The following is a 56,992-nucleotide window of genomic DNA, read 5'->3' on the forward strand; positions in this document are numbered from 1 at the left end:
CTTCCCTACTCAGTACGAGCGTCTACGTCAATTGCACTTAAACGGTTGAACCGCCGTATACCGAACGGTACGTACGGTGGTGTGAGAGGTCGGCTACTCAACTAATGGGTAGCCTCCTACTCGATTAGTACACTCCAGTACGTCCCTGTCCGCGAGAAGCTTAATTCAGGCTCAGACTCTCGATGCCTCGGCGGATAATATCGCATGAGGAGGTGAATTTGGCGGACTCCTCCTCATTCAGATTCAGTTCCAGCAGTTCCTGAATGCCGTCGCCGGCGATGATGGCGGGTACGCCCATACAGATGCCATTCTGCCCGTATTCTCCGTCCAGAATGGCGGAAACGGCAATAATTTTATGCTCGTCGTTCAGAATCGACCGGGCGATATACGCCAGCGCGCTGCCGATTCCGAAATGGGTCGAGCCCTTTCGGGTGAAAATCTCCCAGCCGGCATCCTTCGTCTTGCGGGCGATATCGCTCAGGTCCAGATGCTTGAACCGCTCCCTGTGCTGCTCCAGAATGTGCAGAATCGGCTTGCCGCCGATCGTCACATGCGACCAGGCCACAAACTGTGATTCGCCGTGCTCGCCGAGCGCATAGCCGTTTACGCTGCGGGGATCGATCGAGAATACCTCGGACAGCAGCGTCTTCAGCCTGGACGAATCGATGGACGTTCCCGTACCGATCACCCTGTGGCGCGGAAATCCGGATATTTGCCAGACGAGATAAGTCACGATATCGACCGGATTGGCGGCGATGACAAAGATGCCGTCGAACCCGCTTTCCACAATCGGAGTTACAATGTTTCGGGTAATGGTCACCGCGTCGTCGAGCACGTCAAGCCGCGTCTGCCCGGGCTTCGGGTTGGCCCCCGCCGTCAATATTACGATATCCATGCCGGCGCAGTCGTTTGCAGTCCCGGCGTATACTTTGGTCCGCGTACCCATAAAATCCATACAATGCGAAAGATCGAGCGCCTGCGCCATCGCGCGGTCATAGGTGCGGTCGACCATCATAATTTCATCGCAAATCGCCTGATTGACCATGGAATAGGCGCAGCTCGAGCCAACCATCCCGGAACCGACGATCGCCACTTTTCTTGATTTGCTTTTCATTAGCCCATCCTCGCTCTCTCCTTAAAGTGCTCAAAGCCTTCATTATCGAAAGACCCGGTCCGTGTCTCTATTTTACCTCATCCGAGGAGAAGTTACCTGACATGGGTGAAAAAAGGTACATGCGTTCCTTTTGCAGCTTGCCACCGCAAATCCGCGTTTGGATTCCCCTGTAAATTTCAATATATCGGTTTTATTCCGGAATTAGCGGGACTTTTTCCATGTATTTGCAATGAGTTGCAGCCAGCGAGTACGGGACAAGGGCGCAAAAAAACCGCATGGCAAGCATGCGGATGACAGGTTTGGGGCCGCTACTGCGGAACCCGCGCTTCCTGCGGAGCGAGTGAACGGTATCTCTTGAGCATGAACACCCTCCAGTGCACGATCATTCCGAAAGCCAGAATGAAGAACAACCCGCCCGACTGCGGAATCGAGATGTAGCGGTCGATGAATTCATGCAGCAGCGTGCGCACCAGAAGCAGTCCGAGCAGAACAAGAATGAAGCTTTTGGAGCGTTTGGCGTAAATAAGCCCTTCCTTTTCGTGAAAGGTGGTCGTCTTCATAAGCGGATAAGCGAATATGAACCATCCCGCAAGAAAAGCGGCAAGCGCCCACCATAGAGGAACTCTGACCTCGGGAACGACGAACATCATGAAGCCGGTCGACATGCCCAACGGCGGAATGAGGATTTTGCGGATGGTAACGGGGCGGTCGCTTGCCTTTAATCGGATAAAAATAACCATCAGCGCCATAAGCAGCGCACCCAGGGTGGAACCGATATGCAGAAACGACGGATTGATGCTGCCCATGATTCACGTTCCTCTCTGAAATAAAAGTGGATTGTGCGTACGTTATGTACATATTATAACAGAAATGCCCTCAGCCGCCCAAACGCACGCGCCCCGATGGAGAGCGCCGCGTATGAGCGTGAACGGAAAAAAACCGCCCGGCGGCAAGCCGAGCGGTTATATTGCGCAACAGTATGTTTTTTTAAACACGCTGTTTCAAAGGCAAAGTATTCAGGAACGGGTTCGTCCGCCCATTGAACGCATCACAAGACTTACGATCGCAATCAGAACGATCGCTCCGATTAGGGACGGCAGAACGTAGAAGTCACTGACACGAGGGCCCCAGCTACCCAGGAAACCTCCCAGCCAAGAACCCAGGATACCGGCAATTATGTTTCCGATAATGCCTCCTGGAATATCTCTGCCCATAATCAGACCTGCCAACCAACCGATAATACCGCCGACAATCAGCATCCATATGAAACTCATTTTGCTTCAGCTCCTTTAAGGTTATTGTCTTGGATGCTAACTATTAACCTCGTGCGGAAGGTTTAAATCAGGTGTCACATTTTGCCGAAAAGAAGGGAGGGCGGCTGGATCGTCAGTGACGGGAAGCGATGAAAAATAGTCGGGCAACCGGGTAAGTTCCCTTTGTAAAAGGGTAATAGAGAGTGGAGATCCGCTCTTTTAAAGCGCTTCAAATCATGTTGAATCTTATACTGGTATAAAAGGAGATGCTGCCGTGAAAAGTCCAGATGAAGTATTGTTTTATGTCGGAACTTACAATTCCCCAGACCGTCCATCCATTTATTTATGCGGACTCCATCCCGGCGACGGCGAAATGAGGATCATCCGGGGGACTGCGGGAATCGAGAATCCGTCATACATAACGTTGAACCGTGCAGAGAATGTGCTGTATGCCGCCAGCGAAAAAGATGACGGGGAGGTCAGCGCCTTTTCCGTCGATCCCGAAACGAAAGAGCTGTCCCTGCTGGGCAGCCGGCGGACAGAGGGCGGGGCTCCCTGTTACGTCTCCGTCAGCGCGGAGGGAGATTATGTGTTTGTCTCCAACTATTCCGGAGGCAACGTCAATGCTTTCCCGGTGAATGAAGACGGTTCGCTCGGGGAAATGTCCTCCCAGGTCTTGCATGCCGGGAAGGGCTTCCGCGAAGACCGTCAGGAAGCGCCGCATCCGCATTCCGTGAACCCGGCGAGCAGCGGAAGGCGGGTGCTGGTCTGCGATCTCGGCATAGACCGGATCGTGAGCTACCTTTATGAGGACGGCGAACTGGCAAAGCACCACGAGGCGGCGCTTCCGGACGGCTCCGGCCCCCGGCATCTGGCGTTCCACCCGAGCGGGAAGTGGCTGTACTGCGCCAATGAACTGAACTGTACGGTAACGGTATTTGCCGTCAACGAACAGTCCGGCGAGCTTGAAATGCTGCGACATTTCTCCACATTGCCGGAGCAGTACGCCGCGGGGAGCGACGATACCGCGGCCGATATCCATATCTCTCCATGCGGCAGGTTCTTGTACGTTTCCAACAGAGGGCATGACAGCATCGTGCTGTTCCATATTGATGAAAACTCCGGCTTGCCGGAAGCGATGGATTGGCAGAGCACCGGCGGGCGCATGCCGCGCAATTTCGCCATTGCCGGAGGCATGCTGCTTGCCGCCAATCAGAACAGCGGCAATATTACGTCGTTTGCGATCGACAGCGAGAACGGCAGGCTGATTCCGACGGGCAATGAGCTGGAAGTTCCTGCTCCGGTCTGCATCGCGCCGCTGAAATAACCGTCTGGGGTAACCGTTTGCAGCATGTCGAAATTTTTTTTGTACGCTGCAAAAATTTAGAAGGATATGGAAAAGAAAGCGCGAATATGTATTCTTGACAAGGTGCTTGTCGTTTTCCATAACTGGGAATAAGGGGGATAGGATGGAAGATTTGGTGGAATCGGTAGGTAAGGAAATCGGGGAAGGCATGCGAGCCTATTTTGTCGTACCGCACCTGTACGAGCACGCCATGGCCTGCATCGAAGAGAAGCTGAGAGGGAGGATGCCGTTCAGCAAGCTGACCGTGCTTCACTTCCGCGCATTCGGAGGGACGGGTCATGCCGTTTTTCGGGCGGCCGCAGCGGTTGAACTGATGGTCCTCAGTGCGGATATAATCGACGATCTTCAGGATAAGGACAATGGCTTGACGGCATGGAGCCGGATGAGTCCGGAAATTGTGCTCAACATTGCCTTTGGACTGACGCTCGTTTCCCAGCAGATGATGCTTACCGGCGATTTCCCGTTGGAAGTGATTCACAAGGCTGTACAATTCATGAACACCCAGACTCTAGCGGCGATTAACGGACAAACGACGGATCTGCTCAACGATATCGGGAGCGAAGAGGATTATCTCCGCATGGTCAAGCAAAAGTCGGCTGGATTCGTGGTTGCCGCCTGCATGATCGGCACGCTGTTGGCCACCGGCGAATGGAACGGCCAGGTCAGAGATTATGCCGAAGAGCTCGGAATCGCCGATCAGATCAAGAATGATATCCGTGATCTCCTGGACTGGGAAAGAAGCGATTTCAAGAATCGCAAAAAGACGCTGTCCACGCTGTATCTGCTTCAGTTCATCGCTGAGGAGGACCAATGGATAGCGGATTACTTTGAAGGACGCCTTCGGGTGGAGGAGATCAGCCACCGCCGGGAGGAATTCGAAAGAGCTATAGAGCGGACGGGAACCTTTCTCTATACCTCTGTTCGGATGAGAACGCATTGTTACAATTATTTGCAGTTGGTAGACAAGCTGGATATTGACGCTCACTGGAAGAACCGTATCATCGCCCTGTCCGAATAGACCGGAGCGTAATAATCGATTGGGGGAATTGTCCATGTTAAAGGAAATCGTTCAAGTTTTGGTGAAAGATCCCGCAGCAGCCCATCGTTTGAAGAACGGCCAGTTTGAACTTGCTGGAGTCAGCGAAGTGGAGCAAAAAGCATTGCTTGCTGCATTGGGGGACAGAAATGGATTTGGCAAGGATGTACAACTCGGAGCCTGGGATACGGTCAAAGCGCAAGCGGCGTTCTAATCTGCAGGATTCAACAAACAGCCTTAATCCGATTCATTTCGGATTAAGGCTGTTTGCATGAGAGAAGGATGACTCCCGCCCGAATAAAAGCCGATATCGTCAAGCATAATGGCATCTCCGCCGCCAAGAAGATAAAAAGTGATCTGCGCCAGCCGCGCCGGATCAAAGGAAGGATTCTTCCCCCGGAACAGGCCGAACGGAAGCTCATACGTCTGAAAGACCGCTTCGGAGGGCTTGCCGTACTTGCCGTCGCCGATCCGCTTCTCCAGCCAGGATGTCCAGGCGAACTGCGTCTGTGGCAGCTGCAGGGGCTGCATGACCGCCGACAGCGGCAGCCGCGCCGTATTCCCCAAGCGGTCGGTCAGTTCAACCGCTACCTGAGGCGGCAAGCCGGAGCCTGAATCGGCGTTGCGGTTGGCCATGGAGAAGGACAGACCGTCCGCGCCGTAGAGCGCGGCGTCATTGGCGGGTCCGGCGCTCAGCGAAATCCGGTAAATGGCTTCTCTGTCCTCATCCGCCCTGCGTTCCAGGAAGGCTCCGTAAGTCCCCTTGCCTCCTCCCTCGCGGTCTTTCGCCGTCTCCTCCGTCCAGTGCAGTCCTGCTGCCGAAATCGTGCCGCTGCGGCCGGCCGTCGTCTTGTCCCGGTCCTCTTCGTAGCCCGCGATACCCCTGAATCTGCCATCCTGGTAGCGGTTGAAGTACGATGTTGCCTTAGGGAGCCACTCCCGCCCGCGGCGGTAATCCCGGAACAATCCGGCGTATTCCCGTCTTCCGTGCAGCGTTGTCTCCAGATAAGCGGAGAGATACACCTTGGCGATCTGCCGCTGCTCCTCTTCTTCCATGATTTCGCTCCGGCTCAGGAACAGTCCGGTCGGAAACGCCAGATCGAACAAGCCCCAGTCGCTGTTGAACTGGCTGTGATTCGCATCCCCGATATACAGCGATGTCTTGAACGAATCCGTATTCGCGGAATAGAAAGAACGGATATACTGCCGGTCTCCATAGAAATCATGCACATCCCCGTCCCGCGCGCCCTGAAGAGCCATATAGCTGATGTCCTGAAGCTGGGCCTGCTTGCCGTCGACCGTCTGGTCGGTGGGAGCCAGCGCGGCCACCGCCGAGATATGAAAACGGCTGACCGATGCCAGAGCGGGATCACCCTTGAACCAACGCTGTGCGTCCGCCGCCATAGCGACAGCCTGGCCGCCGCGGCTGTGCCCGATAAGAGCCGTCTCGGCAAAGTCGATTTTATTGTAAAAAGGGTTATCCGGCGTATCCGAGAAAGCGGAGAGCTGTTCCAGATGCTTCAGAATGATCCAGGCACGCAGCTTGTAGTCATCCTTCGGGATTCCGGACCAGGCGGAATAATTCAGGAAATTCTCGTCCAGAGAGATGGCGATGAATCCGCGGCTGGCCAGCAGTTCTCCGAGATAGGCGTAACCTCCGTCCGAGAAATCCTCCATCATATGATTGCCGTGCACTATAAGCACAAGCGGAAAAGGGCCGTCTTCCTCGGGCATCCATACCCGCCCGTTCAGGGGCAGCGATTCCGGATCGAAGCCCCAGAACAGCGTGCGCAGTGGGGACCACTTCTTCATATAAGAAGAAGCGTTCACCGAAGAAGAGCGGACAGCCGCCTCTTTTCCGAATTCGGCGCGGTGCCGGTCACTTCCGCCGGCATAAGTGAAGCTCCGGTAAGCATACGGGCCCGGGGCTCCCGGATTGGCCGCGGCCAGCGGAACGACGGCTGCGGAGGCAGCGGTGTCCGCAGCCGGGCCGGATACTTCCGTTCTGTCCGGATCGGCTTCGCGCTGAAGCTGAAATCCGCCAACCGGAATGAACGGAAGGGCCGCCAGCGCCGCCAGAAGCAGCAGCCCCGGCAGGATTCTTCCCGTCCGCAGAAGGCCGACGCCAACGCCTGCAAGCGCTCCGAAAGCGGCGGCTGTGGCTGCGACGGCGGCTGCAGCGCCGGCGGTGACATGGGAATTGCAGAGAATCACCATGACGATTCCTGCGCTGCCGAGCAGACAGCCTGTGAACAGCCGCGGAAGACGCAGACCCGCCAGCGCGAGCAGCGCCGCGGCCAGGTGGCCTGCCGCCGCCAGCAGAGCTGTCCCGATTCCGGCGGCCAGAAGCAGATCGGCCTGCTTTCCCAGACCGGTCGGAGCCCCCAGCATGGCGGCTGCAAACGCCGCGAAGCTTACCATCCAGGGACCGGCAATCCCGCTGCGCCATATTCGCGTATCATAGTGGTAGGTCTCGCTGATTCTGCGTCCCAATATTTCAATAACAAGTCTGTGCCGTCCGGGCCTTTTCGGCGCGGGCGCTTGTCCCAATTCCAAATCCATCCTCATTCCTCCGGCTTCGCCCTCTTACGGATTCTCCAATAAGATGTAGCAATAATAGTCTTTTGCCTAACGTCTGACAAGGGAAGCTTGCAGGATTTCAGCATTGAAATAAATGGTTGACAAGTAGATGAGAGGCCATTATTATAAGTCCATAACCTACTATTTTGGTAGGAATAATAAATGATTATACTTGCCGTACAGACGGAGGAACCCGCGGCAAGAAACGCAGCGGCTGTTTTGCCGGTTTGCGAGGAAACGGGCTTCCTCTGTCTTTTATTGCAAACAAAAACAAGGGTATATTCAAACGGGGGAGTGGATTGAAATGAGAAAAGGCTTGAAAAAGGGATTGTTAACAGGGTTTACGCTGCTGCTGACGGCAGGTCTTACGGCTTGCGGAAGCAACAACAGTGCGGAGAACGGAGCTTCTTCTTCGGCGGCGCCTGCGGCGTCGGCCGGCGCAGCGCCTTCGGCGGCAGCATCACCTGCACAATCGAAGGAGCCGGTGGAGCTGCTGAACGTCTCCTACGATCCTACTCGTGAATTGTATGAGAGCTATAACAAAGCTTTTTCCGCTTATTGGGAGAAAGAGACCGGACAGAAGGTGACGATCAAGCAGTCGCATGGCGGTTCCGGCAAGCAAAGCCGCGCCGTGCAGGATGGTCTGGAAGCGGACGTCGTGACCCTGGCGCTCGGATATGATATCGATGCCTTGCAAACGGCTGGTCTGATCAATGAAGGCTGGCAGAGCAAATATGAGCTTAACAGTTCTCCTTACACCTCGACCATCGTGTTCCTAGTTCGCAAGGGGAATCCGAAAGGCATCAAGGACTGGCCGGATCTGCTGAAGGACGGCGTAGAGGTTATCACTCCGAATCCGAAGACCTCGGGCGGGGCCCGCTGGAATTACCTGGCCGCTTGGGGTTATGCGCTGGATCATAACAACAATGACGAAGCCAAGGCGCAGGAGTTCGTCAAGAACCTGTACACACATGTGCCCGTACTGGATACCGGCGCGCGCGGATCGACTACAACCTTCGTGGAACGCGGAATCGGCGATGTCCTGATTGCTTGGGAGAACGAAGCTTATCTGTCCGTAAACGAGCTGGGCAAAGATAAATTCGATATTGTATATCCTTCGGAGAGCGTTCTGGCGGAGCCTCCGGTAGCCGTGGTCGATAAAGTGGTCGACAAAAAGGGAACCCGCGAAGTAGCCGATGCCTATCTGAAATATCTGTACAGCGAAGAAGGACAAAAAATCGCTGCAGAGAACTACTACCGTCCGACGCTGGAAAGTGTCAAGGAACAATTCAAAGACAAATTCCCGGATATTAAGCTCTTCACGCTGGCCGACAAATTCGGTACGTGGAAAGAGACGCAGGAGAAGCACTTTAACGACGGCGGCATCTTCGACAAGATCTATGTGCCGGGTAAATAAAGAAATCTGCGGAGTAAAATAGCTAGGCGGTGCTGATCGGCCAAGCGGAGCCGAAGGCGAAGAAAGGATGAACAATCGATGAGTGTCACTGCTAAGGAGACGCGGCGGGGCGTGCTGCCCGGATTCGGCCTGACGATGGGGTACAGCATTTTATACTTGAGTCTTGTAGTGCTTATCCCGCTGGCGGCGCTGCTGTTCAATTCCACGGGACTGACCTTTGCTAAGTTTTGGTCGGTAGCGAGCGACCCCCGGGTCCTCGCTTCCTACCGGGTCAGTCTGACCACAGCGGCGGCGGCCGCATTTGCTGATGGTCTGTTCGGTCTGCTGCTGGCATGGGTGCTGGTGCGCTACCGGTTTCCGGGAAAAAGAATCTTCGACGCCCTGATCGATCTGCCGTTCGCGCTGCCGACGGCGGTGGCGGGCGTGTCGCTGACGGCGCTGTACTCCAGCAACGGCTGGATCGGCTCGCTGCTTGAGCCGCTCGGCATCAAAGTGGCGTTTACGCCGCTGGGCATTACCTTGGCGCTGATGTTCATCGGTATTCCTTTTGTTGTACGCACCGTTCAACCCGTACTTGAAGATATGGAGAAAGACACGGAGGAGGCGGCAGCCACTCTGGGAGCCGGACGCTGGCGCATCTTCCGCAAGGTGCTGCTGCCGGAGCTGATTCCGCCCCTGATTACCGGCTTTGCCCTGGCCTTTGCCCGGGGAATCGGCGAGTACGGCTCGGTGGTGTTCATCTCGGGAAATATGCCGATGCGGACGGAGATTGCTCCGCTGCTGATCATGTCGAAGCTGGAGCAGTACGACTATGCCGGAGCGACAGCCGTGGCGCTGCTGCTTCTGCTGATTTCCTTCCTGATGCTTCTTGTAATCAATATGCTCCAGCGCTGGACCCATAAGGCGTCGCGTTAAAGCTCACACACCGAAAATTCAAGGAGGAATAAGCATGGCTGGAACTGTCCCTCTTCGCGCCGGTCGGCGGCAAGCGGCTGTATCTTCGGCAGCCGTGAACGAATCGTCCGCGGTCAAATGGCTGCTGGTCGGAGCTGCAGGGCTGGTGCTGCTCTGGCTGATCGTGCTGCCGCTGACCATTGTGCTGACTGAAGCGCTAAAACAGGGCTGGAACGTATACTGGGCCGCCCTGACCGATCCGGACGCCGCATCGGCCCTGCGGTTGACCCTGCTTGTAGCAGCCATTACCGTGCCGCTGAACACGGTATTCGGCGTAGCGGCCGCCTGGGCCGTAGCCAAGTTTAAGTTTCGCGGCAAGGGAGTGCTCATTACACTCATTGACCTTCCCTTTGCCGTCTCGCCGGTTATTGCCGGCCTCGTATATGTTCTGGTCTTCGGCGCGCACGGCTGGTTCGGCCCGTGGCTCGACGCGCATGATATCAAAATTGTATTCGCCTTTCCGGGAATCGTGCTTGCGACACTGTTCGTAACGTTTCCATTCGTGGCGCGTGAACTGATCCCGCTGATGGAGGACCAGGGCACTCAGGAAGAGGAAGCGGCGCTTACGCTCGGCGCCCGGGGATGGCAGATCTTTTTTCGCGTAACGCTTCCCAATATTAAATGGGGCCTGCTCTACGGCATTATTTTGTGCAATGCGCGGGCGATGGGCGAGTTCGGCGCGGTCTCCGTTGTCTCGGGCCACATTCGCGGGGAGACCAACACGCTTCCACTGCATGTGGAGATTCTCTACAATGAATACCAGTTCTCCGCTTCCTTTGCGGTTGCATCGCTGCTACTGCTGCTGGCGCTCGTAACGATGGTAATTAAAAGCTGGCTGGAACGTAAAACCAGCTATTGACAAATTGTAGAAAACCATGCTAACTTAAACCATAGTATACGGGTTGGAAATAAAGGAATTCGGTATGGAGCGGCAATCCGCTGCGGAAAGAAGAGGGGGCACGGTGAATGGCTAAACCGCTGAAGGTGGATGAAGTTTGGCTGGAGAGGATTGCGGGACTTCTGGACAATATGGAATTCGGCTCTCTGCATATTGTGGTGCATGAGGGACAGATCGTGCAAATGGAGCGGACGGAACGCAAACGGTTCGAGAACGCTCCCGCACGGCACAGCGGGGAAGCCGGAAGCCGGCGTCCCGATACCCGTGCGGCGGGACGAGGATAACCTGCAAGTCCCTGCTGTGCATAGGGTAAGCAATCTTAATTAGATGTTTTGATCCGCAGACAGCGGCCCGCTCCCGGGATATGGGAGCGGGCCGCTGCTGTGTTTATTAGGCCTGTGACTTAGTAACGGGGCGTCCGCCGCGCCGATGAAATACCCTCGATCAGCAGAACCACAGCCGTTATGGCGTGCATGATCCAACCGACGATCGGAATAAAGGCGACAATGGAAGTGACGACTCCGATGACGTTACCGATGACGGGACCCCGCTCATTATACAGCACGGCAATAGCAATGGCATGCAGCAGAAAAGCGACCCCCAGCGGCAGCCAGGCGTTAGCCACCACGAATGCGCCACCGATGAACGGAAGCGCCAGAAAAGCCTCATAAGCGAAAGTGCCCCATTTAAACAGTTTTCCCCAAGAAGACATCTCCTTCACCAACCTTTCCTTATATTACTATTCCATAGAACATGCGGTGATACAAGGTTTGCCGTCCTGTACCGTCTCCTGAATAGGGTTATTTTCAACCGCTTGGCGAATTGGGTAATACTCGTTGTGGGTCATTAACGATTGCAGGAGGACGCGCAATATGGATTATGAATTAATTACGATCAAGCTGGTCACCGGTTTCATCGGCTTATGGATAATGACGCGGCTGCTCGGGAAGAAGGAGATTTCCCAGCTTACTCCCTTCGACTTTGTCTCCGCGCTAATGCTGAGCGAAATTGTTGGCAATACCATTTACCAGGAGGATGCGCATTACTTTCAGCTCGTCTACGGACTGGTTCTGTGGGGGGCATTGTCCTATTTATTCGAAAAAGTGACGCAGCACGCCAAACGGATGCGCGCGCCGCTGGAAGGGTCAACCTCCGTCCTGATCTGCAACGGCAAAATCGACATGAAGGAAATGAATCGCAACCGGCTCGATTTCGGACAGCTGCGGATGATGCTGCGGCAGAAGGATATTTTTGCGCTGGAGGAAGTGGCGTATGCTATATTTGAGAAAAACGGCTCGCTCAGCGTGATCAAAAAGCCGGATTACGAAATGCCGGCTAGAAAAGACCTGGGAATGCCGCATGAGGAGGCTTCATTTGTCTACTCCCTCGTAGAGGGAGGAGACATACTGGAGGACAATCTGAAGAAGATCGGAAAGGATAAGGCTTGGCTGGAAGGCGGGCTGCGGGACCAGGGATACCGGGATGCCGCATCTTTGGTTTTTGTGGAATGGAGCAAAAACGGAGGCTTTTTTGTCATTGAGCGTTAACGGTCACTCTTTAATGAGAATTTCGATGCGGGGAAAGGAACGAAGACGACAATGAATGAAGTGAACAAGGTGGAGATTCGCCGCGGGGCGCCGTCAGTTGAGGACTATTTAAATCTGCGGCTTGAAGCGGGCTTAAGCCCGATGAGCCGGGAGGGGGCCGAGATTGGCCTGCCGCGTTCGCTGTTTGCGGTAACGCTGGTTGAGAACGGTGAGACCGTCGGCATGGGACGGGTGATTGGAGACGGGGGATGTTTCTTTCAAGTCACGGATATTGCCGTCAAGCCTTCCCGTCAGGGACAGGGGCTTGGGAAAGCGATAATGAGGGAGATCCGAGATTTTCTAGATACGGTGCCCGTCCCCTCCTACGTCAGCCTCATTGCCGATGGAGAGGCGGCGAAGCTGTACGGCAAATTCGGATTTGCGTCCGTACATCCGGAGTCTCAGGGGATGTTTTTGCGCCGCTGAATCTTTGTCTTGTGAACAAACTGGGGGGCGATAGCGGCCGCCTCTGTCTACGGATTTCATCCGCGAAGAGCACTATAAATCAAGAATCTCAAGTTCATTTCGTATAGACGGAAAAAGCGGAGCTAATTGGCTCCAAAGCCGAGGTGCAACGCGGATAAAAGGGAAAAGCTCCATCTAAATCGGGCAGGTGCTGTGGAATTCGCCTTTATGTCGTGCCCCACATCGAATCGTGGATGAACGAGGAAGGAAAGACTGAGCATGAAAAATTGTAAAGCCGAAAGAGGGGAAAGGGATATGAAAATCGTACTGTTCGGCGCATCGGGAACGATTGGCCGCGCCATCCTGGAAGAAGCGCTGAAGCGAAAGCATGAGGTAACGGCGGCGGTCCGGCGGCCGGAGGCGCTGGAAGTTCAGCACACCGGCCTGCTTACGCTGTCCGCCGATCTGCTGAGACCGGAAGAGGTGGCTCGGGCCGCCAAAGACCATGAGGCTACAATCAGCGCCTACGGTCCGGAATTCGGAGCGGAGGGTGAACTGCTTGAGGTCGCCCGCTCGCTGGTCGAAGGACTAAAGACGGCCGGCGTGAACCGGCTGATTGTGGTCGGCGGTGCGGGAAGTCTGAAGACGGACTCGGGAGACCGGCTGATGGACACGCCGGAGTTCCCGGAGGAAATAAAGCCGCTGGCGGCGGCTCATGCCGACGCTTATGAAATCTATGCGCAGTCCGGTCTCGACTACACGTATGCCAGCCCCGCCGCGATTATTACGCCGGGGCGGCGTACGGGACAGTTCCGTGTCGGTCTGGACAGGCTCGTCGTGGATGAGAACGGCAAAAGCGAGATCAGCACCCAGGATTACGCCGCCGCGGTTGTCGATGAATTGGAGGAAGGGAATTTCATCGGGGCGCGGTTCACGGTGGGATATTAACGCGTAAGCAAGGGAAGGGGAGAACAGGGAATGCATTTGGTGACGGCGGAAGAAATGCGGCGACTCGACCGCATCACGATTGACCGGCTGGGCATTCCGGCGGCCGCGCTGATGAAAAATGCCGGGCGTGCCATCGCGGAGGAGATTATCGCCCTCTGCAATCGGCGGGGCGAGGCCGGCACGGCAGGCGGCCCACGGCAGGGAGGCGAAGCGGCGCGGGACAATGGCGCGCCGCGGAATGCCGGAGCGTGGGCGGCAGGCGGCGCCCACGGAGAAGCGGCCGCGCCGGGAGCCGGCGGAACGCGGCGTGCTGCCGCGCGAAGCGGCGTGCGCGGCGATGCCGCCGCAGGCATGGCGCCGCGCAGCGGCGGGAACGGCGGCGATGGCGGCGATGCCGGTGCCGCGGGCATAACGCCCCGCAGCAGCGGCCCGGGCGGCGCTGCGGTAACGCCGCCGAAGCTTGTCATCAGCGGCGATGCCGCGCTGATGACGGAGCATGCCGAGAGCGAGCATTGGCTCGTGCTCGTCGGCAAGGGCAACAACGGCGGCGACGGCCTGGTCGCCGCCCGGTATTTGCGCGAGGCGGGCATCGCCGTCTCGCTCTTGTACGCGGTCCCGCCGGAGTCACTGACCGGCGAGGCCGCCCTGCAGCGCGATGCCGCTGCGGCGATGGGTCTGCCTGCCGCCGTGCATGGCGGCGGCGGCCCTGACTTCGCCGGGTACAGCGGCATCCTGGATGCGCTGCTGGGCACGGGCGCCGCGGGAGCGCCGCGCGGCGCCTACGCGGAGCTGATTGCCGCGGCGAACGCGAGCGGCAAGCCCGTCGTGTCCGCGGACATCCCGAGCGGGCTGGATGCGGACACGGGAGAGACGCATGAGCCGTGCATTCAGGCGTCGCTTACGGTCTGCCTCGCCTTCCTCAAGCGAGGCCTGCTTCAGTACCCCGGAGCGGGAGCCGCCGGCCGCATCGTCGTTCGCTCGATCGGCATTCCGGCCGGACTCGCCCGGGAAGAAGGCTTGTCCGCCTATTGGCTGACGCCCGCCGTTCTGGAAGGCGTGCTGGGCGTCGATGTATCGCGCCGCCGCGCGCCCGACGGGCACAAGGGCACTTACGGCCATGTGCTGGTGGCCGCCGGAAGCCTCCGCATGAGCGGCGCCGGCCTGCTCGCGGCCCGCGCCTCGTTGCGGGCGGGCTGCGGGCTTACGACCTGGGCCGTGCCGGGCAAGCTGCTGCCTCTTCTGGTTTGCGCGGCTCCCGAGCTAATGCTGGCCGATGCCGGCGGAGAAGCGGACGGAACCTGGAATGCTTCGGCTGCGGAAGAAGTGCTGAAGCTCGCCGATGGGCGGGATGTGCTCGCGATAGGTCCGGGAATCGGGCGTTTCGAAGACGACAAGGCTTGGCTGAAGGCCATTTGGGAAGGCGCGGAATGTCCGCTGGTGGTGGACGCCGATGCGCTGAACATCCTGGCCGAGTGTGATTACGGGTCATGGCGGCAGCGCCGGGCACCCGTAATCCTGACGCCGCATCCCGGCGAAATGGCCAGACTGGCCGGCGTGAAGACGAAGGAGGTCCAGCGGGACCGGACCGGTCTGGCATTGTCCTTTGCCCGGGAGCGCGGCGTAACGCTCGTGCTGAAGGGAGCGCATACGGTGATTGCCTCGCCGGACGGCAGGGTCTTCGTCAATACGACCGGCCACCCCGGAATGGCCACCGGCGGCGCGGGCGACTGCCTGACGGGTATAATCGCCGGTCTGCTGGCGCAGGGGCTGGACGGCGCTCAGGCAGCGGCGTTCGGTGTCTATCTGCATGGACTGGCGGGCGAAAGGGCGGCGCTCCTCCGGGATGATCCGGCGTCGGTTATCGCCTCGGATATTATCGAGGCTCTTTGAATGAACCTGCTGCGCTGAAGTCTTACGGTTCTTGCCGGAGCGGCGCGCTCAGAACAGCAGCAGGCAGAGCAGCGGGACGAATAGGGCGAACACGGGCAGCAGCGCCGGAATTCGCTCTCCGGCATGCTGGGTCAAGCGGAACAGGAGCAGTACCGCAATTCCGGGAAATGCGCTGTCTGCCCAGCCGCTTCCCTGGTCATGGGCAAGCCACAGCCCCGCGCCGAATCCGGCAAGAGCATAAATGATCGGGACCACGGCCCTTGACCGGGTTCCCGTCAGCTTCAGCAAGCCGTCGGCCAGGAGCGAGACGGTAAGGGCATAGGCGTATACGTTGTAGGCCGGAGCGGACAGCCAGCCTATGGCGGTATGGGGCAGAACAAGGGACAGCAGGCCCAGCAGCGTGAAGGTCAGGCCGGCGGCGGACAGCTTGCTCAAGGCATACATGCCCGCCGTTAGGCGGATGGACGGGACGTTTTTGATCCGGACAGGTTTCATACCGATTTCTCCTTTGGTGAATTGTACTTCTTCGACGCGAAGGAAGGCCTCAGGTCGTAACCATTTCCCCTCCGTTGACATGGATGCACTCTCCCGTTACATAGCTGGAATCGGAGCAGGCAAGATACACATAAGCTCCGGCGAGCTCGTAAGGCTGGGCGGCACGCTTCATCGGCGATTCCAGCCCAAAGACGCTGACTTCCTCGGCAGAGAAGCTGGAGGGGATGAGCGGTGTCCACACCGGCCCCGGCGCGACGCTGTTAACGCGGATGCCTTTATCCACAAGCGAAAGGGCGAGGGAGCGGGTGAACGAGACGATGGCTCCCTTGGTCGATGAATAGTCGATCAGCTCTTTATGCCCCTGATAAGCGGTGATTGAGGTGGTGTTGATGATGACAGCGCCTTTTTTCATATGCGGGATGGCTGCCTGGGAGAGGTAGAAGAACGGGAAAATATTCGTGCAAAACGTCTGATGGAGCTGCTCCTCCGAAATATCCAGAATGCTTTTTTGCGGATATTGAACGGCATGATTGTTCACCAGAATATCCAGTTTGCCCAAGGTGCGGATCGTATGTTCCACTGCGGCGAAGCAGTTCCTTTTGGGGCGAAGATCGCATTCGATCAGCAGACAGCGTCTTCCCAGCTGCTCGATGCGCCGCCGCGTCTCCTCGGCATCCGATCTTTCCCACAGATAAGCGATGGCGATATCCGCGCCTTCTTTGGCAAAAGCGATCGCGGCCGCCTTGCCGATTCCGCTGTCTCCACCGGTAATAAGCGCGACCTTTCCCATCAGCTTCCCGCTGCCTCGGGATTCGGGATCTTCGCTGATCGGACGGGGCTGCATCAGGCTTTCGAGTCCGGGCTGGCGGTTCTGGTGCTGCGGGGGAAATGTAAGCGGCTGCTCCTCGCAGACCGTTTTTTGTCCGTAATAGGGATACGTGGGGTTCACTGGCGGTATTCCTCCTTGGCGTTCGCATTTACTTCCCGGGATGGTATATCTCTATGCAACCGCCCAGGCAAGGGTGCCCGCCCCGGGAGTTTCATGGCGGCATTCGACTATTGACGGTCGAGCGTGAGGGGGCACAGGCACACGATTGTCCGCAACCCGGCCCCACTCACTATTTCTGTTCTGTCTGTATCGGTGTAGAGTGGCCGGTGGCAGGGCGTTTACCTGCAAATCTGCAGGTTTGTCAGGTGAAATTCTCTTTGGAAGAAGGAAAGGCTACAATTGTGCAGTTTTTAGAGCTTGCGGGGCACCAAGCGTGGAGATCGGAGGAGAAATGCCTGCACTTTTGTAGGAATTGGGTCTGGGAAGGTGGAATTCCACGGAAAAAGATGTATAAACGCAGGAATGACCGTAGCCCGGCCTACTAACTAATGTGAAGACCTGGCAGAGAATGGAGCCTCTCGGCGTCATGAAGACTTGGCGCGGAATGGAGCCTCTCGGCGCGCCGACGCAAAAGGCCGGGCAAGGGAATGGAATCCCCTGCCCAGCCTTTTTAACTTTGAAGAATAAACGGTCCGCTCTCTTTTTATTGCGCTGTGATGTACAAATCCACGCCATCGGCTTTCGTCTGCAGTCCAAATGCTTTCGAGACGAGATCCAGGCTTACGTAGGTTTTACCGTTAACAACCACCGACGGGGACTCGACTTGCTGCTTCGTTCCCTGCGCATCGAGGAAGAAGCTGTCGCCCGATTTAAATGTTGCTGCTTTCGCATCATATTTGAATGTAATAGACTTTGTCTTCGAGTTGAAGGTTACACCGGACGCCTTGGTTCCGGAGAGCACGCCCGCCAGATTGCGGATCGGAATCAGGGCTTGTCCTTTGTAATCGAGCATGTAGATATCTTGTTTCATATCGTTCACATATAGATTGAAGCCATTCACCTGGGTAATTGTGGCGAAATTAACTTGCTTGTCGATCGCCTTAATGACCTCAACCACATATTCGCCTGTCCATATTCCGGCGTTTCTGCCGCTCGTAGGATTCCAATGCTCATCATGTCTCCCTGCATCGGACATCCCTCTGATGCCTACGAAAGGAACGTGGAAGCCGTTCGCCACTTGAGCCACGGAAGCCGTCTCCATATCCTCTGCCATCATGCCCAATACCTCATTGGTCCACAAAATCCGATCCACTTCATTGTTGAATTGGTCGGCGCTGCCGATCGTTCCGGCAAAAACGTCCCCGTGCATGTACTTGCCTTTTACCGACATAGCGGCTTCGACCAGTTCCGGCGTGCTTTTGAATGTTTTGTATTTCATCAGGTTGTCTTCGTCATCCCGCACATCGGTCGTCATCATATTCCACGTTTCCGGTTTGCTGCCTTCTCCCGCTTTGCGGGTCGGAGAGATCGTGTTGATATAATTGATCAGCTCTTTACCGACGACAATATCGTACAGATGCGTTTTCTCATCATGGCCACCGGCTGTACCTTGATTAATGATCGCACGAGGATGGAAGGTATTAATGAGCAGCGTTGTCGAAGTGGCCGCATTGACCATCCCCATCTCCGTCCGGCTTACAATGACCGGGATTCCGTCAATTTTGCCTATGTAGTAGCTGTACATGCCCACTTTTTGCGTTTTGTACTGACCCATTGCTTTAAGCAGTGATTCAATTTCGACATCAAGCGCTCCCTGTACCGCGATTGGGGCCTTTTCCGCATTCTTGGCGCTCGCCGCAGGCGGATGATAGGTGAAGCCGCTGATTACCACCATACAAAATACGATTAACATTGCCGAGACTTTTTTCACTCTCTCACTCCTCTAATAATATTCATTTTTTAATATATTAAATATTAATATAATTAAAAAAAACGAAGTGTGTAAAGAAGAATTTTTTCTCGGGCAGAAAAATGATCCCATTTGAACGGCCTTTTGGGCGATTAAGGCACTCTGCCGGGTACGAATAGCCATTGAAAGGAATTGAAAATGATGTTAAAAGTGGAGAGGGAATATCGGGGGCCTGTCCCGGACGGGAAAATAACGCTGCCGATGAAGGAGCGCCGAATGATGGACCATGGAATCGGGGGGAGTATGATGATTTACAGAGAGATGACGAAGGATGATTACGACGCGGCTTATTCGCTGTGGGAGAAAACCGAGGGGATGGGGCTCAGCGCAGCGGATTCGCGGGAAGAAATATCCCGCTTTCTGGAACGCAACCCCGGCCTCAGTCAGGTATGCGTATCTCCGGACGGCGGACTTGCCGGCACAGCGCTGTGCGGCCATGACGGGCGGCGGGGGTTTTTGTATCATGTCGCGGTAAGCGGGGAGCACCGGGGGAAGGGCATCGGACGGGGTCTGGTATCGAACTGCCTTGAAGCCTTGCGCTCGGAAGGCATCGCCAAATGCCATCTGATGGTAATCGGGAGCAATGCGGACGGCCAGCGGTTCTGGAGCGGAATCGGCTGGGAATTCAGGGACAGTATTCTGCTGTACTCGCACGGCACCTGACAAAAGAGCGGCCCATTACATCCCTGCAAGCCGGGTGCGCTGCCAGTATAAAAGCGGACGGTGTAGAGCGGGCGGCAGGGGGCCAGAGATTCGACAAATTTCACAGTTTCTAAGCCATTGCAGTATAATTAAATAGGCAATGATTTGATTTCATATAAAAAGGCCGAACCGTCGGGAAGCCGGGCGGCATTTTGAGCTTTGAAAGAAAGCGGAGGCTTAAGCCATGCGGTTTAAAGATGTATTCTCTATAATAGGACCGGCGATGGTCGGGCCATCAAGCTCCCATACGGCGGGGGCAGCCCGCATTGGCCGGGCAGCCAGACAGCTGCTGGGCGAAATGCCGCAAAAGGCTGAGGTTATTTTTTACGGATCGTTCGCGGCGACCTATCAGGGACATGGGACGGACCGGGCGATTGCCGGGGGACTTCTGGACTTCCCGACCGACGATCTGCGGCTGCCGGATTCCATTGGAATCGCCGAACAGGACGGCATGGACATTTCGTTCCGGCAGGGAGCCGGGCTGTTCCCCCACCCCAACACGGTGCGGCTGCGGCTGGCGGGCAGCGGCGGCGAGCTGACGCTTACTGGTATTTCCATCGGGGGAGGCAACATCGAAATTGTCGAGATCGACGATTTCAGCGTCAAGCTGTCCGGGATGTATCCGACCGTTCTGATTCATCACATGGACTATCTCGGCGTGCTGGCAAGCGTGACCGATACGATGCGCAGAGGCCAGGTCAACATCGGGCATATGTCTTTGGACCGCAAAAACCGCAGCGGAGCGGCTCTGACCGTACTGGAGCTGGATGAGATGCTGGCTCCGGAGCTGCTGAGCGAGCTGGAAGCCCTGCCCGCGGTGAAGTCGGTGAAGCTGATTCACCTGGACGAAAGTCCGAAGGAAGAGAAAGGGAAGGGAAAGACCTCATGAATTTTCAAACGTTAAGCCAGCTCGCGAATTTGGCCGAGGAGCGGGCTTTAAGTATCGGCGCCTTGATGGTGGAAGAACAGAGCGCCGAATCCGGACGCTCCGCGGAGCATGAATTTGCCAAAATGAAGGAATATTACGGGGTAATGAAGGAGGCCGTGCGGCGCGGCATGCAGGAGAACACGACTTCGCGCAGCGGCTTGACCGGACTGGACGCCCAACGCGTCGGAGCTTATAACGCCGAGAACGAATCCTGTCTGGGCGGACCGGCGAGTCAGGCGATGGCCTACGCGCTGGCCGTCTCGGAGGTGAACGCCTCGATGGGACGCATCATCGCGACCCCGACGGCCGGCTCCTGCGGCATTATTCCCGGCGTATTCCTGAGCTGCCAGGAGCGCTTCGGCTGGGACGATGACGTTATGACTTACGGACTGTTCGCCGCCGGAGCGATCGGCTATGTCATCGCCAATAATTCCTTCGTTTCCGGAGCCGAGGGAGGCTGCCAGGCCGAGGTCGGTTCGGCAATCGGCATGGCGGCGGGAGCGCTGACCGAGCTGCGCGGCGGCACCCCGGTCCAGGCGGTACATGCCGTGGGTCTGGCGCTGAAAAACACGCTTGGGCTAATCTGCGACCCGGTAGGCGGCCTCGTCGAAATTCCCTGCATTGTCCGCAACGGCTTTGGCGCCGTCACGGCGCTGGCGGCGGCGGATATGGCGCTGGCCGGAGTGCGCAGCGTCATTCCGTCCGACGAGGTCATCAAGGTCATGCTTGAGGTCGGCTCGGCCATGCCGGAGAAGCACCGCGAGACGGCCGGAGGGGGCCTGGCCCAGACGCCGACCGGCCGCAAAATCATGGAGGATTTGCGCCAGCGGCGCAAATAACCGGACTAGAGCAGCTTGAAGCGGCGAAGCTGGTCCCACTGTCCCTCGAGCTTCAGAATCTCCGGCTGCTTGGAACCGATGAGGTCGAAATGGGGGAACGGGGGCCGGTTATGGATATGCTGCGGAGGCAGGCCGTTGTCCCTGCACCAGTCGGCAAGACGGCCCAGGTCGCTGCAGCCGACCTTGGTCACGGTCGTAATTCCGGGGAAACGCGGATCGAGCCAGTAATGGGTCAGGAAGGCGATCTCTCCGTCCAGGACCGCCTGTTTCCAGCGGTTCAGTTCTTCTCTTTTTACACCAAAGGCCATAGCCATTCCATCCTTATCTCTTTTATGTAGCTTAATTATAGCTGTTTCCGCCGGCTTTGCACCTGCAGGGCGCGGTTCGAATGTCATCGCGAAAGGAGGACAAGCGGCATGAACGGACAGAGCAGGGCGGATATCCGCCCCGGGCTTGAAGTGGACATCGTGTTGAAGCAGGATCAGCCTACGGGCAAGCTGACCCGCGGCACGGTCAAGGACATTTTGACGAATTCGCCCCGTCATCCCCATGGCATCAAGGTGAGGCTGACGAGCGGTCAGGTCGGGCGGGTCAAGCATATTCTTGGTCCGAAATCCGGCGGCTGATTCCCGCATGATTATTAACGCCCCATTCCGCACGCGCCGCAGTCGGTTAATTTTGCGGCTTGCCGGAATGGGGCGTTTTTGTATGGCTGTATTGCTGTGTAAGTTCAATTACCCATAAATTCGTCGACATATTGGTCCGCTTTGGCCTGATTGCACAGGTTGCAGGCGCAGACACAGTTCATGGGCGTCGTATGCCCTCCCTTGGCTCGGGGCAGCAGATGATCGATCGTATCGCCGTATAAGCCGCAGAAATGGCAGGTATAGCGGTCCCGGGTCAAAATATACCGGCGGAAGTCCTTGTTGCTGTACAGCCGGCGGATTGTCCGGCGGTTGACCACCACGGCGGCCTGCTCCCGCACCAGCGTAACGGCGAGATCGAGATCGATCTCCTGATGCCAGCGCCGTCCCTTGTCGCTGTATCCCCGCATCAGAATCATTCCCTGCCTGGAGGGAATGAGCGCAGAGATGTCGTCTGGCTCGGGCTTTGGCCCGCGCTGGCGCTGAAGGGACGCCGCCTGTTCCGCTGTGCGCGGGCGGGGCTTGGCTGCCCCCTCCGAGGCGGAAGCATGCGGCTTCCGCTCGGGAGCCGCCGTTCCCCGGGAACGCTTGCGCTTCCGGGGCTTGTGCGCCGGCACCTCCCCGGCGGGACTTGGCGCGGAAGCGCCGCCCGCCGCCGGAACCGTATGCACCGTGGGCGCCGATTCCGGTGCGGACCGCTCCTTCGCGGGTGGCTTCGCCGGGCTGCCGGGCGCTGGGGCGGCGGCGCGGGCAGGCCCAGCCGGCCGGGCCTTTGGCGGCGCTGCGGCGCGAACCGTTAACGGCGCCGGGGTCAGAGCCTTTGTCTGCGCCGTCTCCGGAAGGGAGGCACTCCGGGCCGATTCGGCCTCGCGGCGCTTCCGGCATTCCCGGCAGGCGCCGCGGCGCGACTCCGCCTTGGAGCGTCTGCCGGTGCGTCTGCGGAATTCCGAGAGCGGTTTATTTTGAAGACAGTAAGCGCATTGTTTGGTTGTATGCTGATCAACTGAAGGCATAGGCATGCTCGAAAGCGGCCGGCCGGAGCGCCGCCCTCTGTCACCTCGTTTATTAAAATATAAGAAAGTATAAGAAAGTATAAGCTTCGCGCTTATTCTTGAATTATAAAATTCCTTAAATTGGACCCAATGATACAAGTATAACGCAAAGTACGGATAATCACACTTTTCATGCCGCTTCTATTGTTTTTGACCCGGTGTAATCCGTGTCTCATCGCGGAGCTGAAGGTTCAGGTATAATGAGAGCAGATGATGACTGCTCGTTTGAAGGGCCGCCCAATTCAAGAATGGAAGCGGGGAAAAATGAATGAGTCAACGGGTAAAACAGACGGTGAAGCCAAACGCGGATGCGGAGAGTACGTCCGCAGGAAGACGGCCGCCCTCTGTGCTGTTTCTTTATGTTCTGCAGGCCTTTTTGGGCCTGGGAGCGATCGCCGGAGGGGTGATGCTCATCATCGATCCAAGCGGAAGCCTGATGGGGATGCCGGCGGATACCGTGCTGAAGAGGTCGCCTTTTTCCGACTTTTTATTCCCGGGTATTATACTGCTGGCGGTATTCGGATTGTTTCCGCTTCTTGTGCTGTACGGCATGGTGAAAAGACCGCGCTGGGCATGGGCCGACGCGCTTACTCCCTTTAAAGAATTGCATTCCACTTGGACGCTGTCATTGTATGTGGGGTTCGGCCAGATTATCTGGATCATGGTGGAGACTTACATTATGAACGCGGTCAGCCTCGTACATGTATTTTATATGAGCCTCGGGCTGCTCATTCAGATTGTCACCCTGCTTCCTTCGGTGCAGCGTTTCTTTCTGCTGCCTCCCGGGCGGGGATTCCATACGGCGGATGACCAAAGTATGCGGGCGGCTTCAAGATAAAGCTATAATAGTCTTGTCTGCAGATGGCTATAAATACGATTGGAGATCTTTTTATGGAGGAAGTAAAGGGGAATTTAATTACGGTACGTACACTGGCGGAGGATTTCCGGCGCCTTGGCCTGCGTGAAGGAATGACGGTGCTGCTGCATTCATCGTTCAAATCATTGGGCGAATGGGTGGCGGGCGGACCCGCCGCCGTAATTCTGGCGCTTGAAGAAGCGCTGGGCGAAGGCGGAACGCTCATCATGCCGACGCATTCGACCGATCTTACCGATCCTTCGGGCTGGAGCAATCCCCCGGTTCCGCAAGAATGGTGGGATTCGATACGGGAGCAGATGCCGCCCTATGACCCCGGTTTGACGCTTCCTCGCGGGATGGGCATTATCCCGGAAGCTTTTCGCAAGCAGACGGGAGTACGGCGCAGCGGGCACCCGCTCTATTCCTTCGCCGCCTGGGGCAAGCATGCCGATACGGTCACTGCCGGGCATGAGCTGCCCTACGGTCTTGGCGACGGATCACCGCTTGGACGGCTGTACGATCTGGACGGCGTGGTGCTGCTGCTCGGTGTGGGGCATTTCAACAACACCTCCATACATCTCGCGGAATACCGTGCCGGTTACCCGGGAAAAAAAGAAATTGCCGCCGGCGCCCCGATCTCCGAGAACGGGGCCAGAAGATGGGCGCGGTTTCCCGATCTGGAATGGAGTTCAGATGATTTCGGCAGTATCGGCGAGGACTTTGAATGGGAAACCGGCCAGATCCGGCATGGTTTTGTCGCGGCGGCGCCTGCGCAGCTTATGTCCCAGCGAGCCATCGTCGATTATGCCGTACGGTGGATGGAACAGCGGCGTTAGGCGTTTCGGGCCGCCAAGGCCGGGATGGCCGACAATCATCATCTTCCATACAAAAGGTCCAACCGGACTGTTCCCGGTTGGACCTTTTGTCTTGTTTGGCTGACGCGGCCGCGGCCGTCTCTGCTCCAAGCTTTTCCGAACAAATTCGGGATTAGGCGGGAATCGCGCTTGGTCGTCTCCGCGCCATATTAAAGAGCCGGCTGCGGAGCGGGAATAACCTCCCGCCCGTCCATATACTTCCGCAAAGCCTGCGGAATATAAATCGAGCCGTCTTCCCGCTGGTGGTTCTCCAGCAGCGGAATAAGGATGCGCGGCGTCGCAACCGCCGTGTTGTTTAGCGTGTGGCAGTATCGCGGCTTGCCGCCCGCGTCCCGGTAGCGGATATTCGAGCGCCGGGCCTGGAAATCAAGCAGATTTGACGCCGAGTGCGTCTCTCCGTAGGCGTTCCGTCCCGGCATCCAGGTCTCGATGTCGTACTGCTTGTGCGTCTTCAGCGACATGTCGCCGGTGCAGACCGCTACCACGCGGTAAGGAAGCTCCAGCAGCTCCAGAATATGCTCCGCGTTCGCCAAAATCTCCTGCAGCATATTCTCCGACACCTCCGGGCCGTTCTCGCACAGGACGACCTGTTCAATCTTCGAGAACTGGTGGACCCGGTACAGCCCGCGCACGTCGCGTCCCGCCGAACCAACCTCGCGCCGGAAGCAAAGCGACATCCCGGCCAGCCTCATCGGCTCGGCCAACTCGACAACCTCGTCGCTGTACAGCGAGACGAGCGGCACCTCCGAGGTGCCCGCCAGCCAGCGGTTCTCGCCGCTTAGCTCATACGTCTGGTCCATCCCGCCGGGGAAGAATCCCGTGCGCACAAGCGTCTCCGGACGGACAATGGACGGCAGGTCCATGACCGTATATCCCCTTGCAGCCAGCACGTCGAGCGCGAGGCGCTGCACGGCGAGATGCAGGTACACTCCGGTTCCCTTGAGCGTATAGCTGCGGGGCCCGCCCGCCTTGACGCCGCGCGGAATGTCGAGAATATCATGCAACTCGCCGAGCTCCACATGATCCCGGGGCGCAAAACCGAATGCCGGCGGCTCTCCGCACCGGCGGACTTCCACATTGTCCTTGTCGCTCTCTCCGACGGGCGTATCCTTCGATACGGGATTCGGGGCCAGCAGCATCAGCTCCCGGCATTTTTTCTCCGCTTCGGCAAGCCGCGATTCCACATCGGCCAACCTTCCGCCGATTTCCCTGACCTGCTCTTTGGCCGCTTCACCCTCTGCAAGTTTCCCCTGCCGCAGCAGCGCTTCAATTTCTTTGGTAAGCGTATTGCGCTGCGCCCGCAGCTCTTCGGTCTCTTGGCGCTGCCCGCGCCGGCGGTCGTCCCATTCCAGCAGCTCATCAAGCGAAAAATCAAGCTTTTTCCACTTGGCCGTCTGTCTGACAAGCTCCGCATTCTCCCTGATCCACACCATGTCCAGCATAACCGTTCGCTCCTTTTTGTGAAAAAATACAAAAAACGCCCTCATCCATGGGACGAGGAGCGTCAGCTCGCGGTGCCACCCAGGTTGACCGAACCCAGCCTTAAACAGCTTTCATTCGATCCTCTTTGGTCTTCGCGGTAACGGGCGAAACCCGGTGAACTTAGAGAGCGGTCTTAATGCCGCCCCGGTCGCAAACGCCTCGCGGTTGGATGCCGGTCATGGGCCTGATCGGGATGTGATGTTGCCGTTTAGTATAGCGCAGACCTGCCCGCGTTGACAATGCTATTGTCCCTTTGTTACGATAATTAAAATTTAAGCATTATTGTCGGATTTTCGGGCCCGCTGCGCCCGAGCAGACAGAAGAGGTGGAAAAGTGGCCAAGATTGTTGTAATTAACGGGACGCCGTCCCTTGTATCGCGCATCAATGCAGTGATCGAGTACGCAGAGAATGCGCTTGAAGGCAAAGGATTGGAAGTGGAGCGGATCAATGTGGCGGAGCTGCCGCCGGAGGATCTGATCCATACGAAGTTTGAGAGCGAAGCGATTGTCAAAGCGAACGGTCTTGTGGCCGAAGCGGATGCTCTCGTCATTGTAAGTCCGGTGTACAAGGCCTCCTATACAGGGGTGCTCAAGACGTTCCTTGATCTCATTCCCCAGAAGGGGCTTGCCGGCAAAATCGTGCTTCCGCTCTTCATGGGCGGCAGCCTGGCGCATCTGCTGACGATCGACTACGCGCTGAAGCCGGTGCTGTCCGTGCTGGGCGCGCGCCATATCCTCGGCGGCGTATACGCCGTGGATTCCCAGGTCGTTCGGAACGATCTGGGCGAGGTGGACATTGCCGAAGAACTGAAGCTGCGCCTGAACATTGCGCTGGATGAATTCGCGGAAGAGACGGAACTGAAAGCCGCGCGGAAGACGCAGGACTAACCGATTTGAATCGACGGACTCCGGATGAATGCCGGACATCGGCGCTGGATTCTACTAATAAAGACACTCCAAAAGGGGTGTCTTTATTTTTTGTGGCCGACTACTTACTTCATTGACGTAAAAAAATAATCATGTTAGATTTCATAGTAATTAACTAGGAATAGTTTACATTAAAGATTGAAGTAGGGGGAAAGGTCATGAGTTCATGGGTTGGTGCACGTAAAGCGAGGAACATATGGAGATTTTTTGGACTGCAGCCGGGAATCGCTTTGTTGAACAGGTTGTCTTTTCTCGGAAAGTTCACGCTGATCGGGATAGCGGTGCTGGTTCCGGTGCTTGTATTGGCCGGGCAATCCGCGGTAGAATCCCGAAGCTCGGTCGCGGTCACGAAGGTCCAGATCGAGGGACTGAAGGCTGTAGAAATAACGGGAGGACTTTTGAGGCTGGTGGAGCGGCATTCGATCGTACAGGCAGGAACTTATGCGGGGGTACCGGATAACGGAGAGCTAAAGAAGGCCGAAGCAGAGATCGACCGGTCGCTGGTGTCTCTTAAGACCCAACTGGCCGCCTTTCCAAGCGACGCTTCGCTTCAGGAGAAATGGAAGGCCTATCTGGACCAATGGAACACGGTTAAAAAAGAAGGCCCTAATTTGAGACGCCTGGAAAGCCTCGATGTACATACGCAGCTGTTGACTCAGACGGTCGATCTGATAGACCTTCTGGGGCTGAAGTCGGAACTCTTGCTGGAGACCGATCCGGGACTGTTCCTGATTAAAGAGGAGACACTCCGCAAGTTCCCTTCGTTCCTGCTCCAGCTCGGATTGTTTCAGGTTGATACGCTGACTGCGGCAACGCAGACTACCATCGACGATGTCGTCAAGAACACAATAGCTGCCGATTGGGATTCCGTACAGAATGGATGGAAGAGTATTTATTCGCCGTCTGCGGGCCCGGCTGGGCAGGACCCTTCGCTTAAGGCGGTGAGAGCCGCGGATGCGGGAACGCAGGAGAATGTTGCGCTTGCGCTCGATAAAGTGGAATCCGGCGTGCTGCTACCGCTCAAGGTAGCGATGAATCAGGGAGAATGGCTGGAGCTATCGGAGAATGCGCTGGACAGTTCTTTTGCTCAGTGGAATGAACGAATTCACTGGGTCAATGACAGATTGGAACGGCAGGTCCAGGATGGCAACCGGCAGGTCTTCTGGACTCAACTGATCGGAGGAGGGGCGATTCTGCTCTCTCTGTATTTGTTCACGGCGCTATACCGGTCGATTACCCGTGTAGTGACCGAGATCAGGCAGACAGCCTCCCGGATGGCCGGCGGGGATTTATCCGCCCGGTTTCACGTTGACACCAAAGATGAGCTAAAGGTTATAGCCGACAGCTTTAATCATATTGCCGAGTCGTTCAAGTCCGTTCTAACCGAAATCGGCCAGTCTTCAAGTCAATTGGCCTCCTCTGCCGAACAGTTGTCCTCCAGCGCTAAGCAAACCTCCAAAGCGTCCGGGCATATCGCGGGGATTACCGAGAAAATCGCCGACGGCGCCGGTCTCCAGGTGCTTAAGGTGGAAGAAAGCGTACATACCATTCATGAGGTCGCTGCACAAATTCAGGAAATCTCCGAGCGCGCAATATCGGTTGCGGAAACGACAACCACCGCCTCCATCAAATCGTCAAAAGGGGGAGATGCGGTTCGTACCGTCACTGAGCAGATGAAATCCATCAATGGCTCTGTCGACAGAGTAGGAAAGGTAATTGTCCGGCTGTCATCCATTTCTCAGGAAGTTGGACAAATGAATGAGGTCATTACGCAATTGTCGCAGCAGACCCATTTATTATCGCTGAACGCCGCCATTGAAGCGGCCAGAGCCGGGGAGCACGGACGCGGCTTCTCGGTAGTCGCCGAGGAGGTGAAGAATCTGGCCGAGCAGTCGTCCCGGTCCGCTGAACAGATCGCCGGCCTCATTCAGACCATTCGCTCCGATATCGGTCATGCGTCGCATTCCATGCAGGAGGCAACGAAGGAAGTGGATCTTGGCATGGAGCTTGTCCATACGGCGGGCAGCTTATTTACCGAGATCGAACATTATGTCGATGAGGTGAAGAGTCAGGTCGAGGAAGTGTCGGCAGCCACTCAGCAAATCTCCGCCGGTACAGGGTATGTCGTGCAGGCCATTAAAGGCATCTCTGACGTAGCGCATACCACGGCCGCCGGAACCCAGGATGTCTCCGCCGCGGCCGAGCAGCAGTTGGCTTCAATGGAAGAGATGTCTTCCTCCTTCCATGCCGTAACCCATATGGCGGAAGGGATGCAGGTACTTGTAAATCGCTTCCGGGTGTAGAAACCGCTGAAGCAATCACTCCATGAGGTACGCTCCTATTCTCGGATACCGGAAAAGCGGCAAGTCCCCAATGACCGGGATTTGCCGCTATTTTTATACGCTGCGGTTTAAGCGCTTTATCAATATTAAAATCCTTACTTCACAGCTACTTCAATGGACTCGATTGTTGTGAAAATTCGAGTGTAAACATTCTCAATATTGGTTTCAGTTGCTTTATCGTTGTATAACCCATAACCCCAATGTTGATATTCCTTGCCAAATTGAAAGTAGCCTGTGGCATAGTTATCCGATGCAAAATCAGGAGAATCATCGTAAGACATTTCGTTAATAAAAGGGAAATATGATTTCGTAGACTCTATAAAGAAAAAAGGAATACCTGCATTTTTATATACTGTTGCATATTTTTGATTTGCAGCTTCGGATAGATATTCTTTCATAATGAAAATGGCATCAAAGTCAGGTGAAAGATTTTGATCCTCTAATTGATTAAAAGTTATTTTTTTGAAGACCACATTATTTTCTCTTATGTTCGGAGCATCTCCTATAACGCCAACAACTAAGCTTTTGCCTTCGTAGTGAGGTGTATCGATTGTATCAGAGTTACAACCCGCTAAAATAAAACAAATAAAAAGAAGGATCATTGAGATTTTATTCATTATTGGAGACTCCTTTGGGAATATATGGTCATTATTAATAGTATAATACTTTTTTTCTCTGAACAGCGGTTTCTTTGAGGAAATGCCGGCGGATATCGATTCTATCATTGCTGCGCCCAGTTCATTTTCAGTTCATATTGAGCGGGTAGTATGAAGGCAGAAGAGAAACAGATTGGTGGAGGATGAAACATGAAATTATTAGAGATTAAAGAAGTGAATAAATCTTACAGACTTGCCGGAAAGGAAAAAATATCGGTTCTTCGCGGCATTAACGTAAGTTTTAGCAGCGGTGAGTTTGTTTCCATTCTGGGAGAGTCGGGCTCGGGAAAGTCGACGCTCATGAATATTATCGGCGGCATGGATTCGGATTACGAAGGTGAAGTGATCGTACAGGGGAAATCGCTGAGATCCATGAAAGAGAAAGAAATCGATGCGTACCGAAAAAATAAAATCGGGTTTATTTTTCAGAGCTTCAACCTGATTCCCCATCTGACCGTGCTTGAAAATGTAACCATTGCGATGCAGATGATGGATAAAAGCGAGAAGGAAAGAAACCGGCGCGCGCTGGAAATTCTGGAGGAAGTGGGCTTGAAGGGGCATGTGAAGAAGCGGCCGAATCAGCTGTCCGGGGGGCAGAAGCAGCGTGTTGCCATTGCGCGGGCATTGGCGAACGATCCGGATATTATTTTGGCGGATGAACCGACAGGCGCGCTTGATCAGGAAACCAGTGAACAAATCCTTGAGCTTCTTGATTCTATCGCGCAAAAGGGCGTGCTCATCATTACAGTAACGCATTCCCAAAGAGTGGCCGATTTCGGCAGCCGGATTGTGAGGGTAGAGGATGGGAGCATAAAGGAAGATCAGGCACTAAAAGAGCGTTATAATTCGGAGAAGAAATCGATGGATAAAAAAGGGAAGAGCTTAAGCTTCCTGGCTTCTTTTAAACTGGCCATTCGAAATATGCAATTAAAAGCAAAAAGAAATCTGCTCGTCGCTTTGGGAGCGTCAATCGGTATATCCAGTGTCCTGTTGATGCTGTCGCTCGGGAATGGCGTAACCGGCTATATCAACGATCAAATTAATTCCAGCGCGAATCCGCTTCTTATTGACGTAGTGAAGTCGGCAGGGGAGAACGTTAAGGCGCCCGATGGACCGCCCGCTGAGCGGTTGACGGGAGATCCGTTTACCGAAGAAGATGTGGCGAAGATAAGCGGTATTCAAGATGTGAAGAGCGTAGAGAAAGCAACGACCATCAGAGAGAAATCCAACATGGTATACGGCAGTGAAAATTATGCGCTTCCGGCCTTGCAGACCGTTACGGACTCGGTTACGGAGAGCAATATCGAAGCGGGAACCCTTCCATCCGGGAATGAGGTAATGTTATCAACCGGTTTTGCACAGCGCTTAACCAATGAACAAGCATACGGCTCCCTCATAGGGAAATCCGTCAAATTATTTGTGAACGAAATGAGTTCAAGCAATCAGCCCGTTATTGTGGAAAAAGAACTTACCGTCTCGGGAATCTATAAGCAGGCGGACAGGGGGCCGGTTGGGGGAGCGGATGCTTATGTTGCTTACAGCACGCTTGAAGAAGCCTATAAGCAGCAAAATATTAGTTTGAATCCGCTGCAGATTAATGCTTATGCCGCAGATGTGAATGACGTGGAACGTATCAAATCAGATATCGAGAGCGCCGGATTTGTGACTTCTCCCACCACCAAGCTTATGAAGCAGCTGACAACCTATATCAATCTGGCCTCCTGGCTGCTCGCCGCTATTGCAGGAATTTCCTTGCTGGTTTCCGGTATAATGATCCTGATCGTTCTGTATGTAAGCGTAGTGGAGCGTACAAGAGAGATTGGTATTTTACGGGCAATCGGCGCACGAAAGAAAGACATTCAGCGTATTTTCTTTTCTGAATCGGCCTTGATTGGCTTGCTGAGCGGCGGAATTGCCGTTGTGGGATCGGTGCTGATCAGCTTTGTGCTCAATATGATCCTTAACCGAGCATTTGGTGTCGAGTTGATTCAATTGACTCCCCAGTATATGCTTTTTGGAATAGGAATCAGCACCTTGATCAGTGTCGTGGCGGGACTGCTCCCGTCATCCAAAGCGGCCAAGCTGGACCCTATGGAATCACTTCGCTACGAATAGCATTTAGGAATCGGATGGATACCGCCGGGTTGGAGGGACATAAGAATGAATAAGATTTTGGTAGTCGATGATGAACCCCATATCCGTAAATTAATTAGGCTCTATTTGGAAAATAGCTCTTTTGATGTGATCGAGGCGGAGGACGGGCAGGAAGCGCTGGATTATGTGGCGCATACCAAAGTCGATTTAATGGTTGTAGACGTAATGATGCCTCGCATCGACGGAATAGAGTTAACCGAAGCTATACGCGGTTACTTGGATATTCCGATATTGATCGTATCGGCGAAAGGCGAATCGATGGATAAAGTCAGAGGATTCACAGCGGGGACAGATGATTATTTGGTCAAGCCCTTTGATCCGGTCGAGCTGGTTCTGCGCGTGAAATCTCTTCTGAAACGGTACAACATGACCGCAACCAAGGTGATTCAGCTGGATGCAATCACGATTGACCTTGAATCCTTAACGGTTGCTTCCGAGGAGAATACGGTACAGCTGAAAAAGAAAGAATGCGAGCTGTTATTTATGCTGGCAAGCTCACCCGGACGCATTTTTACCCGGACACAGCTCATCGAAAGTTTGTGGGGGATGGATTACGAAGGGGATGAACGAACGGTTGATGTCCATATCAAACGTTTGCGCCAGCAGATGGAGACTTTCCCTTCTGTGCTCATTAGTACGGTCAGAGGGCTTGGATACCGATTGGAGCTTGCGGCAGATGTTTAGAAAGAGCCTGCGGGTCCAAATTATTGCCATTTTTGTTGTCATCGTGTTCATCAGCTTGTTTATTGCGTTCGCGATCAGCCGGTTGTTTTCAATGAGGGAAGTAGCTGTTGAACAGCCTTTCCTGAAGATAGCGGAGGATGCCGCTTCTCTCTGGAAGATAACCGCGCCGGAATACCGCGACCGGTTGCCGGATATTTTATCCCATTATCATGTACAGGCTAACGTCGTGGAGGAACGCGGCAATCTGCCCTTTTCATTGAGCGCCGAGGAGGCGTCTCCGCTTTTTGAAGAGGGATTGACGAAGCCTGTATTTTTGAATACGAAGGAAGGTCCGGTCCGTTTTATCGGTGTGCCGGATATCGATGGAGCCGGACATTCCATGATTCTTAAGGTGGACTTCAGCCAGTTTTTGGAGAGTATGCTTAGAATATTGCTCATTGGCCTCGTTAGTGTGCTGCTTATCGGAATTTTGCTCATTTTGTTGACCTCGCGTTACTTGGTTGGACCGGTAAGCCGGTTGACGGGCGCGGCGCGGGAGATGGCAAAAGGAAACTTGGCCTTTCGTCTTGCGCACCGAAGGAAGGACGAGATCGGAACGTTGATGGACAGCTTTAATAATATGGCGAGCGAGCTTCAGAATATCGATAAAATACGTGAAGATTTCGTCATCAACGTATCCCATGAAATCCAGAGCCCCCTGACTTCAATCCGGGGATTTACCCGGGCGATGAGAGACGGAGTCATTCCGGCGGAACAACAAAAAGAGCATCTGGATATTATTTATGAGGAGACTCTCCGCCTTTCGAGATTAAGCGAAAATCTGCTCCGTCTTGCTTCACTGGATTCGGAGCACCATCCCTTTCATCCTGTAACCTACCGATTGGACGAACAGCTGCGCAGAGTTATTCTGGTGTCCGAACCTTTATGGACTGAGAAGAAACTCGATGTGGAGCTGGATCTGCACATTTGCAGTGTCACAGCGGACCGGGATTTGCTAGAGCAGGTGTGGCAAAATCTGATTGCGAACGCGATTAAATACTCGGATGTGAACAGCCGGATTGAAGTATGGATGGATAAGGCTCTCGGGAGTGTCAATATTCATATTAAAAATACAGGCAAAGGCATACCGGAGCGGGATCTTCCCTTTATATTTGAAAGATTTTATAGAGTGGATAAAGCCAGAACCCGTTCAAAGGGCGGAAATGGATTGGGTCTGTCCATCGTGAAGAAAATCATCGGACTTCATGGTTATAAAATAGAGGTCAAAAGTGAAGAAGGGAAGGAAACCTGTTTTACGGTTTCGATCCCTTTGTAGAGCTTCACTTGCGAAATACGGGTCATTGAACAAAAGCTGCCGAACCGCTCAACTTCTTGAGCGCCGGCAGCTTTTGCTTTCTGTCAGGTTACAGATCGTCGAACCCGTTGTCGTCGCCTACTTTGCCGTAGTTGCGGGATTTGGCCTCGAAGAAGTCGGTCTTCGTCGCGTTCAGCGCCTCGTCGGAGAAGGGCTTGATCCAAGGCATGCAGTTCACGTCAACGCCCTCGTAGGCTTTGTCCAGCCCCATCAGGGTGAGGCGCTTGTTGGCGATAAATTTGATATAGTCGCTCAGTTCGTCAAGGTCGATGCCGCGAACCTCTTGCAGCGTGTAGTGCGCCCAGTTCGTTTCCAGTTCTACGGCCCGGTCGATCGTCCGGTACACATAATCCATATTTTCCTTGGTGTCCAGCTCCGGGAAATCCGCCAGCAGCTGCTTGAACACTTCGGCGAAGAAATAGCAGTGCTGATTCTCGTCGCGCTGAATGTAGGAGATCATCTGGCTGGTCGCCATCATTTTCTGGTCACGGGCCAGGTTGTAGAAGAAGGCGAAGGTGCTGTAGAAGAAAATCCCCTCCAGAATGAGATCTGCCACCAGCGCCTGGAAAAAGCTCTGTCTCGACGGGTTGTCGCGGAACTCCTGGTAAATCTCCGAGATGAACCGGTTGCGTTCCAGCAGGACGGGATCATGCTTCCAGTATTCGAAAATTTCCTTCTGCTCACGGTCGGAAACGATCGAGGAGAGCACGTAGGAATAGGATTGGTTGTGCACGACCTCCTGCTGTCCGATAATCGCTGAGATGGCTTCCAGGGAGGAGTCGGTAAAATACCGCTTCACGTCGCCGACGAACATCGTCTGCATCGAATCGAGCACGGCGAGCAGGGAGATGTTGATCTTGAACACGCGCCGTTCTTCCTCTTCCAGAAGCGGAAACTGCTGGGCGTCCTTGGACATCGGAATTTCATCGGCGATCCAGTGATTCAGCAGCAGCACCTTGTACAGCTTGTACATATGCGGCATGCGGATATCGTTCCAGTTTAGAATGCCGGAGCATTCGCCTTCGATGATGCGGGTGGATTGGTTGGGGGCCTCGGTGTTGAATATGTTTTGCAGCTGCATGATGGTCACTCCTCTGTTCTCTTGAGCAAAATGATCGGATATCAGGTGATGGCCGCAAGTTGCTTCACACCCATATCTTTGGCAAGCAAATCAATGACAAACGAAGTAGCGGATCAGCTTGCGCAGGACTCGCATTCTTCGATCGTAAGCGCGCGGCTGCGCACGTAATAGGTCGATTTCAGTCCGCCCTTCCAGGCGTTCAGATGCAGATCCAGGAACTCGGTCGCCTTGATGTCCGGACGCACGTACAGGTTGAAGCTTTGGCCCTGGTCGACATGGCGCTGGCGGGCGGAGGCCATGCGGATCGACCAGTTCTGATCGATCAGGAACGCCGTTTTGTAGTACCAAATCGTCTTCTCGGACAGGTCGGGAGCCGGGTTGGCGATTTTGTATGTCGTCTTCTCCTCGTAAGAGAGAAGGTCATAGAGCGGGTCGATGCTGGCCGTCGAGCCGGCGATGATCGATGTCGAGCCGTTCGGCGCGATCGCGAACATCCACGCGTTGCGGACGCCGTCCCGCGCAACCTCTTCCTTCAGAGCACGCCACTGCTCGGCCGTGACGAATTTGCCTTCGCGCTCGCCGCTGATGTAGCCGCGTAATTCGAAGTACGCGCCCGTCTCCCAGTCGGAGCCGGCGAACTTCGGATAGCGGCCCTTCTCGCGGGCCAGCTCCATGCTGGAACGGACGAGCAGATAGTTGATATGCTCGTACAGATGGTCGTTGTACTCCACGGCTTCCTCGGACTCCCAGCGGATGCCTTCCAGCGCGAGCAGATGATGCAGGCCGAAAGTGCCGAGGCCGACGGCGCGGTACTGGCTGTTCGTATACTGTGCCTGGAGCACTTCGATATTGTTAATGTCGATGACGTTGTCCAGCATGCGAACCTGAATCGGAATAAGGCGCTCCAGCACTCCGGCCGGAACGGCGCGGGCGAGATGGATGGAGTTCAGGTTGCAGACGACGAAGTCGCCGGGAATTTTGGAAACGACGATCCGGGTCTGGCCGTCCTTGGTTACAAGCTCCTCCTGCTCGACTACAGTCGCGGATTGATTCTGCATAATTTCCGTACACAGATTGGAGGAGAAGACCATGCCCTTATGGCGGTTCGGATTGGCGCGGTTAACGGTGTCGCGGTAGAACATGTACGGCGTTCCAGTCTCTAGCTGCGATTTCATGATCCGTTTCATAATGTCGATGGCCGGAACGGTGATGCGGGTCAGCTCCGGATGGGCGGACGCTTCGGCATATTTCTCGCGGAAGGTCCCTTGGCCGAACTCCTCGTCGTAGAAGTCTTCCAGGCCAAGGGCGCGGCCGTCTTCGTCCTTCCAGCCCATGACCTTCTTCACTTCATGCGGGCAGAACAGACTCCACTGCCCCCGCGCGTCCACGGCTTCCATGAACAGGTCGGGCAGGCAGACGCCGTGGAAGACGTCATGGGCGCGCATGCGCTCGTCACCATTGTTGAGCTTAAGATCCAGGAAGGCAAGAATGTCTTTATGGAACACGTCGAGATAGACGGCGATGGCGCCCTTGCGGGTGCCGAGCTGGTCGACGCTGACGGCGGTGTTGTTCAGCTGGCGAATCCAAGGGATGACGCCGGAGCTGGTGTTCTTGTGGCCGCGGATGTCGGAGCCGCGGGCGCGCACCTTGCCGAGGTAGACGCCGATGCCGCCGCCCATTTTGCTGAGGCGCGCCACATCCGTATTGGAGTCGAAGATGCCTTCCAGCGAGTCGTCGACCGTGTCGATGAAGCAGCTGGACAGCTGGCCCGCGACTTTTTTACCTGCATTGGACATCGTCGGGGTAGCAGCTGTCATATAGATGTTGCTCATCGCCCAGTAGGCTTCCTTCGCGAGCTCCAGGCGCTTCTCCGCAGGCTCCTGATGCATCAGATACATGGCGATAATCATGTAGCGCTCCTGCGGAAGCTCCATGACACGCCCGTCGAAATCGCGGGCGAGATAGCGGTCGGACAGCGTGAGCAGCCCGATGTAATCGAACAGCAGGTCGCGCGAAGGGTCGATGCAGGCTCCCAGCTCTTCGATTTGACTTTTCGTGTAGGCGGTCAGCAGTTCCTCGCGGTACACGCCTTTTTTGACGAGACCCTCAATCAGCGGATACAGCGCGCCGTATGGCTCGTCCGGGTACGCTTTGTAGCGGCGGTTTACCGCCGCTTTTTTGTAAAGGGAGGTCAGCAGAGAGCGGGCGGCAGCAAATTTCCAGTCCGGTTCTTCCTTGGACACCAGCTCCAGAGCGCTCATAGTAAAAGCGCTGCTGATCTCCTCGCCGCTGACTTCGTCCCGGCGCAGCTTGGTATTCACGCCGCGCAGCAGACTCTCCTTGCTCAGGTTGTCCAGACCGTTTAAGACCCGGTCGGCATAAACGGAAAGACGTATTTCATCAAAGGCAAGCTGGCGGTTGTCGGGTTTCACTACGAGTTGGGGCATTCGGATCGCTTCCTTTCACGGCATAAAATTTTTATGGGATGAAGGTTATAGGGCATGAATGAATATTTATATTGCTTGGGTCTGCAGAACTTGAGTCTTGTATCTTAAGTATGCAGAGCTTGTATTTTAAGCTGAATCCTCGGAGCTTGGGTCAGCAGAGCTTGAGGTAGCAGGACCTAAGTCGGCAAAATCCTAATCTGAGCTGAAGCCGATGGATTGGCTTATTCCAACGGAATAGCCCCGAGGTGTATATTTAATTTTCAATATCAAAAATTGATATATATAAGCGCATGGAGGGGCCCGGTCCGGGCTTATTAACTGGAATTTCTCCAGTTAAATAGTTCTGGACGAGCGCTGTATTAAGTTTAACTGGAAATCTTCCATATAATTTACCGTTTGCGGCGAATAGGAGAGAGAAACGGGCAAATTAGCGGGAGTATTTCCGCCTAAGTATCCTTAAGACGACTTTATGATGATAATTAACGAGAGAAAATCCCGCTAGTTGATAGAGAAGAGGTTTAAGCAACGTTCAATCCGGTTTGGCGGGACCGCTCTACTTCAGCCCAACATTGGAACTAAGCTCTAACGCAGGACTGCTCCAACGCCCTGGCCGGCGCCAACCCAGGGTCCCGGCCCATTATAGGGCTCGGCTCGATCTTGTGCCCCGGCCCAACCGCTTGTCCCTGTCCCAACCCCCTACCACCGACCCGCCGGGAGCTCTCGCCGATCCGCTCCGTGCGGCGGCTTACAGCCTTACCGTCTGCCACAGCACGGCCTCTGCGCCGGCCAGGCTGGCCTGAATATCGATAATCCGCTGGTTGGAGCTGCCGCGGAAACGGAGGGTGGTGTCCTTCAGGGCCTCCTCGAAGCGCCCGTCAATCAGCACCTGGCACAGCGACAGCAGCTTCCACTCGGGCGATCCCGGCATGGCCGCCAGCTCTTCGTAAGTGTAGCCGGTGTAGATCCAGACCGGGAACTCCGGCAGTGTTCCGCGCACTTCATAGATGAATTCCGCAACTTCCTCCGCGGAGAAAAAAGGGTCACCGCCCGCCAGCGTCAGACCGCTAAGCAGCGGATTGGCGGCCATTTCGCCGATGATCTGCCGCCTGCGTCCCGGTGTGAAGGGTTCGCCATACCCGAAATTCCAGGTTTCGGGATTGAAGCAGCCGGGGCAGCGGTGACGGCAGCCGCTGACGAAGACAACTGCCCGCAGACCGTCGCCTTCGTTAATGGACTCCGGGTAGTAGCCGCCAATATTCATAGATGCTTGACCCGGTCCCTGACCTCGGCCTGCTTGGCCGCGTTGAAGCGGGTCTGGTAATCCCCGGTCAGGTAGCCTGTAACCCGGCGCAGACGGCGGATATGCACATGCTCTTCATGAGCGCCGCAGGAAGGGCAGGTCGCGCCGATCACGCCCTCATAGCCGCAGCCGGAGCACCGGTCGACGGGATGGTTGATGCTGAAATAGCTGATATTTTGCTCCAGGGCGTAACGGATGATTTGGACAAAAGCCGCCGGGTTGCTGCGCGCATTGCCGTCCAGCTCCACATAGGAGATCGCGCCGGCGTTGCAGTAATCGTGGAACGCTGCTTCTAGCTTGATCTTGTTCGCTGCCCCCGTCGGATAGTAGACCGGAACGTGGAACGAGTTCGTATAATACTCGCGGTCGGTGACGCCTTCGATTTCGCCGAATTCCTTGCGGTCGATCTTGGTGAATTTGCCGGACAGCCCTTCCGCCGGAGTGGCGAAGAGGGAAATGTTCAGTTCCAGCTCGTCGCTTTTGCGGTCGCAGAACTCACGCATATGCCGCACGATGGCGAGCGCTTTTCCGTACACCTCCGTGTCCTCGGCGTGATGCTTGCCGTACATCGCCTTCATGCATTCGGCCATGCCAATGAATCCGAGCGACAGGCTGCCGTGCTTCAGCAGTTCACTCACCCGGTCCTCGGGTTCCAGCAGTTCGCCGCCTTCCCAAACGCCTTCGCGCATCATGAAGTCGGACGCTTTGGCCTTTTGCGCCGCCTGGATGCGGAAGCGGTGGAGAAGACCTTCCAGAGCGATTTCCATATAATGATCCAGATCATCGTAAAAGCCTTCCTCATCCGCCGCTTGCCGCAGACCCGTTGCGGTTCCATATTGGATGCCAAGCCGGACAAGGTTCAATGTATTGAAAGACAGATTGCCTTTGCCGGAGCAATAATTGCGTCCGAAGCGGTCGCCGAGCACCCGGGTGCGGCAGCCCATCGTTGCGAATTCGGTATCCGGGTTCGCCGGATCGTAGTACATCAGATTCAGCGGGGCGTCCAGATTCGCAAAATTCGGGTACAGCCGCCGCGCCGAGCATTCCGCCGCCTTCAGGAACAGCGCGTAGTTGGGTTCGCCCGGCTGCTGGTTCACGCCTTTTTTACATTTAAAGATCTGAATTGGGAACACCGGCGTTTCTCCGCTGCCCAGTCCATTCATCGTAGCCGTCAGCAGGGAGTCGATAACAAGCTGTCCCTCGGGCGAGGTGCAGGTGCCGTAATTGATGCTGGTAAAAGGAATTTGTCCCCCCGCTCTGGAGGACATCGTGTTCAGGTTATGTATCAGACTCTCGGATGCTTGAAGCGTTTCGCTCTGCGTCTCCTTCAGCGCGTAGCGGAAGGTCTTCGGATACCGTTCCTTCAGATCGGTCCGGCTCATTGTGATTTCCCCGAGGTCCTCGCCGGCTTGTCCTTCTTCAAAATAATCCAGGCCCTTGCGGAACAGCTTGGCGAAGGATTTGGCCACATAAGGGGCGAGATCGTGATCGAGCTTGCTTCCCGATACGCCGCCGTATTGAGAGTTTTGCTGGGATTGAAAAATAATGGCCGTAAGCGCCATGGCCGTCATAATGGAGTTCGGAGGCCGCACGCTGCCGTTGCCGGTGTTGAAGCCCTGCCGGAGCAGCTTGTCAAACGGGATAAAAATGCAGTTCGTCGTTCCGATGGCGTATTGGTCCAGATCATGCACGTATACGACGTTCTCCTTGATCGCCTGCACAAGCTGGGGCGGCATCGTGAAGCTGCGGGCATACCATTTGGAATACTCGCTGCCGAATTTGCTCATCTTGCCGGAGAAGCTTTCCCCGTTCAGATTGGCATTCTCCCTCAGCAGATCCATGTCCCGGCTGTCGATAATATCGCGCCCCAGACCGATAACTTCCTCCAACAGAACTTCGTTTGCGCTTTGGCCGCTTGTTTGCCGTTTCTCCAGCAGCGTCATTGTGCAGCTCTCCTCTCCATAACGTCCCTGTCCTAAAACTCTGATTATCCTTGTGTTCAAAAAAAACTTGCATTCCAAAAAGGCATTTCCCGCCCAAGAACGCAGGAAATGCCACTATGTTCGCCAGGCCCGTCCAAACAAAGCCCGGTCATATCAAAAACTTACATAGCGGACACCCCTCCTGTTCCTCGCAGGCGCTCTTATGAATGGTGTCGCTGGAAACAGGCAGGTTTCCTGGCTTCCGTCTGTTCTTCCGGCGCCTTCCCGGGAGCCGATTCCTTGCGCTCTCAGTGGCCTTGTGCCGGAAGATGCCGCCCGCGTCCTCGCCTGAGGAGGGGCATCCGGTTACAGTGGCGGGACCGCAGCGGATTCGCACCGCGCTTCCCTATTAAGCTATGACTTCCCATTAGAGAGTCAAGCACCTGATTCCACTATATTTTGTTGTCGTTTATTTAAGATAACCCAATATGTTGTATCTGTAAACATATTTTTTGAGTTTTTGATATCCACAGAACATCCACAAACCGTCCACAGGTAATCCACAAATTCATCCACAAACTGACCCTTCAAGAGTCAAAAACGAGAGGGGATATGGCATCGTTTGAATCCGGATTTGCTGTGATTTCGCCACAAACAATCCTGATAGGCCTTCCGGCTATGTACGAATGAGAGAGGACGATTTGTAGCCAGGCTCCCCAATTGCTACAATATAGGAAAGCTGTATAGGGATGTTTCCTCAATGCAGCGTGGAGAGGGAGGTTATTCAAATGGCTATCGCCGAAATCACCGTAATTCCGATCGGAACCGGCAGCACCAGTCTCAGCAGTTATGTCGCCGGGATGCAGCGCGCGCTGGAGAGCGTGGAGGGCATAACCTTTGAGCTTACATCCATGGGCACTATTATTGAAGGCCCGCTGCCGCGCATTCTGGCTGCGGTCGAAGTCCTGCACGAATCGCCGTTTGCGGCTGGCGCCCAGCGCGTGTCCACTGCGCTCAAAATCGACGACCGGCGCGACAAAGAGGCCAGCAGCAAGCAGAAGCTGGAGTCGGTGGAGCGCAAGCTGCACGAAGAGTAGGAGCAGACAGACTGCCGGGGCGGCATGATTGCCGCTCTGGGCAGAGGCCCATTGGGCGGCAGGGACAGCGGATACGGTTTGAGCCGAACGGAGTGTGCAGCAGCGAACCGCTTTCCCGCCCGGTTTGTTAGGGGCATCCTCCCAAAGCAATGGCGCCAATTTCTTGCAACAAACCGGTCTAAAAAAGAGTTGCTTTTTTCGCTAAACGGGGTATAATAGTTTCTGTTGTGACGGAAAATTAACAATATGCTGGTGTAGCTCAGGGGTAGAGCAACGCACTCGTAATGCGTAGGCCGGGGGTTCAATTCCCTTCACCAGCATCCTGACAGTCCTTATGTAGCGCGGAATTCCGAATTAATCGGAGCCGCGCTTTTTTGTTGCTTCTGCCATTTTTCCACCTTATTCGAGTATCGCATTTTCTGGGAGGAAGAGTCCCATTATTATTCATTTGGGCCCCTCATCCCGCCGTTCCACTAAGCATCCGTCAATCATACTCTACCAATAAAGGAGGTGATAAGCGATGGATGACAGAAAGATTCGAAGCCTGTTGGATTCTGCATCGCGTCTAATTTCAGATGGTGTCTGGCAGCGCGAATACAGTAATCTTTTGTTGAAAGAACCGGTAAATCCGAATATATCCCCGTCAGCCAGAGCATTGTTGTCGTATTTGTACCAATTGCAGGGCAAGGCGATTATCTCCGGGCAGCATGAATATCTGGAGTCACCGAACCAGTTCAGTCCGTACATTTTCAGTAAGACAGGCAAATACCCGAAGCTCAAAGGCGTGGAATTCGGCGCGATCAACGGCCAAAGCGACCAGACCACCTATAACCAGCGGGCCAATGTGGTCAATGCCTGCAAGGAATGGGTGCTGAATAAAGGCGGCATCATCACGGCTACCTACCATGCGACATTCCCCGGAACCGCCAACACCTGGGCCAATGTACAAGCCGACTGTACGCCTGAACAGTTTGAGCCCATCATCACACCCGGTACGGATCTGTACAACGCGCTGATTGAGGATATCGATCAAGTCGCAGAACATTTGAAGGCGCTTCGCGACGCGAATGTCCCGGTTCTCTGGCGTCCGTATCATGAAATGAACGGAACGTGGTTTTGGTGGGGCGGCCAGCCGAAGTTTAAAAATCTGTGGGAGATCATGTATGACCGGTACGTGAATGTTCATGGCCTGAATAACTTGCTGTGGGTCTGGAGCCCGAACGCGAACAACCAGTGGTGCCAAAACGCCGCCGATTTCTACGTTGGCCACAACCGCGCGGACGCGCTCGGCATGGACATTTACAACAACGACTTCAAGGCTTGGCATCACCAGGAATTGCTGCGGATCGGTGAAGGCAAGATCATAGCGATTACCGAGAACGGCCAAAATCCGGACCAGGCCACACTTCGTCAGAAGCAATATATGTATTCGTGGTTCATGACTTGGGGGAGCTATGCAAGAGACGGCAGCCGTAACCCGGCGGATAAGATGTGGGCCCTCTATAACGACCCTTTCGTGCTGACCCTGGATGAACAAGATCCGCCGGAGAATCCCGTGTACCCGCCCGATACATCCATTGGAAACGGTTTATGGGGGGATTATTACGTTGGGCCAAACTTCGAAAAGTACAGCCTGGGCAAAACGGTTCCCAAAATCGATTATAACTGGATGAAGGGAACGCCGGTGGGCAATTACAGCATGTCCATCAAGTGGGCAGGGTACCTCCGCGCCAGATATACCGAAGATTATACACTGTATACGAAGGCCTCAGACGGCATAAGGCTGTATCTGGATAACAGACTTCTTCTGGATGACTGGACGGTGCACGGCACGCAGGAGCATTCCGTGACCATGCGTCTGGAAGCCGGAAAATATTATTTTATTGAGCTGCATTATTTCAACGGAGGCGATCCCGAGGCTGCCGTAAGCCTCTCGTGGTCCAGCTCCAGCCAGCCGAAGGAAGTGATTCCGCAGTCGCAACTATATACAGGGTAGTCTTCAAGCCGCCAAAGGCGGTTTTTTAATTTGTATAGAAAATCCACATACCGCTGATAGCTGCCCAGCACTTATCTTAAACCGCCTTAATACGATGATGTGATGTCGCATGATCATAAGGAGGATGTTACGAATGCGGAAGAAACGGCCTGCTGTAAAGAAGAAGACAACAACGGCTAAACAGAGACATGTGCATGAATTTGAAGGCAGCACCAAGCTGGCGGAAGAAGGCGCAGACCGGCACAATCACCGGTTTGCCGGCGTTACAGGACAAGCGATCCGGTCGGGAAACAGTCATGTCCATGAAATTGATCTGGAAAAAACGGATTTTCTGAACCATTTTCACAATCTGAAAAAGATCAGAACGGGACCGGCTATTCCGGTCGGAAACGGCAAGCACGTACACTTTGTATCCGGCCGGACGACATTAAACGACGGTCATACCCACCGGTTCCATTTCGCTACCCTGATTGAATCGCCGCTTATTTAATGAACCTGTCTATGTAATAAAAGCGCGGCGGCGAGATGAGGCTGAATGACATCGCCGCCGCTTTTTCCATACTTATTTATCGCTTGTCCTTTACGAACTTCTTGTTATTACATCAATTGTACACCTGGCAAAATAAGAGCCTACTTTTGAAGTAGGCTCTTATTTTGAACGATTTGACTAGAAAGTTTTAAGGACAATGACCAAGAGGATATAGAGCACCAAAATTACGGTTGTAGAAGTAAACATTTTTCCATAGCCTGCGCACTCGCTCATTACTTTAACCTCCTTTGGTTTTCTTAGACTAGTGTATGCATCTTTTTGATTTGTGGTAGTGTTATCGCCTAACTTCCGGTTTTTCTAACTTTCACGGTTTTCCATCCGGGCATTTTAGACAAACAGCCCGGCTCTCCGCTTTAGCGGGAGTCCGGGCCGTTTAGGGCGATGCCGTAAGAAATAAGTATACGGCTATTGAATTAGCTTGACCGAGCCGCCCCGCATCTGAACTTTGCCGCCAACCGAATAGAACGACAGGCGTTCGAGAGGTTTCTCCGGAAAGATCAGGCTGGTGATGGAGGCCAGGCCATCATTGGCAAAAATCTCGACCGAGGAAGCGTCGATGAGCACGCGGATATCCTTGAGCTGGCCCAGTTCCTCTGTCGTCTGCGGCAGCGGGAACATTGTCGAGAAGCCGGTGTCCCCGGATTGCTCTCTCCGCAGAGCGAGGGTCCGCTCGTCGGCAGAGTAAGAGATCACGGTCCGGTCGGTGCCGGTATGATGAATAATGATGCCGAACTCCGTGGCTTCGAACCGCTCCAGATGAATGCTTAAGTCGGCGCAGTCCGCTTCGGCTTTAAGCTCAAAGACGTTGCCTGGGCTTAAGAGGACGTTGGGGAGAGCAATCGTTTCTTTAAACTGGAGGTCCAGCTCTTGAACCGGGTGCTGGTGCAGCAGCGCTTGGCCTTCTGACGTCCGGAGCGACAAGGTGCGGGGAATAGTCATAGAGCCCCGCCAGCCCGAACTCGGAATCTGATTTGCGTACCGCCAGTTGTTCATCCAGGCGACATAGATTCTTCTTCCATCTTCCTTCGGAATATCCGAGAAGCTGACGCCCGCATAGTTGTCTTTGCCGTAGTCCAGCCACCGGATGTCGCTGTGCTCCGGCGTAAAGGCGGTTCCGTCAAAGGAGCCGACGAAATACTGCGTGCGGGAGCCGTGCTCAAGCTCGGCGTTGTCGCCTACGCTGACGAGCAGCACCCACTTGCGCTCTTCAGTCCCCTCAACCGCTAGCTCAAACAAATCCGGGCATTCCCATACGGCTTCATGTGAACCCACCCCGTCGCCAAACTCGCTTTCGAACGTCCATTCGATCAGGTTGGGAGAGGAGTACAGGGTAATGGTCTGGCCTGTAGCCAGAGCCATAATCCATTTTGCGTATTGCTCGGACCAAAAAACTTTCGGGTCGCGGAAATCCGGATTATCCGGATGCTTCAGCACGGGATTCCCTTCGTATTTGATCCAGGTTCTTCCGTTGTCATGGCTGTATGCCAGGCTTTGGCTTTGTACGGTGGGAGACGTTTCGCTGCCGCCCAAATGGCTGGTGTAAATGGCCACGATTCCCGGCTCCTCCGGGAAAAAACCGGAAGTATTGTTCCAATCGACAACGGCGCTGCCGGAAAAGATCGTTCCGTTATCATCCGGGTACAAGGCGATATCGAGTTCTTCCCAGGTGGTCAAATCCTTGCTGACGGCATGCCCCCAGTGCATCGGTCCCCAAACTGAAGAGTAGGGATGATACTGATAGAACAGATGGTACTCTCCGCCCCAATAGACGAGTCCGTTCGGATCATTAATCCAGTTTTGCTTGGGAGAAAAATGCAATACGGGCCTTTGATTGGCTATTTTTAAAATTCCCACTTCATCTACCGCCTTCAATTTTATTGTTCATACTCTAAAATTCGTTTGCAATTTGTAAGTTTGGACAGGATCGGATTTTTACATTTGACAATATGATTAATTTACAATTTAGCAAACTTTCTTTGGAAATGTCAACAAAAATGTAAAGATATAATTGTTCATTTGTAAAATATCCGTTGTGAATAGCGCTGGAATGCTATATATTAAATAATTAAGAAGGGTGCTATAAACAAAGGTGGAACAACATTCATGAGGAAACCGAAAGTTACCATTCAACACATCGCCGATTCTTTGGGAATATCCAGAAACACGGCATCCAAGGCGCTTAACGGTGTTATAAGCATACCGGCAGAAACCAGGAACAAGGTGCTCAGGAAGGCGGCCGAGCTTAAGTATAAACAATTCGCTTATATGGATATAGACACGGCGGGCCACGTTCCCGAAAGCCAGGGCAATATCGCTCTTCTGACCTCCAATCTTCCGAACAGCTCTCATTTTGGTTCCCAACTGATCAGCGGGCTGGAGAAAAGGATCAGCGCCGAGGGCTACACCTTGTCGATTTATTTTATCCGCGAGAACGAAAAGGGCGGTTTGGCTCTGCCCGGCAACTTTGAAGCTTCGAATGTGGACGGCGTCATCTGTATTGAGATGTTCAACAAGGAATACAGCGAGCTGATCACCAGCCTCGGCATTCCGGCCATCTTTGTGGATTGCGCATCTGATATTTTCCACCCGGAACTGAAAGCGGATCTGGTACTGATGGAAAATGAGCATAGCGTGTATTCCCTGACCCGGAAATTGATCGGTCACGGATACCTGAGCTTCGGATTTGTAGGCGATTACAATCACTGCAAAAGCTTCAATGAGCGATGGGCTGGATTCAATAAGGCTTTGAACGAATCCAGAATCAAGCCGGACCCTTCTTACTGCATCGTGGAACCGGACCGGAACTTTTTTCTGGAAGGCGATTGGATGAAACGGAAGCTGGACGCGATGAAAGAATGGCCCTCCGTCTTTATTTGCGCCAATGATTTCATTGCGATAAGCGTCATGAAGTCCCTGAAAAACAAAGGGATCAAGGTGCCGGAAGAGGTTGCGGTATGCGGTTTTGACGATTCTTCGGAGTCGCGTGTCGTCGAGCCGCCCCTTACGACGGTGCATATTTACAGCAATCATATGGGCATTATTTCGGCCGAGATGTTATTATCAAGAATGAAAGATCCATCAAGGCCCTTCCAAGTCACTCATGTGGGCACGGACCTGGTATTCAGAGGCTCCACGCCCGCACTGAACTAAATCCTACATATGAGGTGATAAAATGAAAAATTATGGAACGGTACTTTGCGTTGGTGAGTTGTTAATCGATTTTTTCTGCACGGATGTGGATGTCAATCTTGTTGACGGACAGCATTTCTCGAAGCAAGCGGGCGGGGCTCCGGCCAATGTCAGCGCGGCGATCGCCAAGCTTGGGGGGAACGCGTCCTTCCTGGGCAAAGTCGGAGACGATCCCTTCGGCAAGTTTTTGAAGCAGACGCTGGATCAGGAACGTGTCGACACTTCCATGTTGTTGTTCGAACAGGGAACGCCGACAACACTGGCCTTTGTTTCGCTGCAAGGCAACGGGGAGCGCGACTTTGTGTTCAACCGCGGCGCGGACAGACTGGTGCGTCCGGAGGATTTGGACAAAGAGCAGATCAAACAGGCGGCAATCGTTCATTTTGGCTCCGCAACGGCATTATTAAATGATCCTTTCAGACAGACTTATCTGGAGTTGATGGACGAAGCGAAGGACAACGGGCAATTTATCTCCTTTGATCCGAACTACCGGGGCGACCTATGGAAAGGCAGAGAAGAGGAGTTTATCAGCCTTTCCAAGCAAGGAATCGAGAAAGCTGATTTCGTAAAACTGAGCGAGGATGAATTGAAAATCGTCAGCGGCGAGTCAGACCGTAAGTCTGCGCTGGACATTTTGCATGGCTGGGGAGCCAAGACGGTAGCCGTTACCCTTGGAAAAGAGGGCACACTGATTTCGACCGGCGCCACCAGAACCCTGATCGACAGCATTTCGGTAAAATCCATCGATTCTACCGGGGCGGGGGATGCTTTTATCGGAGCGGTGCTGTACCAGATCAGCGGGCTGGAGCAGCCGAAGGAATTCGCTCAAGATTTTGAGCAGCTTCAGAAATTTGTAACGCTTGCCAACCGTGTCGGAGCTATCGTATGCACCAAAGTCGGAGCGATCGCGGCGCTGCCTACATTGGAAGAGGTTAACCGTTTTGCTTCACAGGCCGATTCGACAATTGAAGTTTAAGCTTGGTTTAAACGCGGTTCTCCGGTGATTCGGGGGGCCGCTTTTTTTAATGCGGTTGAACAGAAGCTATTTGGCCGGGTAAACTCTTCTTAAGACAGAACGCGGGAGGATGCCCATGTTTGGATTCAATAAAAAGAAAAAAGCCGCTGAGTTCATCGGACTTGCGGCTCCGTTAAAAGGAAAACTTCTGCCGCTGAAAGATGTGCCGGACCGGGCATTTTCAAGCGGTACTATGGGGCGAGGGCGAGCGATTCTGCCATCGGAAGGAAAAGTAACGGCGCCTTGTCCGGGTACGGTCGTTCATATTATGGAGAAAAGCAAGCACGCCCTGCTGCTGGAGCATGAAACCGGATTTCAGATGTTGATTCATGTCGGCATTGAAACGGTATCGTTAAAGGGGGAAGGCTTCTTCCCCCGCGTCAATGTAGGCGATAAAGTGACGACCGGCCAGACGCTGCTTGAGTTCGATATAGAGATCATTGAAAAGGCGGGGCTGTCGGCGATTACTCCGATTATTATACCTAACGGCCAGGAAATGATCGAAAGCGTAGAGTTTACAGAGGATTCAGCCTTCAGGGAGAATGAGCCTTTTATCCGTGTTTTGCTGAAGAACTGGTAAAAATATAGGGGTCCGGCGAAATTTAAGGTATTTTTCAGCTTTTAGTCAGGTTATTTTCAGGTTCGGGGTGTATATTGAAATTACCAAACACCCCCCAGTGTTTTGTATATAAACTTATACGGTCCTGTCGACTCCCACGGCAGGGCCGGTTTTTTTTAAAGGAGGACCTTTTTTTAAAAAAAATCAATGGAATTTCTGAACAGGAAGAGATATTGTGATAAAATTCACAACGTTATGCGCCAAATTGATCTATATTAAATTCAGGTAATTAAAATTAAAAATATTGGTTCTGGAAAGAGGAATGAATGATGAAAGTAGAAGGAAACTTCCGTCGCGGATTGGCTTTTGGCGTAATGTTCAGTGTTCCTTTGTGGATGTCCCTGATCGGCTGGCTGCATGTTCTGTAACCTAACTGTTTTCGAAATGGCGAAAATTAATAATAGAGATGATTAGCGAAGGGCTGCCTGGGGATTGACGGCGGCTCTTTTTGCGTGGAAAAAAAGTCCGGCCGAAAGCACCAGCCATGCCCCGGCTGAATCTGCGATCTTCGCTCAATTTTATGCAAGGCACCCGGATCATGCTATACTGTTGCGTAGCTTCTGAAAAGCGGCAAAAACTATGAATTTCTTGGAGAAGGCCGGGTGAACCAAAGTGTTGTGGAGTCTGATTGCGATGGCGGCAATTCTCATTTGCGCCGGCGGCGTAACCTATGCCGGGCTTTATTTTTACAAGGTGGCTGTTATGCGGGCCCCTAAAGTATTCATGAGCAATAATCCCGACCTAAAGAGCAATCCGCCCGTCGCGGGAGCTTCCTGGGGAGAAGGGCAGCAGTGGATTGCAAACCAACAAATCCGGAATTTGGAGCTGGTGTCGGACGACGGCTTGAAGCTGCGCGGATACTGGATTGCTTCGGACCGGGCCGAAGGGCGGACCGCGATTGTGGCCCACGGCTATTCGGGCAAGGGCAAGGACATGGGGGCGTACGCCAAAATCTACCGCGACGTGCTCGGGTTCAATGTTCTGATTCCCGACGCCAGAGGGCATGGGGAAAGCGAAGGCGGTTATATCGGCTTTGGCTGGCACGAGCGGCGCGATTATGTGCGCTGGATTCAGCGCGTAATCGAGGAGACGGGGACGGAGGCGCAGATCGTGCTGCACGGCGTATCGATGGGCGGGGCGACGGTGCTGATGACCTCGGGAGAAGAGCTGCCGCCGCAGGTCAAGGCGGTTGTCGCCGACTGCGCCTACACCTCGGTCGCCGCCGAGCTGTCTTACCAGCTCCGGAGAATGTACCGGCTGCCGAGCTTTCCTTTTCTGCAGAGCGCAAGCCTGGTGTCGCGCATCAAGGCCGGTTATTCCTTCCGCGAAGCCTCTGCGCTGAGACAGGTGCGCAGGGCGACGGTGCCGATTTTATTTATCCACGGAGACGCCGATACCTTCGTTCCCTATTTCATGCTGGACGAGCTGTATGACGCCTGCGGCAGTCCCAAGGAACGGCTGGCGGTGCACGGCGCCGGGCATGGAACGGCCTACGACACAGATAAGGGGACGTATATCCGCAAGGTGGCCGATTTTATCGGCAAGCATACAAAGGCATCCCCGTAAAATGGACAGCGCCCGGTATCCGCAAGCAGCGGTTACCGGGCGCTTAGTATGTTGACGGAAACGGCGATGTCCGTAAGACAACGGGCTTCCGTTCAGTATATTTAATCCTCCCGCCGTTCGTGAGCAACGGGCTTCTTACTCCTCATATATTTCCAGCAGCCGTATGGCGATAATAGATTCTGCATCCAAAACGACAAAAGCCCTACCTCTCTTTTGCCCTTGCGGCTCCAATGACCGCGCCAGTGCGAGTCGGAAAATCACAGGTTGAATATCATCTCATAAATAAGGAAGAGTCGCATAAGAAAATGTAAAATTTTCAATAAAAGATACCGATAAACACAGTAAGTTGCTTCTGTGCGATCCTTTATTAGCGAATTATTAATGTTGGGAAAATCAAATATTACTTTAGTATAGCGTATAACAAGATAAAACACAAACTAAATATTGAAGAAAAAGGAAAATGGAGGAGACATGAATATTTATAAATCCTTTTTAAAAAAGCAGATCCTCCATTATTTATGCGGTTCCGGGGTAGCCGTCATTGCGGGGGGCGGCCTGCTGATGGGCGCCACGCTTGAGATAAGCGAGGCCGAGTATGGACGGCTGATCCTTAATTTATGCTTTTCGTTTGTCATTATGGTGTTTGCCGAGTTACGGCAGTTCAAAAAGCATATTGAGCCCATCCGCCTTGCTTTCATTGAAGCGGAGCCTTCGCTTGAGATGCTGAGGAGCGCCTATTTGCGGACACACCGGCTGCCGATGCTGGCGGTCAAGCGTATTTTCGGTCCTCATCTGCTCGGTCTGTCGGTGCCGTCGAGCCTTGCTGCGGTCTGGATGATTCATTCGGGACTGCTCCATCTTCCCTATTCGTATATCGGCCTTGGGTTGATCGGAGCGGTATTGATTGCGAGCATGCATGCGCTGATCGAATTTTATCTGACCGAAGCGGCCATTCCCGTCCTGGTGCGGCACTTCCGGGAGGAGGCGCTGACAAGGCATAAGGTCGACTTCTCGCTGGAGGAGCACAGTTATGTGTCCATCGGCCCCAAGTTTCTGATCAGCTGTACGCTGATTGGAACCTTTCCGCTTTTTTTATTCAGCGTGATGACCCAGGTGCGGCTGGGCAGTCTCAGCGGAGCGTCGATGCGCACCTATTGGGCGTGGGCGGGCCTTGTGGTTATGCTGGGCATTCTTTTCTCCATGATCGCCGCCCTTCTCCTGACGCGCAGCGTGCAGCGGCCCATCCAGCAGTTGTACGCGGCGATGAATGAAGTCAAAGACGGCCGTCTGCTGCAGCTGCAGAATCACTACTCGGATGAGTTCTCCCGGCTGGTGGCGGGATTCAACATGATGACCAAGGGCCTTCAGGTCCGCGAGCGCCAGAACCGGCAGATGCTGGACAGCCTGTTCACAACGCTCGCGGTGGCGCTTGACGCCAGGGACTCGTATACGGCCGGCCATTCGGTCCGCGTGGCGGAATATTCCGTCATTATCGGACAACTCTCAGGGATGCGCGGCCAGGAGCTCGACAACCTTCACAAAAGCGCTCTTCTGCATGACATCGGAAAGATTGGAGTACGGGACAGCGTGCTGTTCAAGGAAGGGAAGCTTACGGACGAGGAGTTCGGCCAGATTAAGAGCCATCCCGTGCTTGGTGTAAATATTCTCGGCCAGATTGAGCCTCAGGAGAAAATAGCGCCCTACCTCGGCGGTGTGCGTTCGCATCATGAACGTTATGACGGAAAAGGATATCCCGACGGGCTGAGCGGAGACGGCATCCCGCTGTTTGGCCGGATTATCGCGGTTGCCGACGCTTATGACGCGATGACCTCGGATCGTCCTTACCGTAAAGGCATAGCCCATGAGCAGGCGCTTGCCATATTGGAGAAAGGAAGAGGGACCCAGTGGGACCCGGAATTTGCGGCGCTGTTCCTGTCCTATTTCGGTAAAATATGCGGCACCAGAGGCGAGGGTTATCCTGAAAAAACCGGATAATCCTTTTTTTCTACAATGATAAATATACATTTTTGTGAAGTCCGCCGGAAATTGGGCAATCAAACTTTCGCTTTCATTGAAGGATTTAGAGCAGACCGTTATAATTAATAAGTCTGGTTATTATTTAATTAAAAAATAAGGGAGAATTTTATGAAACGCGCAGATATGCTGCTGGTTGCCGTCGTATTGATTGCTGCGCTCGCTTTTCTTGTCCCCCGTTATATCGGCACAGATGCCAAGGGGAAAGAGCTGGTAGCCAATATTACGGTGGACGGCAAGCATTACCGTACCGTAAAGCTGACCAAAGAAGAACAGACCATTGATATCCGGACGGAACGCGGCTATAACATCCTTAAAGTGCATGACTATGGCATAGAGATGTATGATGCGGACTGCCCCGACAAGGTATGTCTGGGGTTCGGATTTATTTCCCTGCCCAAGCAGACGATTGTTTGTCTGCCGCATCGGGTTCTGGTGGAAATCGCAAGTCAGACGGGGGAGGACGAAATAGATGGGATTGTCAGGTAGCGAATCGACCCAGGCGCTGAAGAAGACGGTCATTATCGCGATCTTTTCCGCGGTTGCCGTCGTGCTGGGCATCGTGGAAGCCCAAATTCCTTTATCCGCGATGGGACTGATGCCGGGGGCGAAGCTGGGCTTTGCCAACATTATGATTTTGACCTGCATTTATTTTTTGCGCGGACGCGACGCTTTTATGCTCGTTATACTGAAAACGCTTCTTACCGCTTTTATCCTGGGCACCTTCTCCAGTCTGCTGTTCAGCTTGTTCGGCTCGTTGCTCAGCTTTGCGGTCATGTTCCTTCTGATGAAGGGAGGGCGCAATCGGCTGAGTCTGATCGGGGTCAGCATCGCGGGCAGCATCGCCCATAATATCGGGCAGCTGGCTGCGGCGTCCATCGTGATGGGCACCTCAAGCATTCTGTATTATTTGCCGATCCTGCTGGTGACCGGGATTGTCACCGGCATCGCGGTCGGCTATGCGGTTCGTTATTTGGTGTCCTCATTGTCCAAAATATCGCTGTTCGAGGAATTTTTACGCTAAGCGCCTTCACAGCCGCTGGGAGGATGAACAACATGAATGAAAGGGACCGGAAGGGGCATTCCGCAGAGCATGGCCCTGACGCTATCGTGCTGAAGGACGTGTCATTCGGTTATGATCCGGAGAATCCGATCCTGCACGGCCTCTCGCTGCGCATTCCGCAGGGACAGTGGGTCAGCCTGGTCGGCGAGAGCGGCTCGGGCAAATCGACGCTGGTGAAACTGCTGAACGCGCTGCTTCCCAAAAGCGCCGGGGAAATTACCGTGTGCGGCGAGAAGCTGAGCGAAGAAAGCATCTTAAGCATTCGCCGGACAATCGGTATGGTATTCCAGAATCCGGATAACCAGTTCGTCGGGGAAACGGTGGAGGAGGATATTCTTTTTGGTCTGGAAGGGTTGTGTCTGTCTCGGGAGGAGATGGACCGCCGTCTGCGGCTCTATGCCGGCAAGCTCGGGATTTCCGGTCTGCTGGCAAAGCACCCCGGGGAGCTGTCCGGGGGGCAGAAGCAGCGGGTCGCGATTGTCTCCATTCTTGCCATGGAGCCGGGCGTCGTCATCTTTGACGAGGCCTCTTCCATGTTGGATGAAGAGAGCAGGAACGGGCTGCTGGACATTTTGAGGGACATGCATGCCGAAGGGTATACGATTCTCATGATCACGCATGATGCCGATGAAATCCTGGCCTCGCAGCGCGTGCTCGCGCTGTGCGGAGGCGGTCTGGCGGGGGATATGACGCCGGCTGAGCTGTTCCGCAGCCCCGGGCTGATGGAAGAGTGCCGCCTGCACGCGCCGTACGCCTGGGAGCTGAGCCGCAAGCTTGAGGCCCTGGGCCTTGCGATCGGCGTTCCCGCCAGTGAAAAGGAGTTAGTAGAAACGCTATGGCCATTCAACTGCAGCAAGTAAGCTATACGTATTCGGAGCGGAGTCTGTGGCGGCAGACGGCGCTGCATGGAATCGATTTCGAACTTCCCCAAGGGACGATGGTCGGCATCGCAGGAGCCACCGGCTCCGGCAAATCGACGCTGCTTCAGCTGCTCAACGGGATCTTAAGGCCGACGCAGGGAACGGTGTCGGTTCTGGATATTACACTCCGGGCTGGGGAGAAGGCGCCCAAGCTGCTGCCGCTAAGGCGGCGTGTCGGGCTGGTCTTCCAATTTCCGGAGCAGCAGATGTTCGCGGAGACGGTGGAGAAGGATCTGTGCTTCGGCCCGCTCAACTTCGGCATGAGTCCGGATGAGGCGCGGGAACGCGCCTGCCGGGCGATGCTTGATATGGGGCTGGACCTTGCGCTGCTGGAACGCAATCCGTTCCGCCTCAGCGGCGGGCAAATGCGAAAGGCGGCCATCGCTTCGGTGCTGGCCGCCGATCCCGAGATTGTCGTGCTGGACGAGCCGACGGCCTCGCTGGACCCGGTCAGCCGCAAGGAACTGATCGGGCTCCTCACGCGTCTGTGCCGGGAACGCGGGCGGACCGTCATTATCGTCACACACCGGATGGACGAGCTTCTGCCCTATGCCGACCGCTGGGTCATTCTTGACCAGGGCCGGTCCGTCTTTCAGGGCAGCGTCCGGGAACTGGCGGCGGACCCGTCTTTGCTGACGCGCTGCGGTCTGGCGGTGCCGGACTCTCTGCGCTACTGGCGGGCGGTCGCGGACCGGCTGGGTCTTGAAGACGAAGAACCGAGGCTGACGCCGGAAGGACTGGCGGAGCTTATTGTGTCGAGGGAAAGCGGTAGTTCCGGCCGGGTTGGCGAAAAGGGGACCGGCCATGAATGATCGTTTGCTGCTCGGCAGAAGCATTGAGACCGGCTCCTGGGTGCATAAGCTGGACCCCCGGTCGAAACTTATCGGCATGCTGCTGTACGTCGCTGCCATTTTGTTGTCCCGGTCCTGGCCGGCCATGGCGCTGCTTGCCGTATTCTCGGTGGTGGTGGCGGTTTCCACCCGGATTCCGCTGCAATATTATTTGAAAGCGGCCAAGCCGCTTCGATATTTAATGCTGTTTATTTTTATCGTCCAGCTGCTGACGGTCAAGGAAGGGGCGGCGCTGCTGACCATCGGCTCCTTCTCCCTTCATGAGGCCGGACTCAGGCTTGGCGCGTTCGCTGTCATACGCACGTTCCTGCTGGTCGCCTTTACCGCGCTGCTGACGTTCACAACCACTCCGGCCCGGCTGAACCAGGGCCTGGAGGGGATTTTGTCGCCGCTGCGGTTCATTGGGTTTTCTCCGGGCCGCTTTACGCTGATGGTCAGCCTCGCCCTGCGGTTTATTCCGACCATTCTGGATGAGGTGCAGATTGTTCTGAAGGCGCAGGCCTCGCGCGGCGCCGATTTAAGCGAGCTGCCGTTTAAGGAGAAAGGCCGGATGCTGGTGACGCTGCTTGTTCCCGTCATTGCCGGAGCGTTCCGGCGCGCGCAGGACCTGGTCTATTCCATGGAAGCCCGGGGCTTCCGGATGGATGCTCCCCGTTCGCGGTATCATCGACTGAGGTGGGGCTGGGCCGATACTTTTTTTATCGCTATGTTTATTATGCTGGGCATTGCAGCTGCCATCCTGTGAATAGGAAAGCACCAGGAGAGTCTAAGGAGGAACACGAATGACGCGTTATTTTAACGGAAGAGAAATTGAACTGCTGGCCCCGGCCGGCACTTTTGAGATTTTTAAAGAGGTTGTGCAATCCCGCTGCGATGCGGTCTATCTTGGCGGCCCCGTGCTGAATATGAGAATGATGCGTAAGGGCTACAATTTATCTCTGGAGGAGATTGCGGAGGCGCTGGACATCGCCCATGGTCTTGGTAAAAAGGTGTATATCACCGTCAACAACCTGTTCAGCGAACAGGAGATCGAAGAAGCCCGCGAATACCTGACTTATCTGGAGAGCGTCCGTCCGGACGCGCTGATCGTGCAGGATCTGGCGGTGC

54 protein-coding genes, 1 tRNA gene and 1 riboswitch (1 of these 56 cut by a window edge) are annotated in these 56,992 nt (G+C 54.7%); of the genes, 37 read left to right on the top strand and 18 right to left on the bottom strand.

All coding sequences use genetic code 11. The annotated features are described in order from the left end of the window. Positions 1–160: 160 nt before the first annotated feature. The 3 genes from EH198_RS21650 to EH198_RS21660 all read right to left on the bottom strand — a co-directional run bounded on the left by EH198_RS21650 (position 161) and on the right by EH198_RS21660 (position 2,388). Positions 161–1,114, bottom strand: coding sequence for an L-lactate dehydrogenase (locus EH198_RS21650; protein ID WP_124697605.1), 954 nt, complete (start codon positions 1,112–1,114; stop codon positions 161–163). A 308-nt stretch (positions 1,115–1,422) separates the two neighbouring features. Beyond that, a complete protein-coding gene (locus EH198_RS21655; RefSeq protein ID WP_124697606.1) occupies positions 1,423–1,920 on the bottom strand; it encodes a CcdC family protein in 498 nt (165 codons plus the stop codon). A 210-nt stretch (positions 1,921–2,130) separates the two neighbouring features. Then, the gene (locus tag EH198_RS21660) at positions 2,131–2,388 is read right to left on the bottom strand and encodes a GlsB/YeaQ/YmgE family stress response membrane protein (RefSeq protein WP_124697607.1); all 258 of its coding nucleotides are present in this window, start codon (positions 2,386–2,388) and stop codon (positions 2,131–2,133) included. A 253-nt stretch (positions 2,389–2,641) separates the two neighbouring features. Here EH198_RS21660 and EH198_RS21665 point away from each other — a divergent pair, with 253 nt between their 5' ends. The 3 genes from EH198_RS21665 to comX all read left to right on the top strand — a co-directional run bounded on the left by EH198_RS21665 (position 2,642) and on the right by comX (position 4,983). Continuing rightward, positions 2,642–3,694: a lactonase family protein gene (locus EH198_RS21665; RefSeq protein WP_124697608.1), complete on the top strand. Its 1,053-nt coding sequence runs from the start codon at positions 2,642–2,644 to the stop codon at positions 3,692–3,694. A gap of 142 nt (positions 3,695–3,836) precedes the next feature. Continuing rightward, on the top strand, positions 3,837–4,751 hold the full coding sequence (locus tag EH198_RS21670) for a polyprenyl synthetase family protein (protein WP_124697609.1): 915 nt from the start codon (positions 3,837–3,839) through the stop codon (positions 4,749–4,751). Between the two features lie 34 nt (positions 4,752–4,785). Further along, positions 4,786–4,983: a competence pheromone ComX gene (gene comX / locus EH198_RS21675; RefSeq protein WP_124697610.1), complete on the top strand. Its 198-nt coding sequence runs from the start codon at positions 4,786–4,788 to the stop codon at positions 4,981–4,983. Between the two features lie 23 nt (positions 4,984–5,006). Here the strand turns inward: comX and EH198_RS21680 are convergent, their stop codons facing one another. Then, on the bottom strand, positions 5,007–7,331 hold the full coding sequence (locus EH198_RS21680) for an alpha/beta hydrolase (protein ID WP_185703015.1): 2,325 nt from the start codon (positions 7,329–7,331) through the stop codon (positions 5,007–5,009). A 322-nt stretch (positions 7,332–7,653) separates the two neighbouring features. On the opposite strand from EH198_RS21680, the gene EH198_RS21685 reads away from it, so the two are divergent. The 4 genes from EH198_RS21685 (at position 7,654) to EH198_RS21700 (ending at position 10,902) form a co-directional block, all read left to right on the top strand. After that, complete coding sequence (locus tag EH198_RS21685) at positions 7,654–8,766, top strand: sulfate ABC transporter substrate-binding protein (RefSeq protein WP_124697612.1); 1,113 nt, start codon at positions 7,654–7,656, stop codon at positions 8,764–8,766. A gap of 78 nt (positions 8,767–8,844) precedes the next feature. Further along, the gene (cysT, locus tag EH198_RS21690; protein ID WP_124697613.1) at positions 8,845–9,681 is read left to right on the top strand and encodes a sulfate ABC transporter permease subunit CysT; all 837 of its coding nucleotides are present in this window, start codon (positions 8,845–8,847) and stop codon (positions 9,679–9,681) included. Between the two features lie 34 nt (positions 9,682–9,715). Next, a complete protein-coding gene (gene cysW, locus EH198_RS21695) occupies positions 9,716–10,579 on the top strand; it encodes a sulfate ABC transporter permease subunit CysW (RefSeq protein WP_124697614.1) in 864 nt (287 codons plus the stop codon). Positions 10,580–10,686: 107 nt separating this feature from the next. Then, positions 10,687–10,902, top strand: a complete 216-nt coding sequence (locus EH198_RS21700) for a YezD family protein (protein ID WP_124697615.1) — start codon at positions 10,687–10,689, stop codon at positions 10,900–10,902. Positions 10,903–11,021: 119 nt separating this feature from the next. Here EH198_RS21700 and EH198_RS21705 read toward each other — a convergent pair whose 3' ends face one another. Then, entirely contained in the window at positions 11,022–11,330 is a 309-nt protein-coding gene (locus tag EH198_RS21705) for a hypothetical protein (RefSeq protein ID WP_124697616.1), read from the bottom strand. A 160-nt stretch (positions 11,331–11,490) separates the two neighbouring features. Between EH198_RS21705 and EH198_RS21710 the strand changes: the two genes are divergently transcribed. The 4 genes from EH198_RS21710 (at position 11,491) to EH198_RS21725 (ending at position 15,447) form a co-directional block, all read left to right on the top strand. After that, on the top strand, positions 11,491–12,165 hold the full coding sequence (locus EH198_RS21710) for a DUF421 domain-containing protein (RefSeq protein ID WP_124697617.1): 675 nt from the start codon (positions 11,491–11,493) through the stop codon (positions 12,163–12,165). 51 nt (positions 12,166–12,216) lie between these two features. Continuing rightward, positions 12,217–12,630: a GNAT family N-acetyltransferase gene (locus tag EH198_RS21715; protein ID WP_124697618.1), complete on the top strand. Its 414-nt coding sequence runs from the start codon at positions 12,217–12,219 to the stop codon at positions 12,628–12,630. Positions 12,631–12,924: 294 nt separating this feature from the next. Further along, positions 12,925–13,557 (top strand): NAD(P)-dependent oxidoreductase, encoded by a 633-nt coding sequence (locus EH198_RS21720; RefSeq protein ID WP_124697619.1) that lies wholly within the window; start codon positions 12,925–12,927, stop codon positions 13,555–13,557. Positions 13,558–13,587: 30 nt separating this feature from the next. Next, the gene (locus EH198_RS21725) at positions 13,588–15,447 is read left to right on the top strand and encodes an NAD(P)H-hydrate dehydratase (RefSeq protein WP_124697620.1); all 1,860 of its coding nucleotides are present in this window, start codon (positions 13,588–13,590) and stop codon (positions 15,445–15,447) included. Positions 15,448–15,495: 48 nt separating this feature from the next. Here EH198_RS21725 and EH198_RS21730 read toward each other — a convergent pair whose 3' ends face one another. The 3 genes from EH198_RS21730 to EH198_RS21740 all read right to left on the bottom strand — a co-directional run bounded on the left by EH198_RS21730 (position 15,496) and on the right by EH198_RS21740 (position 18,701). Next, positions 15,496–15,942, bottom strand: a complete 447-nt coding sequence (locus EH198_RS21730) for a hypothetical protein (RefSeq protein WP_124697621.1) — start codon at positions 15,940–15,942, stop codon at positions 15,496–15,498. Between the two features lie 49 nt (positions 15,943–15,991). Beyond that, positions 15,992–16,891 carry an SDR family oxidoreductase gene (locus tag EH198_RS21735; RefSeq protein ID WP_124697622.1) on the bottom strand — a complete coding sequence of 300 codons (900 nt, stop codon included), beginning with the start codon at positions 16,889–16,891 and terminating at the stop codon, positions 15,992–15,994. A gap of 583 nt (positions 16,892–17,474) precedes the next feature. Then, positions 17,475–18,701 carry a phosphorylase family protein gene (locus EH198_RS21740; RefSeq protein ID WP_124697623.1) on the bottom strand — a complete coding sequence of 409 codons (1,227 nt, stop codon included), beginning with the start codon at positions 18,699–18,701 and terminating at the stop codon, positions 17,475–17,477. Between the two features lie 177 nt (positions 18,702–18,878). On the opposite strand from EH198_RS21740, the gene EH198_RS21745 reads away from it, so the two are divergent. From EH198_RS21745 to sdaAA, 3 genes are all read left to right on the top strand, one after another. After that, entirely contained in the window at positions 18,879–19,403 is a 525-nt protein-coding gene (locus EH198_RS21745) for a GNAT family N-acetyltransferase (protein WP_342772050.1), read from the top strand. Positions 19,404–19,626: 223 nt separating this feature from the next. Then, positions 19,627–20,331 (top strand): L-serine ammonia-lyase, iron-sulfur-dependent subunit beta, encoded by a 705-nt coding sequence (gene sdaAB / locus EH198_RS21750; protein ID WP_124697624.1) that lies wholly within the window; start codon positions 19,627–19,629, stop codon positions 20,329–20,331. Further along, positions 20,328–21,209, top strand: a complete 882-nt coding sequence (gene sdaAA, locus EH198_RS21755) for an L-serine ammonia-lyase, iron-sulfur-dependent, subunit alpha (protein ID WP_124697625.1) — start codon at positions 20,328–20,330, stop codon at positions 21,207–21,209. The genes sdaAB and sdaAA overlap by 4 nt, the downstream gene beginning before the upstream one ends. Positions 21,210–21,214: 5 nt before the next feature. Here sdaAA and EH198_RS21760 read toward each other — a convergent pair whose 3' ends face one another. Beyond that, a complete protein-coding gene (locus EH198_RS21760) occupies positions 21,215–21,517 on the bottom strand; it encodes a hypothetical protein (RefSeq protein ID WP_124697626.1) in 303 nt (100 codons plus the stop codon). Positions 21,518–21,625: 108 nt separating this feature from the next. Between EH198_RS21760 and EH198_RS21765 the strand changes: the two genes are divergently transcribed. After that, on the top strand, positions 21,626–21,835 hold the full coding sequence (locus EH198_RS21765) for a YwbE family protein (RefSeq protein ID WP_124697627.1): 210 nt from the start codon (positions 21,626–21,628) through the stop codon (positions 21,833–21,835). A gap of 104 nt (positions 21,836–21,939) precedes the next feature. On the opposite strand, the gene EH198_RS25230 is transcribed toward EH198_RS21765, so the two are convergent. Then, complete coding sequence (locus EH198_RS25230; RefSeq protein WP_246014498.1) at positions 21,940–22,866, bottom strand: HNH endonuclease; 927 nt, start codon at positions 22,864–22,866, stop codon at positions 21,940–21,942. Between the two features lie 307 nt (positions 22,867–23,173). Between EH198_RS25230 and EH198_RS21780 the strand changes: the two genes are divergently transcribed. Both EH198_RS21780 and EH198_RS21785 read left to right on the top strand, forming a co-directional pair. After that, positions 23,174–23,743, top strand: coding sequence for a hypothetical protein (locus tag EH198_RS21780; RefSeq protein WP_246014499.1), 570 nt, complete (start codon positions 23,174–23,176; stop codon positions 23,741–23,743). A gap of 53 nt (positions 23,744–23,796) precedes the next feature. Further along, a complete protein-coding gene (locus EH198_RS21785; protein ID WP_124697628.1) occupies positions 23,797–24,597 on the top strand; it encodes an AAC(3) family N-acetyltransferase in 801 nt (266 codons plus the stop codon). A 188-nt stretch (positions 24,598–24,785) separates the two neighbouring features. Here EH198_RS21785 and serS read toward each other — a convergent pair whose 3' ends face one another. Then, positions 24,786–26,078, bottom strand: coding sequence for a serine--tRNA ligase (serS, locus tag EH198_RS21790; protein WP_124697629.1), 1,293 nt, complete (start codon positions 26,076–26,078; stop codon positions 24,786–24,788). A gap of 373 nt (positions 26,079–26,451) precedes the next feature. On the opposite strand from serS, the gene ssuE reads away from it, so the two are divergent. Then, a complete protein-coding gene (ssuE, locus tag EH198_RS21795; protein WP_124697630.1) occupies positions 26,452–27,006 on the top strand; it encodes an NADPH-dependent FMN reductase in 555 nt (184 codons plus the stop codon). Positions 27,007–27,203: 197 nt separating this feature from the next. Continuing rightward, complete coding sequence (locus EH198_RS21800; protein WP_124697631.1) at positions 27,204–29,348, top strand: methyl-accepting chemotaxis protein; 2,145 nt, start codon at positions 27,204–27,206, stop codon at positions 29,346–29,348. A 134-nt stretch (positions 29,349–29,482) separates the two neighbouring features. On the opposite strand, the gene EH198_RS21805 is transcribed toward EH198_RS21800, so the two are convergent. Next, positions 29,483–30,004, bottom strand: a complete 522-nt coding sequence (locus EH198_RS21805; RefSeq protein ID WP_124697632.1) for a hypothetical protein — start codon at positions 30,002–30,004, stop codon at positions 29,483–29,485. Positions 30,005–30,193: 189 nt separating this feature from the next. On the opposite strand from EH198_RS21805, the gene EH198_RS21810 reads away from it, so the two are divergent. The 3 genes from EH198_RS21810 to EH198_RS21820 are packed head-to-tail and all read left to right on the top strand — an operon-like array spanning position 30,194 to position 34,196. After that, the gene (locus EH198_RS21810) at positions 30,194–32,158 is read left to right on the top strand and encodes an ABC transporter ATP-binding protein/permease (protein ID WP_124697633.1); all 1,965 of its coding nucleotides are present in this window, start codon (positions 30,194–30,196) and stop codon (positions 32,156–32,158) included. Positions 32,159–32,203: 45 nt separating this feature from the next. Further along, a complete protein-coding gene (locus EH198_RS21815; RefSeq protein ID WP_124697634.1) occupies positions 32,204–32,881 on the top strand; it encodes a response regulator transcription factor in 678 nt (225 codons plus the stop codon). Then, the gene (locus EH198_RS21820) at positions 32,874–34,196 is read left to right on the top strand and encodes a sensor histidine kinase (protein ID WP_185703016.1); all 1,323 of its coding nucleotides are present in this window, start codon (positions 32,874–32,876) and stop codon (positions 34,194–34,196) included. Before EH198_RS21815 ends, EH198_RS21820 begins: the two co-directional genes overlap by 8 nt. Positions 34,197–34,284: 88 nt before the next feature. On the opposite strand, the gene EH198_RS21825 is transcribed toward EH198_RS21820, so the two are convergent. From EH198_RS21825 to EH198_RS21840, 4 genes are all read right to left on the bottom strand, one after another. After that, positions 34,285–35,316 carry a ribonucleotide-diphosphate reductase subunit beta gene (locus tag EH198_RS21825; protein ID WP_124697636.1) on the bottom strand — a complete coding sequence of 344 codons (1,032 nt, stop codon included), beginning with the start codon at positions 35,314–35,316 and terminating at the stop codon, positions 34,285–34,287. A 113-nt stretch (positions 35,317–35,429) separates the two neighbouring features. Then, a complete protein-coding gene (locus EH198_RS21830) occupies positions 35,430–37,763 on the bottom strand; it encodes a ribonucleoside-diphosphate reductase subunit alpha (protein WP_124697637.1) in 2,334 nt (777 codons plus the stop codon). Positions 37,764–38,508: 745 nt separating this feature from the next. Continuing rightward, positions 38,509–39,024, bottom strand: coding sequence for an anaerobic ribonucleoside-triphosphate reductase activating protein (gene nrdG / locus EH198_RS21835; protein WP_124697638.1), 516 nt, complete (start codon positions 39,022–39,024; stop codon positions 38,509–38,511). Beyond that, positions 39,021–41,006: an anaerobic ribonucleoside triphosphate reductase gene (locus EH198_RS21840; protein ID WP_124697639.1), complete on the bottom strand. Its 1,986-nt coding sequence runs from the start codon at positions 41,004–41,006 to the stop codon at positions 39,021–39,023. Before EH198_RS21840 ends, nrdG begins: the two co-directional genes overlap by 4 nt. 207 nt (positions 41,007–41,213) lie before the next feature. Further along, a riboswitch (cobalamin riboswitch) is annotated at positions 41,214–41,447 on the bottom strand. Positions 41,448–41,773: 326 nt separating this feature from the next. Between EH198_RS21840 and EH198_RS21845 the strand changes: the two genes are divergently transcribed. The 4 genes from EH198_RS21845 to EH198_RS21860 all read left to right on the top strand — a co-directional run bounded on the left by EH198_RS21845 (position 41,774) and on the right by EH198_RS21860 (position 44,568). Next, positions 41,774–42,082 (top strand): MTH1187 family thiamine-binding protein, encoded by a 309-nt coding sequence (locus EH198_RS21845; protein ID WP_124697640.1) that lies wholly within the window; start codon positions 41,774–41,776, stop codon positions 42,080–42,082. Positions 42,083–42,330: 248 nt separating this feature from the next. Then, a tRNA-Thr gene (locus EH198_RS21850) sits at positions 42,331–42,402 on the top strand. Positions 42,403–42,602: 200 nt separating this feature from the next. Further along, positions 42,603–44,078, top strand: coding sequence for a glycosyl hydrolase (locus EH198_RS21855; RefSeq protein WP_124697641.1), 1,476 nt, complete (start codon positions 42,603–42,605; stop codon positions 44,076–44,078). A 133-nt stretch (positions 44,079–44,211) separates the two neighbouring features. Further along, positions 44,212–44,568: a YmaF family protein gene (locus EH198_RS21860; protein ID WP_124697642.1), complete on the top strand. Its 357-nt coding sequence runs from the start codon at positions 44,212–44,214 to the stop codon at positions 44,566–44,568. A gap of 177 nt (positions 44,569–44,745) precedes the next feature. Here EH198_RS21860 and EH198_RS25235 read toward each other — a convergent pair whose 3' ends face one another. Further along, a complete protein-coding gene (locus tag EH198_RS25235) occupies positions 44,746–44,841 on the bottom strand; it encodes a YjcZ family sporulation protein (RefSeq protein ID WP_246014500.1) in 96 nt (31 codons plus the stop codon). Between the two features lie 192 nt (positions 44,842–45,033). After that, positions 45,034–46,482, bottom strand: a complete 1,449-nt coding sequence (locus tag EH198_RS21865) for a glycoside hydrolase family 32 protein (RefSeq protein ID WP_124697643.1) — start codon at positions 46,480–46,482, stop codon at positions 45,034–45,036. Between the two features lie 249 nt (positions 46,483–46,731). Between EH198_RS21865 and EH198_RS21870 the strand changes: the two genes are divergently transcribed. The 11 genes from EH198_RS21870 to EH198_RS21920 form a co-directional block, all read left to right on the top strand. Continuing rightward, positions 46,732–47,778: a LacI family DNA-binding transcriptional regulator gene (locus tag EH198_RS21870; protein WP_124697644.1), complete on the top strand. Its 1,047-nt coding sequence runs from the start codon at positions 46,732–46,734 to the stop codon at positions 47,776–47,778. 22 nt (positions 47,779–47,800) lie between these two features. Continuing rightward, the gene (locus EH198_RS21875; RefSeq protein ID WP_124697645.1) at positions 47,801–48,793 is read left to right on the top strand and encodes a carbohydrate kinase family protein; all 993 of its coding nucleotides are present in this window, start codon (positions 47,801–47,803) and stop codon (positions 48,791–48,793) included. Positions 48,794–48,908: 115 nt separating this feature from the next. After that, positions 48,909–49,412: a PTS sugar transporter subunit IIA gene (locus EH198_RS21880; protein WP_124697646.1), complete on the top strand. Its 504-nt coding sequence runs from the start codon at positions 48,909–48,911 to the stop codon at positions 49,410–49,412. Positions 49,413–50,084: 672 nt separating this feature from the next. Beyond that, positions 50,085–51,017: an alpha/beta hydrolase gene (locus tag EH198_RS21885; RefSeq protein ID WP_124697647.1), complete on the top strand. Its 933-nt coding sequence runs from the start codon at positions 50,085–50,087 to the stop codon at positions 51,015–51,017. A gap of 471 nt (positions 51,018–51,488) precedes the next feature. Next, entirely contained in the window at positions 51,489–53,012 is a 1,524-nt protein-coding gene (locus EH198_RS21890) for an HD-GYP domain-containing protein (protein WP_124697648.1), read from the top strand. 150 nt (positions 53,013–53,162) lie between these two features. After that, positions 53,163–53,540: a NusG domain II-containing protein gene (locus EH198_RS21895; protein ID WP_124697649.1), complete on the top strand. Its 378-nt coding sequence runs from the start codon at positions 53,163–53,165 to the stop codon at positions 53,538–53,540. After that, positions 53,524–54,075, top strand: a complete 552-nt coding sequence (locus EH198_RS21900) for a Gx transporter family protein (protein WP_025332917.1) — start codon at positions 53,524–53,526, stop codon at positions 54,073–54,075. The genes EH198_RS21895 and EH198_RS21900 overlap by 17 nt, the downstream gene beginning before the upstream one ends. 32 nt (positions 54,076–54,107) lie before the next feature. Further along, complete coding sequence (locus EH198_RS21905) at positions 54,108–54,974, top strand: ATP-binding cassette domain-containing protein (RefSeq protein ID WP_124697650.1); 867 nt, start codon at positions 54,108–54,110, stop codon at positions 54,972–54,974. Beyond that, a complete protein-coding gene (locus tag EH198_RS21910; protein WP_124697651.1) occupies positions 54,950–55,846 on the top strand; it encodes an energy-coupling factor transporter ATPase in 897 nt (298 codons plus the stop codon). The genes EH198_RS21905 and EH198_RS21910 overlap by 25 nt, the downstream gene beginning before the upstream one ends. After that, on the top strand, positions 55,839–56,630 hold the full coding sequence (locus tag EH198_RS21915) for an energy-coupling factor transporter transmembrane component T family protein (protein WP_124697652.1): 792 nt from the start codon (positions 55,839–55,841) through the stop codon (positions 56,628–56,630). The genes EH198_RS21910 and EH198_RS21915 overlap by 8 nt, the downstream gene beginning before the upstream one ends. 37 nt (positions 56,631–56,667) lie before the next feature. Further along, positions 56,668–56,992, top strand: the beginning of a protein-coding gene (locus EH198_RS21920) for a peptidase U32 family protein (RefSeq protein WP_124697653.1). It continues 1,607 nt past the right edge of the window; 325 of the gene's 1,932 nt are visible here — the first part of the coding sequence; the start codon lies at positions 56,668–56,670; the stop codon falls past the right edge of the window.

It is taken from the genome of Paenibacillus rhizophilus (genome assembly GCF_003854965.1).
Taxonomy (GTDB): domain Bacteria; phylum Bacillota; class Bacilli; order Paenibacillales; family Paenibacillaceae; genus Paenibacillus_AQ; species Paenibacillus_AQ rhizophilus.

Coding starts and splice junctions, on each gene's coding strand:
- EH198_RS21650 (WP_124697605.1), bottom strand. CDS start 1,114: ATGAAAAGCAAATCAAGAAAAGTGGCGATCGTCGGTTCCGGGATGGTT.
- EH198_RS21655 (WP_124697606.1), bottom strand. CDS start 1,920: ATGGGCAGCATCAATCCGTCGTTTCTGCATATCGGTTCCACCCTGGGT.
- EH198_RS21660 (WP_124697607.1), bottom strand. CDS start 2,388: ATGAGTTTCATATGGATGCTGATTGTCGGCGGTATTATCGGTTGGTTG.
- EH198_RS21670 (WP_124697609.1), top strand. CDS start 3,837: ATGGAAGATTTGGTGGAATCGGTAGGTAAGGAAATCGGGGAAGGCATG.
- comX (WP_124697610.1), top strand. CDS start 4,786: ATGTTAAAGGAAATCGTTCAAGTTTTGGTGAAAGATCCCGCAGCAGCC.
- EH198_RS21680 (WP_185703015.1), bottom strand. CDS start 7,331: ATGGATTTGGAATTGGGACAAGCGCCCGCGCCGAAAAGGCCCGGACGG.
- EH198_RS21685 (WP_124697612.1), top strand. CDS start 7,654: ATGAGAAAAGGCTTGAAAAAGGGATTGTTAACAGGGTTTACGCTGCTG.
- cysT (WP_124697613.1), top strand. CDS start 8,845: ATGAGTGTCACTGCTAAGGAGACGCGGCGGGGCGTGCTGCCCGGATTC.
- cysW (WP_124697614.1), top strand. CDS start 9,716: ATGGCTGGAACTGTCCCTCTTCGCGCCGGTCGGCGGCAAGCGGCTGTA.
- EH198_RS21700 (WP_124697615.1), top strand. CDS start 10,687: ATGGCTAAACCGCTGAAGGTGGATGAAGTTTGGCTGGAGAGGATTGCG.
- EH198_RS21705 (WP_124697616.1), bottom strand. CDS start 11,330: ATGTCTTCTTGGGGAAAACTGTTTAAATGGGGCACTTTCGCTTATGAG.
- EH198_RS21710 (WP_124697617.1), top strand. CDS start 11,491: ATGGATTATGAATTAATTACGATCAAGCTGGTCACCGGTTTCATCGGC.
- EH198_RS21715 (WP_124697618.1), top strand. CDS start 12,217: ATGAATGAAGTGAACAAGGTGGAGATTCGCCGCGGGGCGCCGTCAGTT.
- EH198_RS21720 (WP_124697619.1), top strand. CDS start 12,925: ATGAAAATCGTACTGTTCGGCGCATCGGGAACGATTGGCCGCGCCATC.
- EH198_RS21725 (WP_124697620.1), top strand. CDS start 13,588: ATGCATTTGGTGACGGCGGAAGAAATGCGGCGACTCGACCGCATCACG.
- EH198_RS21730 (WP_124697621.1), bottom strand. CDS start 15,942: ATGAAACCTGTCCGGATCAAAAACGTCCCGTCCATCCGCCTAACGGCG.
- EH198_RS21745 (WP_342772050.1), top strand. CDS start 18,879: ATGATGTTAAAAGTGGAGAGGGAATATCGGGGGCCTGTCCCGGACGGG.
- sdaAB (WP_124697624.1), top strand. CDS start 19,627: ATGCGGTTTAAAGATGTATTCTCTATAATAGGACCGGCGATGGTCGGG.
- sdaAA (WP_124697625.1), top strand. CDS start 20,328: ATGAATTTTCAAACGTTAAGCCAGCTCGCGAATTTGGCCGAGGAGCGG.
- EH198_RS21760 (WP_124697626.1), bottom strand. CDS start 21,517: ATGGCCTTTGGTGTAAAAAGAGAAGAACTGAACCGCTGGAAACAGGCG.
- EH198_RS21765 (WP_124697627.1), top strand. CDS start 21,626: ATGAACGGACAGAGCAGGGCGGATATCCGCCCCGGGCTTGAAGTGGAC.
- EH198_RS25230 (WP_246014498.1), bottom strand. CDS start 22,866: ATGCCTTCAGTTGATCAGCATACAACCAAACAATGCGCTTACTGTCTT.
- EH198_RS21780 (WP_246014499.1), top strand. CDS start 23,174: ATGAGTCAACGGGTAAAACAGACGGTGAAGCCAAACGCGGATGCGGAG.
- EH198_RS21785 (WP_124697628.1), top strand. CDS start 23,797: ATGGAGGAAGTAAAGGGGAATTTAATTACGGTACGTACACTGGCGGAG.
- serS (WP_124697629.1), bottom strand. CDS start 26,078: ATGCTGGACATGGTGTGGATCAGGGAGAATGCGGAGCTTGTCAGACAG.
- EH198_RS21800 (WP_124697631.1), top strand. CDS start 27,204: ATGAGTTCATGGGTTGGTGCACGTAAAGCGAGGAACATATGGAGATTT.
- EH198_RS21805 (WP_124697632.1), bottom strand. CDS start 30,004: ATGAATAAAATCTCAATGATCCTTCTTTTTATTTGTTTTATTTTAGCG.
- EH198_RS21810 (WP_124697633.1), top strand. CDS start 30,194: ATGAAATTATTAGAGATTAAAGAAGTGAATAAATCTTACAGACTTGCC.
- EH198_RS21815 (WP_124697634.1), top strand. CDS start 32,204: ATGAATAAGATTTTGGTAGTCGATGATGAACCCCATATCCGTAAATTA.
- EH198_RS21820 (WP_185703016.1), top strand. CDS start 32,874: ATGTTTAGAAAGAGCCTGCGGGTCCAAATTATTGCCATTTTTGTTGTC.
- EH198_RS21825 (WP_124697636.1), bottom strand. CDS start 35,316: ATGCAGCTGCAAAACATATTCAACACCGAGGCCCCCAACCAATCCACC.
- EH198_RS21830 (WP_124697637.1), bottom strand. CDS start 37,763: ATGCCCCAACTCGTAGTGAAACCCGACAACCGCCAGCTTGCCTTTGAT.
- nrdG (WP_124697638.1), bottom strand. CDS start 39,024: ATGAATATTGGCGGCTACTACCCGGAGTCCATTAACGAAGGCGACGGT.
- EH198_RS21840 (WP_124697639.1), bottom strand. CDS start 41,006: ATGACGCTGCTGGAGAAACGGCAAACAAGCGGCCAAAGCGCAAACGAA.
- EH198_RS21845 (WP_124697640.1), top strand. CDS start 41,774: ATGGCTATCGCCGAAATCACCGTAATTCCGATCGGAACCGGCAGCACC.
- EH198_RS21855 (WP_124697641.1), top strand. CDS start 42,603: ATGGATGACAGAAAGATTCGAAGCCTGTTGGATTCTGCATCGCGTCTA.
- EH198_RS21860 (WP_124697642.1), top strand. CDS start 44,212: ATGCGGAAGAAACGGCCTGCTGTAAAGAAGAAGACAACAACGGCTAAA.
- EH198_RS25235 (WP_246014500.1), bottom strand. CDS start 44,841: ATGAGCGAGTGCGCAGGCTATGGAAAAATGTTTACTTCTACAACCGTA.
- EH198_RS21870 (WP_124697644.1), top strand. CDS start 46,732: ATGAGGAAACCGAAAGTTACCATTCAACACATCGCCGATTCTTTGGGA.
- EH198_RS21875 (WP_124697645.1), top strand. CDS start 47,801: ATGAAAAATTATGGAACGGTACTTTGCGTTGGTGAGTTGTTAATCGAT.
- EH198_RS21880 (WP_124697646.1), top strand. CDS start 48,909: ATGTTTGGATTCAATAAAAAGAAAAAAGCCGCTGAGTTCATCGGACTT.
- EH198_RS21885 (WP_124697647.1), top strand. CDS start 50,085: ATGGCGGCAATTCTCATTTGCGCCGGCGGCGTAACCTATGCCGGGCTT.
- EH198_RS21890 (WP_124697648.1), top strand. CDS start 51,489: ATGAATATTTATAAATCCTTTTTAAAAAAGCAGATCCTCCATTATTTA.
- EH198_RS21895 (WP_124697649.1), top strand. CDS start 53,163: ATGAAACGCGCAGATATGCTGCTGGTTGCCGTCGTATTGATTGCTGCG.
- EH198_RS21900 (WP_025332917.1), top strand. CDS start 53,524: ATGGGATTGTCAGGTAGCGAATCGACCCAGGCGCTGAAGAAGACGGTC.
- EH198_RS21905 (WP_124697650.1), top strand. CDS start 54,108: ATGAATGAAAGGGACCGGAAGGGGCATTCCGCAGAGCATGGCCCTGAC.
- EH198_RS21910 (WP_124697651.1), top strand. CDS start 54,950: ATGGCCATTCAACTGCAGCAAGTAAGCTATACGTATTCGGAGCGGAGT.
- EH198_RS21915 (WP_124697652.1), top strand. CDS start 55,839: ATGAATGATCGTTTGCTGCTCGGCAGAAGCATTGAGACCGGCTCCTGG.